General features: G+C 72.8%; 50 protein-coding genes, 8 pseudogenes and 1 riboswitch (2 of these 59 cut by a window edge). Of the genes and pseudogenes, 18 read left to right on the top strand and 40 right to left on the bottom strand.

Annotated features, from left to right (window positions below; all coding sequences use genetic code 11):
• Positions 1-1503, top strand: a pseudogene (locus QUE40_RS06300) (phosphocholine-specific phospholipase C) (its annotated part extends 312 nt beyond the left edge of the window); the annotation flags it as partial.
• 73 nt (positions 1504-1576) lie between these two features.
• Positions 1577-1774, top strand: a complete 198-nt coding sequence (locus tag QUE40_RS06305) for a phospholipase domain-containing protein (protein ID WP_289232624.1) — start codon at positions 1577-1579, stop codon at positions 1772-1774.
• Positions 1775-1814: 40 nt separating this feature from the next.
• Here the strand turns inward: QUE40_RS06305 and QUE40_RS06310 are convergent, their stop codons facing one another.
• Entirely contained in the window at positions 1815-2312 is a 498-nt protein-coding gene (locus QUE40_RS06310) for an ATP-binding domain-containing protein (RefSeq protein WP_289232625.1), read from the bottom strand.
• Positions 2312-3448, bottom strand: a complete 1137-nt coding sequence (locus tag QUE40_RS06315) for a nuclease-related domain-containing DEAD/DEAH box helicase (protein ID WP_289232626.1) — start codon at positions 3446-3448, stop codon at positions 2312-2314. The genes QUE40_RS06310 and QUE40_RS06315 overlap by 1 nt, the downstream gene beginning before the upstream one ends.
• 814 nt (positions 3449-4262) lie before the next feature.
• Here QUE40_RS06315 and QUE40_RS06320 point away from each other — a divergent pair.
• Positions 4263-4871, top strand: a complete 609-nt coding sequence (locus tag QUE40_RS06320; protein ID WP_289232627.1) for a hypothetical protein — start codon at positions 4263-4265, stop codon at positions 4869-4871.
• On the opposite strand, the pseudogene glnA reads toward QUE40_RS06320, so the two are convergent.
• The 3 genes and pseudogenes from glnA to lipA form a co-directional block, all read right to left on the bottom strand.
• Positions 4859-6282 (bottom strand): annotated as a pseudogene (gene glnA, locus QUE40_RS06325) (type I glutamate--ammonia ligase). The gene QUE40_RS06320 and the pseudogene glnA sit on opposite strands and share 13 nt — an antisense overlap.
• Positions 6283-6465: 183 nt before the next feature.
• On the bottom strand, positions 6466-7239 hold the full coding sequence (locus QUE40_RS06330; protein ID WP_142004934.1) for a DUF4191 domain-containing protein: 774 nt from the start codon (positions 7237-7239) through the stop codon (positions 6466-6468).
• Between the two features lie 5 nt (positions 7240-7244).
• The gene (gene lipA, locus QUE40_RS06335) at positions 7245-8270 is read right to left on the bottom strand and encodes a lipoyl synthase (protein ID WP_289232628.1); all 1026 of its coding nucleotides are present in this window, start codon (positions 8268-8270) and stop codon (positions 7245-7247) included.
• Positions 8271-8416: 146 nt separating this feature from the next.
• Between lipA and QUE40_RS06340 the strand changes: the two genes are divergently transcribed.
• Positions 8417-9316 carry a hypothetical protein gene (locus QUE40_RS06340; protein WP_289232629.1) on the top strand — a complete coding sequence of 300 codons (900 nt, stop codon included), beginning with the start codon at positions 8417-8419 and terminating at the stop codon, positions 9314-9316.
• Between the two features lie 622 nt (positions 9317-9938).
• On the opposite strand, the gene lipB is transcribed toward QUE40_RS06340, so the two are convergent.
• Positions 9939-10571, bottom strand: coding sequence for a lipoyl(octanoyl) transferase LipB (lipB, locus tag QUE40_RS06345; RefSeq protein ID WP_142004937.1), 633 nt, complete (start codon positions 10569-10571; stop codon positions 9939-9941).
• 39 nt (positions 10572-10610) lie between these two features.
• On the opposite strand from lipB, the gene QUE40_RS06350 reads away from it, so the two are divergent.
• Positions 10611-12809: an MMPL family transporter gene (locus QUE40_RS06350; protein ID WP_289232630.1), complete on the top strand. Its 2199-nt coding sequence runs from the start codon at positions 10611-10613 to the stop codon at positions 12807-12809.
• On the top strand, positions 12806-13822 hold the full coding sequence (locus tag QUE40_RS06355) for a Gfo/Idh/MocA family protein (protein WP_289232631.1): 1017 nt from the start codon (positions 12806-12808) through the stop codon (positions 13820-13822). Before QUE40_RS06350 ends, QUE40_RS06355 begins: the two co-directional genes overlap by 4 nt.
• A gap of 676 nt (positions 13823-14498) precedes the next feature.
• On the opposite strand, the gene QUE40_RS06360 is transcribed toward QUE40_RS06355, so the two are convergent.
• On the bottom strand, positions 14499-15461 hold the full coding sequence (locus QUE40_RS06360) for an alcohol dehydrogenase catalytic domain-containing protein (RefSeq protein WP_289232632.1): 963 nt from the start codon (positions 15459-15461) through the stop codon (positions 14499-14501).
• A 78-nt stretch (positions 15462-15539) separates the two neighbouring features.
• On the opposite strand from QUE40_RS06360, the gene QUE40_RS06365 reads away from it, so the two are divergent.
• A complete protein-coding gene (locus QUE40_RS06365) occupies positions 15540-15935 on the top strand; it encodes a winged helix-turn-helix transcriptional regulator (protein WP_289232633.1) in 396 nt (131 codons plus the stop codon).
• Positions 15932-16872: pseudogene (locus QUE40_RS06370) on the top strand (PfkB family carbohydrate kinase). Before QUE40_RS06365 ends, QUE40_RS06370 begins: the two are co-directional and overlap by 4 nt.
• Here QUE40_RS06370 and QUE40_RS06375 read toward each other — a convergent pair.
• From QUE40_RS06375 to dhaK, 5 genes and pseudogenes are all read right to left on the bottom strand, one after another.
• The gene (locus QUE40_RS06375; RefSeq protein ID WP_289232634.1) at positions 16860-18113 is read right to left on the bottom strand and encodes a putative PEP-binding protein; all 1254 of its coding nucleotides are present in this window, start codon (positions 18111-18113) and stop codon (positions 16860-16862) included. The pseudogene QUE40_RS06370 and the gene QUE40_RS06375 sit on opposite strands and share 13 nt — an antisense overlap.
• A gap of 48 nt (positions 18114-18161) precedes the next feature.
• Positions 18162-18347, bottom strand: a pseudogene (locus QUE40_RS18985) (phosphoenolpyruvate-utilizing N-terminal domain-containing protein); the annotation flags it as partial.
• Positions 18305-19333 (bottom strand): dihydroxyacetone kinase phosphoryl donor subunit DhaM, encoded by a 1029-nt coding sequence (gene dhaM, locus QUE40_RS06380; protein WP_289232635.1) that lies wholly within the window; start codon positions 19331-19333, stop codon positions 18305-18307. The pseudogene QUE40_RS18985 and the gene dhaM, both read right to left, overlap by 43 nt.
• A complete protein-coding gene (dhaL, locus tag QUE40_RS06385; RefSeq protein WP_289232636.1) occupies positions 19330-19968 on the bottom strand; it encodes a dihydroxyacetone kinase subunit DhaL in 639 nt (212 codons plus the stop codon). Before dhaL ends, dhaM begins: the two co-directional genes overlap by 4 nt.
• Positions 19968-20969: a dihydroxyacetone kinase subunit DhaK gene (gene dhaK, locus QUE40_RS06390; protein WP_289233031.1), complete on the bottom strand. Its 1002-nt coding sequence runs from the start codon at positions 20967-20969 to the stop codon at positions 19968-19970. Before dhaK ends, dhaL begins: the two co-directional genes overlap by 1 nt.
• Positions 20970-21121: 152 nt before the next feature.
• Here dhaK and QUE40_RS06395 point away from each other — a divergent pair, with 152 nt between their 5' ends.
• Both QUE40_RS06395 and QUE40_RS06400 read left to right on the top strand, forming a co-directional pair.
• Entirely contained in the window at positions 21122-22276 is a 1155-nt protein-coding gene (locus QUE40_RS06395; protein WP_289232637.1) for a citrate synthase, read from the top strand.
• A 47-nt stretch (positions 22277-22323) separates the two neighbouring features.
• Positions 22324-22905: an ASCH domain-containing protein gene (locus tag QUE40_RS06400; protein WP_350227089.1), complete on the top strand. Its 582-nt coding sequence runs from the start codon at positions 22324-22326 to the stop codon at positions 22903-22905.
• A gap of 60 nt (positions 22906-22965) precedes the next feature.
• On the opposite strand, the gene QUE40_RS06405 is transcribed toward QUE40_RS06400, so the two are convergent.
• On the bottom strand, positions 22966-24159 hold the full coding sequence (locus QUE40_RS06405; protein WP_289232638.1) for a citrate/2-methylcitrate synthase: 1194 nt from the start codon (positions 24157-24159) through the stop codon (positions 22966-22968).
• Between the two features lie 91 nt (positions 24160-24250).
• On the opposite strand from QUE40_RS06405, the gene QUE40_RS06410 reads away from it, so the two are divergent.
• Positions 24251-25132 (top strand): protein kinase domain-containing protein, encoded by an 882-nt coding sequence (locus QUE40_RS06410; protein ID WP_289232639.1) that lies wholly within the window; start codon positions 24251-24253, stop codon positions 25130-25132.
• Positions 25133-25589: 457 nt separating this feature from the next.
• Positions 25590-25916 (top strand): hypothetical protein, encoded by a 327-nt coding sequence (locus QUE40_RS06415; RefSeq protein ID WP_289232640.1) that lies wholly within the window; start codon positions 25590-25592, stop codon positions 25914-25916.
• A gap of 57 nt (positions 25917-25973) precedes the next feature.
• Here QUE40_RS06415 and QUE40_RS06420 read toward each other — a convergent pair whose 3' ends face one another.
• The 3 genes from QUE40_RS06420 to QUE40_RS06430 are packed head-to-tail and all read right to left on the bottom strand — an operon-like array spanning position 25974 to position 28678.
• Positions 25974-26840 carry an LLM class flavin-dependent oxidoreductase gene (locus QUE40_RS06420; RefSeq protein ID WP_289232641.1) on the bottom strand — a complete coding sequence of 289 codons (867 nt, stop codon included), beginning with the start codon at positions 26838-26840 and terminating at the stop codon, positions 25974-25976.
• Entirely contained in the window at positions 26837-28312 is a 1476-nt protein-coding gene (locus tag QUE40_RS06425; protein WP_289232642.1) for an MDR family MFS transporter, read from the bottom strand. The genes QUE40_RS06420 and QUE40_RS06425 overlap by 4 nt, the downstream gene beginning before the upstream one ends.
• A gap of 12 nt (positions 28313-28324) precedes the next feature.
• Complete coding sequence (locus QUE40_RS06430) at positions 28325-28678, bottom strand: DoxX family protein (protein WP_289232643.1); 354 nt, start codon at positions 28676-28678, stop codon at positions 28325-28327.
• Between the two features lie 112 nt (positions 28679-28790).
• Here QUE40_RS06430 and QUE40_RS06435 point away from each other — a divergent pair, with 112 nt between their 5' ends.
• Complete coding sequence (locus tag QUE40_RS06435; protein ID WP_142004954.1) at positions 28791-29234, top strand: MarR family winged helix-turn-helix transcriptional regulator; 444 nt, start codon at positions 28791-28793, stop codon at positions 29232-29234.
• A 198-nt stretch (positions 29235-29432) separates the two neighbouring features.
• On the opposite strand, the gene QUE40_RS06440 is transcribed toward QUE40_RS06435, so the two are convergent.
• The 6 genes and pseudogenes from QUE40_RS06440 to QUE40_RS06465 form a co-directional block, all read right to left on the bottom strand.
• Complete coding sequence (locus tag QUE40_RS06440) at positions 29433-30695, bottom strand: DsbA family protein (protein WP_289232644.1); 1263 nt, start codon at positions 30693-30695, stop codon at positions 29433-29435.
• Between the two features lie 569 nt (positions 30696-31264).
• Positions 31265-31696: pseudogene (locus QUE40_RS06445) on the bottom strand (ABC transporter transmembrane domain-containing protein); the annotation flags it as partial.
• Positions 31693-33396, bottom strand: a complete 1704-nt coding sequence (locus QUE40_RS06450) for an ABC transporter ATP-binding protein/permease (protein WP_289232645.1) — start codon at positions 33394-33396, stop codon at positions 31693-31695. The pseudogene QUE40_RS06445 and the gene QUE40_RS06450, both read right to left, overlap by 4 nt.
• The gene (locus QUE40_RS06455) at positions 33383-33571 is read right to left on the bottom strand and encodes a hypothetical protein (protein ID WP_289232646.1); all 189 of its coding nucleotides are present in this window, start codon (positions 33569-33571) and stop codon (positions 33383-33385) included. The genes QUE40_RS06450 and QUE40_RS06455 overlap by 14 nt, the downstream gene beginning before the upstream one ends.
• The gene (locus QUE40_RS06460; RefSeq protein WP_289232647.1) at positions 33568-34617 is read right to left on the bottom strand and encodes a cytochrome d ubiquinol oxidase subunit II; all 1050 of its coding nucleotides are present in this window, start codon (positions 34615-34617) and stop codon (positions 33568-33570) included. Before QUE40_RS06460 ends, QUE40_RS06455 begins: the two co-directional genes overlap by 4 nt.
• Positions 34614-36127, bottom strand: a pseudogene (locus tag QUE40_RS06465) (cytochrome ubiquinol oxidase subunit I). The gene QUE40_RS06460 and the pseudogene QUE40_RS06465 overlap by 4 nt, the downstream one beginning before the upstream one ends.
• Between QUE40_RS06465 and QUE40_RS06470 the strand changes: the two are divergent.
• On the top strand, positions 36126-36836 hold the full coding sequence (locus QUE40_RS06470; protein WP_289232648.1) for a transporter substrate-binding domain-containing protein: 711 nt from the start codon (positions 36126-36128) through the stop codon (positions 36834-36836). The pseudogene QUE40_RS06465 and the gene QUE40_RS06470 overlap by 2 nt on opposite strands.
• Here QUE40_RS06470 and QUE40_RS06475 read toward each other — a convergent pair.
• The 5 genes from QUE40_RS06475 to QUE40_RS06495 are packed head-to-tail and all read right to left on the bottom strand — an operon-like array spanning position 36829 to position 39419.
• On the bottom strand, positions 36829-37428 hold the full coding sequence (locus tag QUE40_RS06475) for an ABC transporter permease (protein ID WP_289232649.1): 600 nt from the start codon (positions 37426-37428) through the stop codon (positions 36829-36831). The genes QUE40_RS06470 and QUE40_RS06475 overlap by 8 nt on opposite strands.
• Entirely contained in the window at positions 37377-37640 is a 264-nt protein-coding gene (locus QUE40_RS06480; RefSeq protein ID WP_289232650.1) for a hypothetical protein, read from the bottom strand. Before QUE40_RS06480 ends, QUE40_RS06475 begins: the two co-directional genes overlap by 52 nt.
• On the bottom strand, positions 37640-38107 hold the full coding sequence (locus QUE40_RS06485; protein WP_289232651.1) for an ABC transporter permease: 468 nt from the start codon (positions 38105-38107) through the stop codon (positions 37640-37642). The genes QUE40_RS06480 and QUE40_RS06485 overlap by 1 nt, the downstream gene beginning before the upstream one ends.
• Complete coding sequence (locus tag QUE40_RS06490) at positions 38029-38463, bottom strand: hypothetical protein (RefSeq protein WP_289232652.1); 435 nt, start codon at positions 38461-38463, stop codon at positions 38029-38031. The genes QUE40_RS06485 and QUE40_RS06490 overlap by 79 nt, the downstream gene beginning before the upstream one ends.
• The gene (locus QUE40_RS06495; RefSeq protein WP_289232653.1) at positions 38463-39419 is read right to left on the bottom strand and encodes an ABC transporter ATP-binding protein; all 957 of its coding nucleotides are present in this window, start codon (positions 39417-39419) and stop codon (positions 38463-38465) included. Before QUE40_RS06495 ends, QUE40_RS06490 begins: the two co-directional genes overlap by 1 nt.
• 116 nt (positions 39420-39535) lie before the next feature.
• Here QUE40_RS06495 and QUE40_RS06500 point away from each other — a divergent pair, with 116 nt between their 5' ends.
• Positions 39536-40288, top strand: a complete 753-nt coding sequence (locus QUE40_RS06500; protein WP_142004963.1) for a class I SAM-dependent DNA methyltransferase — start codon at positions 39536-39538, stop codon at positions 40286-40288.
• A gap of 191 nt (positions 40289-40479) precedes the next feature.
• Complete coding sequence (locus QUE40_RS06505; protein WP_289232654.1) at positions 40480-41157, top strand: hypothetical protein; 678 nt, start codon at positions 40480-40482, stop codon at positions 41155-41157.
• A 33-nt stretch (positions 41158-41190) separates the two neighbouring features.
• Here QUE40_RS06505 and QUE40_RS06510 read toward each other — a convergent pair whose 3' ends face one another.
• The 3 genes from QUE40_RS06510 to lpdA form a co-directional block, all read right to left on the bottom strand.
• Complete coding sequence (locus tag QUE40_RS06510) at positions 41191-42099, bottom strand: TIGR01777 family oxidoreductase (RefSeq protein ID WP_289232655.1); 909 nt, start codon at positions 42097-42099, stop codon at positions 41191-41193.
• Positions 42096-44180 (bottom strand): 2-oxoglutarate dehydrogenase, E2 component, dihydrolipoamide succinyltransferase, encoded by a 2085-nt coding sequence (sucB, locus tag QUE40_RS06515; RefSeq protein WP_289232656.1) that lies wholly within the window; start codon positions 44178-44180, stop codon positions 42096-42098. Before sucB ends, QUE40_RS06510 begins: the two co-directional genes overlap by 4 nt.
• 87 nt (positions 44181-44267) lie before the next feature.
• Positions 44268-45647 (bottom strand): dihydrolipoyl dehydrogenase, encoded by a 1380-nt coding sequence (lpdA, locus tag QUE40_RS06520; RefSeq protein ID WP_289232657.1) that lies wholly within the window; start codon positions 45645-45647, stop codon positions 44268-44270.
• A gap of 212 nt (positions 45648-45859) precedes the next feature.
• Between lpdA and QUE40_RS06525 the strand changes: the two genes are divergently transcribed.
• Positions 45860-46087 (top strand): DUF5302 domain-containing protein, encoded by a 228-nt coding sequence (locus tag QUE40_RS06525; protein ID WP_142004968.1) that lies wholly within the window; start codon positions 45860-45862, stop codon positions 46085-46087.
• A gap of 159 nt (positions 46088-46246) precedes the next feature.
• Here the strand turns inward: QUE40_RS06525 and QUE40_RS06530 are convergent.
• A pseudogene (locus QUE40_RS06530) lies at positions 46247-47308 on the bottom strand (leucyl aminopeptidase); the annotation flags it as partial.
• Positions 47281-47751, bottom strand: coding sequence for a M17 family peptidase N-terminal domain-containing protein (locus tag QUE40_RS06535; protein ID WP_350227090.1), 471 nt, complete (start codon positions 47749-47751; stop codon positions 47281-47283). The gene QUE40_RS06535 and the pseudogene QUE40_RS06530, both read right to left, overlap by 28 nt.
• Positions 47752-47849: 98 nt before the next feature.
• On the opposite strand from QUE40_RS06535, the gene gcvT reads away from it, so the two are divergent.
• On the top strand, positions 47850-48956 hold the full coding sequence (gcvT, locus tag QUE40_RS06540; RefSeq protein ID WP_289232658.1) for a glycine cleavage system aminomethyltransferase GcvT: 1107 nt from the start codon (positions 47850-47852) through the stop codon (positions 48954-48956).
• Positions 48957-48992: 36 nt separating this feature from the next.
• Here the strand turns inward: gcvT and QUE40_RS06545 are convergent, their stop codons facing one another.
• The 8 genes and pseudogenes from QUE40_RS06545 to QUE40_RS06580 form a co-directional block, all read right to left on the bottom strand.
• Positions 48993-49553, bottom strand: a complete 561-nt coding sequence (locus tag QUE40_RS06545) for a bifunctional adenosylcobinamide kinase/adenosylcobinamide-phosphate guanylyltransferase (protein WP_289232659.1) — start codon at positions 49551-49553, stop codon at positions 48993-48995.
• Positions 49550-50479 (bottom strand): ECF transporter S component, encoded by a 930-nt coding sequence (locus tag QUE40_RS06550; protein WP_289232660.1) that lies wholly within the window; start codon positions 50477-50479, stop codon positions 49550-49552. Before QUE40_RS06550 ends, QUE40_RS06545 begins: the two co-directional genes overlap by 4 nt.
• Entirely contained in the window at positions 50476-50982 is a 507-nt protein-coding gene (locus tag QUE40_RS06555) for an AAA family ATPase (protein WP_289233033.1), read from the bottom strand. The genes QUE40_RS06550 and QUE40_RS06555 overlap by 4 nt, the downstream gene beginning before the upstream one ends.
• A gap of 59 nt (positions 50983-51041) precedes the next feature.
• Positions 51042-52127, bottom strand: a pseudogene (locus QUE40_RS06560) (ATP-binding cassette domain-containing protein); the annotation flags it as partial.
• Positions 52124-53266, bottom strand: coding sequence for an energy-coupling factor transporter transmembrane component T (locus QUE40_RS06565; RefSeq protein ID WP_142004973.1), 1143 nt, complete (start codon positions 53264-53266; stop codon positions 52124-52126). The gene QUE40_RS06565 and the pseudogene QUE40_RS06560, both read right to left, overlap by 4 nt.
• Positions 53267-53292: 26 nt before the next feature.
• On the bottom strand, positions 53293-53991 hold the full coding sequence (locus QUE40_RS06570; protein ID WP_236022273.1) for an SCO2322 family protein: 699 nt from the start codon (positions 53989-53991) through the stop codon (positions 53293-53295).
• An 83-nt stretch (positions 53992-54074) separates the two neighbouring features.
• A riboswitch (cobalamin riboswitch) is annotated at positions 54075-54191 on the bottom strand.
• Between the two features lie 165 nt (positions 54192-54356).
• Positions 54357-55304 (bottom strand): DUF937 domain-containing protein, encoded by a 948-nt coding sequence (locus QUE40_RS06575; protein ID WP_289232661.1) that lies wholly within the window; start codon positions 55302-55304, stop codon positions 54357-54359.
• A gap of 121 nt (positions 55305-55425) precedes the next feature.
• A protein-coding gene (locus QUE40_RS06580; protein WP_289232662.1) for a response regulator crosses the window boundary here: on the bottom strand, positions 55426-55645 show its 3' end. Its footprint extends 452 nt past the window's final position; 220 of the gene's 672 nt are visible here — the last part of the coding sequence; its start codon lies off the right edge, out of view; it ends in the stop codon at positions 55426-55428.

Raw genomic sequence — 55645 nt, forward strand, 5'->3', positions numbered from 1 at the left:
GAGGCCGCGGCCGCGGCCGGTCGCCCCTCGACCGACATTCAGTACCTCAGCGCCCTCCCGCACGGCTTCACCGACGCGACCGGCGCCTGGGCGCAGGGCTGGTGCGACGCGTGGGTCCCGAACAAGGGCGAGGGGAGCATGACGTACTACGACCGCCGCGACATCGCGCTGCAGTACGAGCTCGCCGACACCTTCACGATCCTGGACGCCTACCACTGCTCGGCGAACGGCTCGACCAACCCCAACCGCAACTACTTCTTCTCCGGCACCACCGGCGACGAGCCGACGGGCGGGCGTGCGGTGACCAACGCGGCGTACGACAAGAACCACGCCGGGTACGACTGGACGACCTACCCCGAGCGGCTCGAGGCCGCGGGCGTCAGCTGGCAGATCTATCAGGAGTGGGACAACTTCACCGACAACGCGGTGGAGTACTTCAAGCCGTTCAAGGCGATCGGCACGAAGGTGCTCGCGCCCGTCGACGGCGGATACCGCACGACCGAGGAGTTCTACGAGTCGCTGCACGGCAAGTCGCCGCAGGAGCAGGAGCGGCTGCTCCGCCAGCTGGAGCAGGGGCGCAAGACGCTGACCGCGGCGGAGCGCAGCCTGTTCGACCGGGCGATGTTCCGCAGCCGTCCCGGCACGCTCCTGAAGCGGATCCAGGACGACATCGCGAACGACGTTCTGCCACAGGTGGTTTGGGTTGTCCCCACCGCGGCGATGTCGGAGCACCCGGCGTCGTCGACCCCGGTCGGCAGCGCGAACCTCATCTACGACCTGCTCGACATCGTCGCCTCCGACCTCGACACCTGGTCGAGCACCGCGACGTTCATCAACTTCGACGAGAACGACGGCTACTTCGACCACGTGCCGCCGCCGGTGGCGCCGCGCCCCGCGTCGGGCAGCTCCGACGACTGGTACGACGGCCGCCCCATCGGCTTCGGACCGCGCGTGCCGATGACGGTGGTCTCGCCGTGGACGATCGGTGGGTACGTCGACTCGACCGTCGCCGACCACACCTCCGTCCTGCGGTTCCTGGAGCAGTGGACCGGGGTCAAGGAACCCAACATCTCCGCCTGGCGCCGCTCGGTCGCCGGCGACCTCACGTCCGCGTTCGACTTCGCGAAGGCCGGGCAGCCGCCGGCCCTCACCGAGCCCGGCGCGATCCCGTCGCCGATCGACCGCTGGCAGCCGAAACCGCCTGCGGAGCAAGCGATCCCGGAGCAGGAGTCCGGCCGCAAGCCGGCCCGACGCAGCCCGTACGCCAGCAGCGTCTCGGTCAAGCCCGCCGGCTCCGGCGTGACGGTGGCGATCCGCAACGCCGGCTCTGTCGCGGCGGCCTACTCGGTCTACCCGTTCCCTGGCTCCGGCATCGTGCCCACGCAGGTGACGATCGCCGCGGGTGCCGTCGAGAAGGTGGTCGTGCAGAGCGTCGACGTCGTGGTGCAGGGCCCGGACCGGTTCTGGTTCGAGCTGCGCGGTGCGGACGCCGCCAGCCTCGGAGCCGTTGACGTCGTGCCCGTCCCGGAGAGGGCCACGCTGCGCCTGCAGGTGCGCAACAACTTCCTCGTCCAAGATGCGTCTGAGCGTCAAAGCGCTTGCCTACAAGGGGGATTCGAAGAGCGTGCAGCTGCAGCCCGGCAAGATCCGGGACGTGCGCTGGCCGACCGACTCCGGCTGGTACGACCTTGAGGTCACCAGCGACCACGACCCGAAGTTCCGCTGCCGGGTGACGGGCCGCGTGGACCACCCGGGCAAGCCCGTCACGGCGTGAGGCGCGGCGGCACCCGCTCGCTCGCGCCGGGCGGGTGCCGTCAGCCCTGCAGCTGCCGCAGCACGGAATCGCCGCCGGTCTGACGGATGACGTCGGGGTCACCCACGACCACGAGACGTTCCGTGGCCCGGGAGAGCCCGACGTACAGCCGCTCTCTGGCCCGATCACGATCGGGGGAGTCGTTGACTGCCAGCACGACGCAGCGGCGCTCGAGCCCCTTGAAGCCGAGCACGTGACCGTAGAAGACGGTGTCGTCGTCCCAGAAGGACGACCAGTAGCGGACCTGGTCGCGCTCGAACTGCGTGACGTGCTCGGGATGGCGCTGGCCGGTCGTGAGCAGCACGATGTCGCGCTCGCGCCACCCCTCGTCGATCAGCGTGTCGACCTGGTCGTCCGCGACGTCCAGCGCGTCGTCGGTCGCGCACTCCACCAGCGTGACCTCGGGACCGTCGTAGTCGCTCAGCAGCATGCCGGTCGGAGCCAGGGTGCGGAACGTCGCCGCGATCTGCTTGGTGTTGCGCAGGTTCCGGTCGAGCATCAGCGGCACCATGGCGACGCTGGGCCGACCGAACCGTCCGAACACGCGTTGGTTCTCGTCGGAGAACGCGTACAGCCCGCCCGTCTCGGGGTCGCGCAGCGCGCGAGGAGAGGCTGCCACCAGTCGTCGGCGAAGTCCTGCGCCTCGTCGACGACGACGGCGTCGAACTTCTTCTCCGCCGGCAGGTCGGCCGCGAGATCGGCCATCTGGCGGGGGAGCTCGACCTCCCAGAAGGTGCTGTCTTGGCGGTCCGGGAACCGGGTGATGCCGAGGAAGCGGGCGAAGTCCTCGAACGAGCCGACGAACGCGGGCTGTTTGCGTCGCGCCCAGGTCTGCGCCACCCGCTCCATGCCCATCGCGAGCCCGAGGGAGTAGCACAGCAGGGCGACGCGCTGCTGAGGCCGGTCGTGGCTGCCGGACGACAGCTCCCGGGCCTGCGTCTGGGCGAGGATCGTCTTGCCGCTCCCGGCGCCGCCGCGCACCTCGACGCGCGTGAGGAGCCGAGTCACCTTCAGCAGGGTCGCCTGCTCGGCGGTCAGCCGGTCCGCGCGGTCCTCGTGCTCCAGCGCGGTGGCGATGACGTCGCGGACCGGGAGGTTGCGTCCCTGCAGGATCTCCGCGACCAGCTGGCAGTCGTCGAGCGTGGGCGCCCGTTGCTCACGCTGCGAGCGGAGCGACGCGGCGAGGCGCTCGGCGAGCCGGGCCATGTCGTCGCGCCCGTGGATCGCCCAGCGGGGGCACGACGGCAGGGCGAAGTCGGGAGAGATGCTGCTGTGCGGCAGCGCGACCGCCCAGCTCCACAGGATCCGCCGGCGACCGCCCCAGCGCGGATCGGTCTCGACATACTCGCGGAGGGCGTACGTCCCGCCCAGGGCCTGCTCGACGGGGCGGATCTTGTGCGACCTGTGCGGGCTGCCCTGTCGCCACTCCTCGCCCTCGACCCAGACGCTGCCACCCTTCACCTCCAGTGCGACGGCCCCGAGGCCGGGCGCGAGCACCAGGAGGTCGACCTCGTGGTCCTTGCCCTCGTCGGTGAGTCGGATGTTCGGCAGGACGATCCAGTCGTCCGGCTTGTCGTGGACGAGCCGCGACCACACGGTGCGCTCGGCCTCGTTGGCGAATCGTGGTTCGCTCATCTGCCCCCTGTTGACTGCTCGAACGGTAGCCGCGGCCGCCGACACACGACCGGTTATCCGGGCAGTGATCAGCCCGGGAGCCGCTGACGTGCGACGTGGGTGAGGCCGGGCTCCGGCATGATGCGCAGGTGAGCAGGCAGGCCCGGCGTTGGCTGGAGCAGATGGCGGAGGTAGAGCAGCGGGGACCCGGGCCTGACGGATGGGGTCCGTCTGTCGAACGGCTCGCTGCAGGTCAGACGGCCTTCGCGGGGCGGGTCACTGCGGGAGAGTGGGTCGGGCACGACGTCCTGATCAACGCCTACTTCCGTACCCCGAGCATCCGAGAACGCCTGCGCAACCGCGTGGTTCGCCAAGATCCGGGTGCGAGGCGGGCAGAAGCACTCGGCTTCGATGCGGTGATGTGGCAGGTCGACCCGGCCGCCCCGGGTAGCAAGGATCCGGACCCTTGGATCGGGAGCCTCGAGAACGTCCTCGACTACGTCGCCCCGAAGTCAGTCGAGTGGTTCCCACCCGTGGCAGCCGCGAAAGCCTCTCTGCGACAACGTGATTGACCTGGGAGCGGGCTCGGTCGGCGACGTCCGGGACTCGCTCAAGGGGTGACGGCGGGTAGCGGTCGCGGATCGCGGCCAGGGGCCGGGTGATGGTTGAGTTGGGCATCTGGACGGGAAGAACGGGCCCAGTGCCCGCGAATCCGTGTCATCCAGGACGTTCTTCCTGTCCAGATGCACGCCGGGCGTCGGCCATCTACGGCGCGCGCCGCCAGTTACGTTGTTTGCATGGATGAGGCTGTGCGCGGGGAGCTACCCCGCCCGCCGTGGCGGGTGTGGTCACGGAACGGAGCGCTCAATGGCGCACTCATCTCATCGGCAGCACAAGGGCTGTCAGCTGTGCAAGCCTCACAAGAACCGGCGTAACGGCCGCGCCGTTCGCGAGCCTTGGCCGGTCCTGCGGGTCGTGGGAAAGCGTCGCCGGGTTCGCCGTCGCGACCTGGGTGACGCTCTGGAGGAGTGAGCATCTGGACGGGAAGAACGGGGCTGGTGCCCGCGAATCCGGGGCATCCACGCCGTTCTTCCTGTCCAGATGTACGCCAGGCCAGGCTGGAACGACGAACGCCGCCGGCACCGCGTGGGTGCCGACGGCGTACGTCGGGGACGTGGTCTCGATACGCCGCTCGGCTAGCGCCTCGCGACTACTCGACCAGCTTGGCGCTGGAGGCCGGCGCCTCACTCCTCAGATGTCGTGCTTTCTCGACATCTTCCTCGCACTCCGCTTCGGCCGGCGACTCGCTGCGCTCGCCGCCAACCTCCGCTGCGCGCTTCGTCAGATGTCGTGCTTTCTCGACATCTTCCTCGCACTCCGCTTCGGCCGGCGACTCGCTGCGCTCGCCGCCAACCTCCGCTGCGCGCTTCGTCAGATGTCGTAGTAGAGCTCGAACTCGTGCGGGGTCGGGCGGAAGCGGACCGGGTCGATCTCGTTGGTGCGCTTGTAGTCGATCCAGGTCTCGATCAGGTCCTCGGTGAAGACGTCGCCCTCGGTGAGGTAGGCGTGGTCCTCCTCGAGCTTGTCGAGCACCTCGGACAGCGAGCCCGGCACCTGCGCGATGTCGGCGTGCTCCTCCGGGGGCAGCTCGTAGAGGTCCTTGTCCACCGGCTCCGGCGGCTCGATGCGGTTCTTGATGCCGTCCAGGCCGGCCATCAGCTGCGCCGAGAAGCACAGGTAGGGGTTGCTCGACGGGTCCGGCACGCGGAACTCGACGCGCTTGGCCTTGGGGGAGTTGCCGGTGATCGGGATGCGCACGCAGGCCGAACGGTTGCGGGCGGAGTAGACCAGGTTGACCGGCGCCTCGTAGCCCGGCACCAGGCGGTGGTAGGAGTTCAGCGTCGGGTTGGTGAACGCCAGCAGCGACGGGCGTGCCGCAGCAGACCACCGATGTACCAGCGCGCCACGTCGGACAGGCCGCCGTAACCCTTCTCGTCGTAGAACAGCGGCTCGCCGTCCTTCCAGAGCGACTGGTGGGTGTGCATGCCCGACCCGTTGTCGCCGAACAGCGGCTTCGGCATGAACGTCGCCGACTTGCCGTGCGCGAAGGAGGTGTTCTTGATGACGTACTTGAACTTCATGACGTCGTCGCCGGCGCCCAGCAGCGTGGAGAACTTGTAGTTGATCTCCTGCTGGCCGGCGGTGCCGACCTCGTGGTGCGCGCGCTCGACCTCGAGCCCGACCTCGGCGAGGCGCGAGACCATGTCGTCGCGGATGTCGGCGAAGTGGTCGACCGGCGGCACCGGGAAGTAGCCACCCTTGTAGCGCGTCTTGTAGCCGAGGTTGCCGCCCTCCTCCTCGCGACCGCTGTTCCACGCGGCCTCGATGGAGTCGATGAAGTAGTACCCGGCGTTGGACTTGGTCTCGAACCGTACGTCGTCGAAGACGTAGAACTCGGCCTCGGCACCGAAGAACGCGGTGTCGGCGATGCCCGTGGACTTCAGGTACGCCTCCGCCTTGGCGGCGATGTTGCGCGGGTCGCGCGAGTAGGCCTCACCGGTGAACGGGTCGACGATGGAGAAGTTCATGACCAGCGTCTTGTGCTTGCGGAACGGGTCGACGTACGCCGACTTCGCGTCCGGCACGAGCTTCATGTCCGACTCGTGGATCGCCTGGAAACCACGGATCGAGGAGCCGTCGAACATCTGGCCGTCCTCGAACGCGTCGGCGTCGAACGTCGCCGCCGGCACGTTGAAGTGCTGCATCACGCCGGGAAGGTCGCAGAAGCGGACGTCGACGAACTCGACACCCTCGTCCTTGATGAACTTCAGGACCTCGTCGGGGCTGGTGAACATGAAACCTCCTGGTCGGGTGTGCGCAGCCCGTGCTGTCCGGCGCGCATCACGTCGTTCCACGACCCTAGCGAGAGGCGGTTTCTCAGGAGTGACCGTGTGTTTCGCGAGTGTTAAATCTCTCACCATCAGCGGTGGTCTCGATACGGCCGCTCGTGCCTCGCGGCCTACTCGACCGGCTTGGGGTCAGCGGCCGCGCATGGCCTTGCGGTCGACCTTGCTGGCCTTGGCGTTGCGCGGGTCCATGCCCTGCGGGATCGGGGGCTTGGCGCCGCCGAGGGCGCGCAGCCGCTTGGTCACCGCGTCGACCTCGGGCTTGGTCAGCTTCTTCTCGAGCTTGTTCATCCGCTTGGTCAACGCGTCGACGGGGACGGTGTCGTCGCCCTGCCCGACCCGCAGCGTGTGCACCGGCACCTCCGGGCCGGCGACGCGGGTGACCTTCTTGCTCTCGGAGTTCAGCAGCTTGATCGCGGCGCCCTTGGGGCCCTCGGCGATCAGCACCACGCCGGGCCGCCCGACGGCCCGGAAGACCATCGCGGCGTTGCCGATGTCACGGATGTTGCGCGTACGTCCGCCCGCCTCGGCCGCGACCGGCTCCTGCTCGTAGAACCAGCCCCGGCGCAGCGACGACAGGACCGCGCCGGTGGCGCCGGGCGTACCGGAGATCTGCTTGTAGGCGGCGCGCTCGGCCCGCTTGCCCAGCATGAACATGGCCGCGACCAGGCCGAGCATGACGCCGATGATCCCGAGGTAGACCGGGTGCCCGACGAGGAACCCGATCAGGACGAAGACGCCGAAGACCACCAGGAACGCCAGCAGCATCCAGAGCCCGATGTTGGGGTCCTGGGCCTTCGCCTGGCGGTAGACCTGCTTGATCTGGGCGCCGCGGCCCGGGCTGCTGGGGTCCTTCTGCTTGCGCTTGCGGCGGAAGCGCGACGTCTTCTCGGGGGTCTCGGACATGAGGGTCAGGATACGTGCCGCGCGGGGGCCGCCAGCAACGACGACGCCTCCTGGCGCGCGGGGTCGCCGGCCGCCTCGGCCAGGTGCGACAGGTGCGCGGGCAGCGGACGGCCGTACGCCGCCATCGTCTGCACGTAAAGCCGGCCGGCCCGGTAGGACGAGCGCACCAGCGGCCCGGCCATGACGCCCTTGAACCCGATCTCCTGGGCGCGCTCCGACCAGTGCACGAACTCCTCGGGCTTGACCCACCGGTCGATCGGGTGGTGCAGCTTGGAGGGGCGGAGGTACTGGGTGATGGTGAGGATGTCGCAGCCGGCCTCGTGCAGGTCGACCAGCGCCTGCTCGACCTCGTGGTCCTCCTCGCCCATCCCGAGGATGAGGTTGGACTTGGTGACCAGCTCCCGCTCGTGCGCCATGGTCAGCACCCGCAGCGACTTCTCGTAGGTGAACGCCGGGCGGATGCGGCGGAAGATGCGCGGCACCGTCTCGAGGTTGTGCGCGAACACCTCCGGGCGCGCGTCGAAGACCATGCCGACCAGCTCGGGCTTGGCGCCGAAGTCGGGCGGCAGGATCTCGACCCCGGTGTGCGGGTTGAGCTCGTGGATCTGGCGGATCGTCTCGGCGTAGAGCTTCGCGGCGCCGTCGGGCTGGTCGTCGCGGGCGACGCCGGTGACCGTGGCGTAGCGCAGGCCCATCTCGCGGATCGACTCGGCGACGCGACGCGGCTCGTCCATGTCGAGCTCGGTGGGGCGGCCGGTCGCGATGTCGCAGAAGTCGCAGCGGCGGGTGCACACGTCACCGCCGATGAGGAAGGTCGCCTCGCGGTCCTCCCAGCACTCGAAGATGTTGGGACAGCCTGCCTCCTGGCACACCGTGTGCAGGCCCTGGCCCTTCACCCGCGCGGTCATCGCGGTGTACTCCGGGCCCATCTTGGCGGTGGTGCGGATCCAGCTCGGCTTGCGCTCGATGGGGGTCTCGGCGTTCTTCGCCTCGACGCGCAGCATGCGTCGTCCCTCGGGTGCGACGGTCACGTTCGGCTCCCTTGCCGGTCGGTGCTCGGCGGTCGGATTGCTGCCCCGGGGCGGGGGCGGGACACGCCGACCACCATCGTACGTCCGGGTGGGCGAGCCGCTGATGTGACGTCGGTTGCACGGCCGGCTCTGCCAGGCTGGCCACCGTGAAGGCGACACCGAGGTTCTGGTCCGCGGCCGAGTCCGGCGTCGAGACTCCCGAGGGCCACCACTGGTTCCTGCGCAAGTGGGGCTGGTCGGACGTGTCGGTCGAGGACGCCGCCGCGCAGGCGCGCGAGCGCCTGCAGCAGGTGATCACCAAGGTGCGCACCGGGCAGGAGCTCGGGTGGGACTACTACCCCCGCACCCCGCTGCGCGAGCCGATCCTCGCCGACGTCACCACGCCCGACGGGACCCTGATCGCGCAGGTGACCCGCAACCGCTACGGCACCGACGTGCTCAACACCGACCGGATGCTGATCGCCGACGTCGACCTGGCGGTGGCCCGCCGGCGGGGCCCGCTGTTCCAGGTCACCGAGCCGGGCGGGCTGCTGGGCCGGCTGTTCGGGCGGCGCGACGTGGAGCAGGTGGCGCCGTCGGCGGACGAGCAGGCCGAGCAGGCGGCGATGCTGCGCATCCAGCAGTGGGCCGCCGCGCACCCCGACTGGGGCGTGCACGTGTATCGGACGAACGCCGGTCTGCGGGTGCTCGTGACCGGCGCCGACCTTCCCGCGGGCAGCGCGGCCGCCGAGCAGGCGCTGAACGACCTGCGCAGCGACCCGATATACGTGCTGCTGTGCGCGACGCACGAGACCTATCGCGCGCGGCTCACGCCGAAGCCGTGGCGGGTGCGGCACTGGGCGCTCACCGTGCCCTGGCCGCACCGCTCGCCCGCGGACGACCGCCGGTTCCAGGAGTGGATCACCGGATATGTGGACAAGAGCGCGGCGTACGCCACCTGCCGGCTGGTCTGGCGCGCCGGCCCGCCGCCGAGCCCGGCCGAGCAGCAGCTGCTCGCCCTGCACGACCAGGTGACGCGGGTGGGGCAGCAGCTTCCGCTGGCGTGAGGTCTGCTGCGGGCGGTGACAACCGGGGCGGGGGTTGCGGCGTCTTCGCTCCATGAGGGCCTGGCGGGCGCTGGTCGTGTGCGCGCTGTTGCTGGTCGGCCTGCTGGTCGCGCCGGCGCAGAAGGCGTACGCCTGCAGCTGCGCGGTCAGTGGCGTCGCCCAGTTCTTGGAGCGGGCGGACGTCGTGTTCACCGGCACGGTCGGCGAGCGCCGCCGCGACGGGGACGAGCCGGCGGGCGGCCCGCGGTCGAGGTTCACGGTGCAGGTGGACGAGGTCTACAAGGGTGCGGTCCGGGAGCGCACGTTCGTCCGGTCGGGCACCCAGCAGGCGTCGTGCGGTGCGGACCTGCGGCCGGGCGTGACCGTGGTGATCTACGGGCGGCGGGACGCGCAGGGGTTGGTGACGACGAGCCTGTGCGACGGCAGTCGTCCGCCGGAGCGCGGCGAGCTGGAGCGGCTGAGAAGCCTTGCGGGACAACCGAGCTCGGCGTCGAGCGGCTCGGACCCCGACCCGCCGCTGGCGCCTCCGCACCTCTGGGCCGAGCTGACCGGCGGGGACGGTCGGCCGGGGACGGCCGCCGCCGGGGAGCGGTGCTGCTGCTCGTCGCGGGGGTATGGCTGGTCAGGCGATCACGTCGGGAAGGCGCTTCTCGACGAACGGGAGCACCTCGGCGACGGTGACGTCGCGGCCCAGCTCCTGGGAGAGCGTCGTGACGCCGGCGTCGGGGATGCCGCACGGCACGATGGTCTGCGCCCACGACAGGTCGCAGTCGCAGTTGAGGGCGAAGCCGTGCATGGTCACGTCCTGGCTGACCCGGATGCCGATCTGCCCGAGCTTGCGCTCCGGGCGAGCGCCGTCGGCGGCGAGCCAGACGCCGCTGCGCCCCTCGACACGGGTGGCGTCACCCAGCCCGAGATCCGCGCAGACGTCGATCATCAGCTGCTCGAGCCGGCGTACATGCCCCACGACGTCGACGGGGTCGGGCAGCCGGACGATCGGGTAGCCCACGAGCTGGCCGGGACCGTGCCAGGTGATCTTGCCGCCGCGGTCGACATCGATGACCGGGGTGCCGTCGAACGGGCGCTCGTGCGGCTCCGTGCGCTTGCCCGCGGTGTAGACCGCGGCGTGCTCCAGCAGCAGCGTCGTGTCGGGCTGCTCACCGGCCACGACCCGGGCGTGCACCTCGCGCTGGACGTCCCAGGCGTGCTGGTAGTCGACGTAGTCGGGGGCGAAGCCGAGGTGCTCGATCTGCATGCGCACCACGGTACGCCCGGCGCGACCTAGGGTGTCCGCATGCCATCACCCCGCCACCTCGCCCGGTCGGATCGAGGGGCCGGTCGCGGCCGGTGGTGGTTGCTGGCCCTCGTGGTCGCCTGTCTGGTGATCGGAGGTATCGGTGGCCCCACGGTGGGGCAGCTGTCCAGCGTGCAGGAGAACGAGAACGCGTCGTTCCTGCCGGGGGAGGCGGAGTCGACCCGCGCCGCGGCCGAGGCGGCGGACCTGAGCCCGGCGACGATTCCGTACTTCGTCGTGGTCAGCCGCGACGGCGGGCTGAGGCCGAGCGATCGTACGGCCGTGCAGCGGTTCGCCTCCGAGGTCGCCGCGGGCGAGCTGGCGCCGGGGCACCCGTTCGCCGACTACCTCGCCCAGCCGCAACCGGTGGTGGTGCCGAACGACCCGCAGCGGCCCGAGGCGGTGCTCGCGATCATCAGCCTTCGTGCCGATCGCGCCGAGCAGATGATCGGAGAGGACTCCCCGATCACGCTCGCCGGCGACCGGTTGCGCGGCGTGAGCGAGCGGGTGCTCGAGCCCGCCGGACTGACGGCGTACGTCACCGGGCCCGGCGGGTTCATCACCGACCTGGAGAGCGCCTTCGCCGGGATCGACGGCTTGCTGCTCCTGGTCGCGCTCGGCGTGGTGTTCGTGATCCTGCTGCTGGTCTACCGCAGCCCGCTGCTGCCGATCGCCGTGCTGGTCAGCTCGGTGTTCGGGCTGGCGCTCGCGGCGCTGGTGATCTACCCGCTCGCCGACGGCGGTGTGCTTGAGCTGAGCGGCCAGAGCCAGGGGATCCTGTTCATCCTCGTGGTGGGCGCGGCGACCGACTACGCGCTGCTGCTGGTCAGCCGCTATCGCGAGGAGCTGCACCGCCACGAGCGGCCCATGGACGCGATGCGCGTGGCGTGGCGCGCCTCGCTCGAGCCGATCGCTGCGAGCGCCGCCACGGTCGTCCTCGGTCTGCTGTGCCTGTCCTTCTCCGAGCTCGGCAACACCCGCAGCCTCGGGCCGGTCGGTGCGCTCGGGATCGCCGGCGCGCTGCTGTCGGCGCTGACCTTCCTGCCGTCGGTGCTGGTGCTGGCGGGCCGGCGGATCTTCTGGCCGGCGGTGCCGCGGCACGACGACCAGGCCCAGCACGACATCGACCTGCGCGGGCGCGGGATCTGGACCCGGGTGGCGCGCACGGTCGGGCGCCGGCCGCGGGCCGTGCTCGTGGGCGTGACGGTCGGGCTGCTCGCGTGCGCCGCTGCGGCGCCGATGCTCGACGTGGGCGCCGTGCGGCAGACCGACATCTTCCGCACCAGCGTCGACTCTGTCGCGGGGCAGCGGGAGCTGGAGCGGTTCTTCCCCGACGGTGCGGGCTCGCCGGCGACCGTGGTCGCCACGACGGCGCAGGTGCCGCAGGTAGTGCAGCTCGCGAGCAACACCGACGGCGTCTCCAGCGCGCAGCCCGGTCCGTCGATCGGTGGCCGCACGGTGGTGCAGATGACGTTCGACGACCCGGCCGACTCGCAACCGGCCGAGGAGTCGGTGCAGCGGCTGCGCGGGTCGTTGGACGAGATCAGTCCCGAGCTGCTCGTGGGCGGCCCGACGGCGAGCGCGCTCGACCTGCGCGAGGCGAGCAACCGCGACCTGCGGCTGATCGTGCCGGTGATCCTGCTCGTCGTCACGATCGTGCTCGCGGTGCTGCTGCGGGCGGTGGTGGCGCCGCTGCTGCTGGTGGTCGCCAACGTGCTGTCGTTCGCCGCGACGCTCGGGGTGGCGGCGCTGGTGTTCGGGCTGCTCGACCTGCCGAGCGTCGACCCACAGATCCCGCTGTACGCCTTCGTCTTCCTCGTCGCGCTCGGCGTCGACTACTCCATCTTCCTCATGACCAGGGCGCGGGAGGAGTCGGGCAGGTACGGCACCAGACGCGGCACGCTGCTGGCGCTCGCGGTCACCGGCGGGGTGATCACGAGCGCGGGAATCGTTCTGGCAGCGACGTTCTCGGCGCTCGTCGTGATCCCGTTGCTGTTCCTGCTGCAGGTCGCGTTCCTGGTGGCGTTCGGGGTGCTGCTCGACACGCTCGTGGTGCGCTCGCTGCTCGTTCCGGCGCTGACGCTGGTCACCGGGCCGAAGGTCTGGTGGCCGTCGCGGCTGGCTCGCGAGGGGGCTGCGACGGTTTCGGAGAACGCTGCGAAGGTTTCGGAGAACAAGGCGACGGAGGAGGACGCATGACACGTGCAGCGCTGGCTGGGTACGGCTCGGCCGGACGAGGCATCCACGCGCCGCTGCTGCAGGCGGCGGGTGTCGACATCGTGGCCGTGAGCACGTCGAACCCCGAGCGGGCGGCGGAGGTGCGGGCCGAGCTGCCCGGCACCGAGGTCGAGCCCGATCTCACGGCGCTGCTCGCGCGGGACGACGTCGACTTCGTCGTGCTGGCAACGCCGAGCGGGCAGCACGCCGAGCACGTGACGGCGTGCCTGGAGGCGGGACGGCCGGTCGTGGTCGACAAGCCGTTGGCGGTCGACGAGGCTCAGGCGGCCACGGTCGTACGGCGGGCGCGGGAGGTCGGCGTCCCGCTCACCGTCTTCCAGAACCGGCGGTTCGACCCGCAGCACACGACGCTGCGCAGGCTGCTGCTGGAGGGGACGCTGGGCGAGGTGTTCCGGCACGAGTTCCGTTGGGAGCGTTGGCGGCCCGTCCCCAAGCAGCGGTGGCGCGAGAACGCCACGGCGGTCGACGGCGGGGGCATCCTGCTCGACCTGCACACGCACCTGGTCGACGCGTCGGTGAACCTGTTCGGGCCGGTGGAACGGGTGTTCGCCGAGGTCGCGGCGCGGTCGACCCCGGCCGAGGACGACGCGTTCGTGGTTGCGGAGCACGCGAGCGGGGTCGTGTCGCATCTCGGCGCCACGTCGCTCGCCGGCGCGCCCGGGCCGCGGGTGCGCGTGCTCGGCACGGCCGGCGCCTACCTGCTCGACTCCTTCGAGCAGGAGCTGAGCGTCTACCCCGATCTCACCCAGGAACCCGACCAGGCGGGCTGGCTCGTGCGGGGCGTGGAGCGTACGCCCGTCGCGGCCGCGCCCTCCGACCAGGCCGACTTCTATCGCGCGGTGGTCGCGGCGCTGGGCGCCCCGGACCCGCAGGCCGCGATGCCGGTCGACCCGGCGGACGCGGTGCACGTGCTCGCGGTGATCGACGCCGCCCGCCGCAGCGCCGCCGAGCACCAGGTGGTCACGCTGGGCTGAGAGCGGGCGGGATGGGCCTTGGTCGGTGACGCGGGCCGGTGGTGCAGGTGGCGCGTCGCGGCGCAGGAAGCGGCGTCCGGAGGGCTCGGGGAGCAAGCTCGCAGGCCCCTCTTCGTTGGGGCGTGTGGTGCACCACCGGCCGACGGGGTTGTCCGCGCGAGCGCGAGCACCCGGCGGCGGAGGTCCGCTGCATCGTGACCGGCCTGCAGCGCACGCCTGGCGGAGGTCCGGCACAGCGTGCGACGCGTGACCAGGCCGCGCCGCACCCTTCAGCGGAGGTCCGGCGCACCGTGACCATCCGCAGCGCACTGCCCGGCGGAGGACCGTCGGGACGTGCGCTCTGCCGCACTGTTCGGCGGAGGTCCGGCACAGCGTGACCGGCGCACCGCGCACGCTTCGGCGGAGGTCCGGCGCCCCGTGACCATCCGCAGCACACCCTTCGGCGGAGGACCGTTGGGACGTGCGCTCTGCCGCACCCTGACCAACGGCCGCATCCAATGGGACCTCACCCCGGCCGCATGCCCCAACAACCCCGCCTGCGCGACACCGCATGAGCCGGAACGCTCGAACCGTGATGGACGGCATCGCCCGATCTGCGTTCGCGAACAGCGCTCGGTCTGCAGCGAAACCGTTGCTGGACAAGAGTTTTCGCACCAGCGCGCTGCCTGGTCGAGGCTCAGGGAAGCAGGACCACGCGGCCGCGGCCGCCCTGGCCGAACGCGTCGTAGGCGCGGTCGAACTCTGCCAAGGGGTACGTCTCGCGCACCCGGGCAGGCAACGAGCCGTCGGCGGTGGCTGCGAGCAGCTGGGCGAGCCGGACTCCGTCGGCCTGCACCCTGACGGAGCGGACCTCGACCGCGTCGGACGGTTCGGTGGTGCCGGTGACGACCTCGACGAGCCGGCCGCCAGGACGTACGACATCGCGGGCCCGCGCCCGGAGGTTCCCCGCGTCGAGCGCCGCGTCGACTTCGACACCGTCGAGGCTGGTGACGAGCCGGCCTCCGACGCTCTCGACGTACTCGCGGTCGGTCTCCCGAGCCAGGCCGACCACGTTCCAGCCGCGCTGAACGGCGAGCGGCACGGCGTAGCCACCCACCCCGCCGGCCGCGCCGGTGACCAGGAGCGTCCGGTCAGGGGCGGCGAGGTCGTCGAGCAACGCCAGCGCCTGGTCGGCGGTGAGGCTGTTGAGCGGTACCGAAGCCGCGGCGACGTCGTCGAGCGCGTCGGGCAGGGCGGCGACGTCAGCGGCCGGAGCGACGATCTCCGTGGACTGGCCACCGCGCTCCTTCACGGCTCCGGGGACGAGCCCGGCCACCCGAATCCCTTGGCGCAGCGACGGATCGGCAACGCCGGGGCCCACTTCGGTCACGGTCCCCGCCACGTCCCACCCGAGCCCCTGCGGCTCGTCGGGCGCCCAGCCCTGTTCGAGGGCGTAGCCGGCGCGGACGTAGGTGTCGACGGGGTTGATGCCCGCCGCGGTGACTTTGATGCGCACGGCGTCGTCGGGAAGCGGCTCGGGCTCCACCTCGGCGAGACGTAGGCCGCCGTGCTGATCGGTCTGGAGTGCACGCATGGAGATGCTCCTTGGTCGTGGCGCGTGGATCTGACGTGAACTACTCTCGACAGCGGTGCTATCCAAAGGGAAGTAGTTACCTGAGAGTGCGTTGCGTTCCGCGGGGGCGCGCGCCCGGCCGAGAGGGGTCCGACCGTGCCGACGATGACCGCGGCGCAGCGCCGCAGCCAGGCGAAGCTGGAGTACGACGCCTATCTCGCGGTCTGCCCCAGCCGGCAGGTGCTCGAACGGATCAGTGACAAGTGGGTCGCGCTGGTGCTGTGCGCGCTGGCCGACGGGGAGCTGCGCTACTCCGAGCTGGCGCGGCGGATCGCGGGCGTGAGTCCCAAGATGCTGACCCAGACGTTGCGCAACCTCGAGCGCGACGGGCTCGTCGTGCGCAGCGTGACCCCGACGGTGCCGGTCACCGTCGCATATGCCCTCACACCGCTGGGTTCTTCTCTGCAGCAACAGATTCGGCTGCTCAAGGGATGGGCCGAGCAGCACATCACCGAGATCGCCGAGGCGCGCGCGGCGTACGACGCGGGCGCCGACGCATGAGCCGGGTCATCCACACCGGTCAGGCGCTCGTCGACCTGGTGCTGCGCGTCGACGACCTCCCGCGCCGCGGTGGCAACGTCATGGCCGACGAGGGCACCCGTTATGCCGCCGGTTCGGTGAACATCCTTCTGGCAGCAGCGCGTTCGGGCGCCGAGTGCGTGCTGGCGGGTGCGCACGGAACCGGGCCCAACGGCGACCTGATCCGGTCCGCGCTCGAGGCCGAGGGCGTCTCCGTCGTGTCCGAACCGGTCGCCGACCTCGACTCCGGCGTGTGCGTGGTCCTGGTCGAACCGACGGGGAGCGGACGTTCGTCACGACGCGCGCCGCCGAGCGACTGCTCACCGTCGACGGGCTCGCCGCCTCGGAACCGAGGCCGGGCGATCTCGTGTGCCTGACCGGCTACTCGCTCGTCGGCCGCACGCGCGACCCCCTGCTGGAGTGGCTCGACACGCTCGACCCCGGAGTCCTCGTCGTCCTCGACCCCGGCGCGATCTTCGCCGATCTCGAGCCTGCCCTGCGCGAGCGGGTGCTGGCCCGTACGTCCGTGTGGACCTCGAACGCCGACGAGGCTCGCGCCCTGGTCGGCGCCGGTGACGAGATCGACCTGGCGCAGGCGGCGCGTGCCGTCGCGAGCCTGCTCCCCGAGGGCGCGGTCGTGATCGTTCGAGACGGGCCCGCCGGGTGCGTGGTGCACAAGCGCGGAACCACCACCGACGTACCCGGATATCCACGAAAGCCCATAGACACCAACGGTGCTGGCGACGCGCACACGGGTGTGCTGGTCGCCGAGGCCGCGCAGGGCACCGACTGGGTCACGGCCGCGCGCCGCGGGAACGCGGCCGGCGCCATCAAGGTCACCCGTGAGGGGCCGGCGACCGCCCCGACCCGGGCCGAGATCGACGCGTTCCTCGCGGCCGAGGAGGGTCAGCGGCCGTAGCGGCGGATCGCGTCCTTCACGGCCGGGATGCGCGCCGGCGCCATCGAGACCTCCCAGACGCCCCGGGCGAGCAGCGACATGGCGAGGCCCGGATCGCCGGCCATCTCGCCGCAGACCGCGACAGGGATGCCGCGGCTGGCCGCCTGCTCGGTCAGCGCGTCGAGCACCCGCTTCATCGCGGAGGAGTCGGGGTCGAGCAGCGGCGCGAGGTCGGGCTCGGTGCGCTCCGCGGCGCTGAGATAGGCGGCGAGGTCGTTCGACCCGACCGACACGAAATCCACCACGTCGGCGAACTCCTCGACGGTCAGCGCCGCCGCCGGCACCTCGACCATGATGCCGACCGCCTCGGGTGCGGCGTGCTCGACACCGTCAGACACCAGCGACGCCACGGCCGCCTCGACCGCCTCGCGGAAGGCCCGGGCCTCCTCGACCGTCGTCACCATCGGCGCCATCACCGAGACGCGGTGCCCGACCGAGGCGCGCGCGATCGCGCGCAGCTGCGTGTGCAGCAGCTCGGGGTGGGCGAGCAGGTAGCGCAACCCGCGGATCCCCAGGAACCCGTTGTGCTCAGGGGTCACGTCGAGCGTGCGCACCGGCTTGTCCCCGCCTGCGTCGAGCACCCGCACCACGACGGGCCGGGCGTCCAGCACGTCGAGGATCTCGGTCAGGTCGTCGCGCTGGGTGTCCTCGTCGGGATAGGTCTCGCGGTCGAGCACGAGCAGCTCGGTACGCAGCAACCCGACCCCGTCGGCGCCGTTGGCCACCGCCGCTCGCGCGTCGGCGACTGACCCCACATTGGCGGCCACGAGAACCGAACGTCCTTGGAAATCAACGGGTTCCGCGGCCTGCTCGCGCAGCTCGGCCGCGCGCCGATCCTGCGCTTCGGCGCGCTCCCGAGCCCGCCGTACGTCATCGGCCGGCGGGTCGATCGCGACCGTGCCGTCCTCCCCGTCGAGGACCACCTGCACGCCCTCGTCGACGTCGTCGACGCGGGGGAACCGGATCACCATGGGGAGCCCCAGCCCGCGCGCGACGACCACCGCGTGCGCGGTGGGGGAGCCGCCGCCGAGGGCAACCCCGACGGCGCCCTGCTCGACCAGCTCGGTGACCTCGGCCGGTCCGACCTCGTCGGCGAGCACCACTGCGCCGCTGACGGATTCGTCGATGCGCGACACTTCGACGCCCAGGTGGCGCAGCACCCGGGCACCCGCCTCGCGCACGTCGATGGCACGAGCGGCCACGACCTCGTCGTCGCTGGCCGCCAGGTCGTCGGCGAGCCTTCGGACCTCCCGCCACCACGACTGCGCCGCGCCGTCGGACAGGTCGGCGACCGCGGCGTCGAGCAGCGAGGGATCACGCAGGATCGCGGCGTGCGCCTGGGCCAGGTCGTCGCCCCCGTCGAGCTCGGCCGCCGCGACGTCGACCGCGTCGCTCAGCCGTTGCCGTTCCTCGGCCGGCTCGCCGACCAGGGATGGTGCGGGAAGGTCGTCCGGGAGGTCGCCGAGGCGGTGCGCCGGGCCGACGGCGAGACCGGGGAGGCGGGCGTACCGGCGGTCGTTGCCGAAAGGTCAATTCTGGTGGGTGCGCCGGCGGTGGCACCGGCGACAAGTGACCTCTCAGCGTCGCCCGGGCTCGCCTTGTCGTTCGTGCCGCCCGTGCCTCCCGCACCGGACGGCACGTCGGAGCCCGCCTCGCCGAACCCGGCGCGGATCGCCTCCGCGACCTGGTCGAGCACGGCCTCCGCTCCGTCCCCCGACGCCTCCAGGGTGACCTGGTCACCGGCGCGGGTGCCGAGGCGTACGACGGACATCACCGAGCGCAGGTCGACCGGACTCTTGCCCTCGACCGACACGGTCACCGGGACCGCCGAGGAGGACACCAGGCGTGCCAGCTCGGCGGCCGGACGCGCATGCAGGCCAAGGGGATTCACGATCTCGACCGTGCGGGTGATCGCGGCCGGGCCGGCAGCAGCACCGCGCTCGGAACCGTCAGCGTCCGCCCCGCCGGCACCCGCTCCGGCATCCGCTGCACCAACCGCGCCCGCGCCACCGGCACCCACTCCGCCACCATCCGCGCCCGCGTCGCCACCGGCCTCACGCGCAGCAGCCACCACGGCGCTCAGCCCACCGCCGCCCTCGGCGGCGACGGCAGCGGCGATCGCGCCCTCGACCACGGGAGCCTCGACGATCACCCGCCGCTCGGCAACATCCGGATCGGCCATCTCCAGCGCCATCTCGGTGGTCAGCAGCGCCGAGCCGAGGTCGTACAGGATCGCGACCCCGTCACCGGTGTCGGCCTCGTCGAGCGCCGCGCTGATCAGGTCGAACGACGTGCCCACGCCGCCCGAGCCGTCACCACCGGCCGCGACGAGGCGCACCGACGGCGCCATCTGCGAGGCCAGCTCGACGACACCTTCCGCCACCTGCGCGCTGTGCGAGACGACGACGAGTCCGACGCTCATCCCGCGCCGGAGGCGCTGGTCGCGAGGCTGCGCAGGAGGTACGCCGTGCTCTGGGCTCCGGGGTCGACGTGACCCACCGAGCGCTCACCGAGGTAGGACGCACGCCCCTTGCGCGCCTCCAGCGGGGCGGTCTCCGAGGCTGCCTGCTCCGCGGCGGCGGCCGCGGCCTCGAGCACGTCGGCCACCGACCCTTCCTCGGCCGCAGACTGTGCGGCCTGCACCGCGGGCTCGAACGCGTCGATCATCGTCTTGTCGCCGACGGCAGCCTTGCCGCGCGCCACGACGCCCTCGGCCGCAGCCGACAGCGCGTCGGAAACCGTTGCCGCGTCGAGGGTCTCGGCGTCGCCCACCTTCGTCGCCGCGCGCAGGAACGCGGTGCCGAACAGCGGACCCGACGCCCCTCCGACCGTGGAGATCAGCGTCGTCGCCACGAGCTTGAGCACCGCGCCGGGCGTGCCGGGCTCGTCGGCGTCGAGCTTCTCGACCACCGCGCGGAACCCGCGCACCAGGTTGGCGCCGTGGTCGCCGTCGCCGATCTCGCGGTCGAGGTGGGTGAGCTCGGTGTGGTGCTGCTCGATCGTCTCGGCCATCTGCCGCACCGCAGCGGCGGTCGCGGCGGCGTCGCAGCCCGCCATCAGGCGTCCCGTCGCAGGGCGATGGTGCTGACCGGGGCGTCCCACAGCTCGGTGAGCTGCTCGTCCAGCCGCAGCAGGGTGATCGACATTCCTTGCATCTCCAATGACGTGATGTAGTTGCCGACGAGCGACCGGGTGACCTCGATCCCCTTGTCGGACAAGAACTTTCGGGCACTGTTGTATGCGAGGTACAGCTCGATGACCGGCGTGCCGCCCATCCCGTTGACGAACAGGAGCACCTGGTCGCCCTCGGCGTACGGCAGGTCGTCGACGATCGCGGTCAGGAGCGTCTCGACGATGGCGTCGGCCGGTTGCAGCTTGACCTTCTCGCGGCCGGGCTCGCCGTGGATGCCGATGCCGAGCTCGATCTCGTCGTCGCCGAGCTCGAACGAGGGCTCGCCCGAGTGCGGCACGGTGCACGGCGTGAGCGCGACGCCCATCGAGCGCACCTGGCGGACGACCTTCTCGGCGACCGCGGTCACCTCGTCGAGGGAGTCGCCGCGCTCGGCCGCTGCGCCGGCGATCTTCTCGACCAGGACGGTGCCGGCGACGCCGCGGCGGCCGGCGGTGAAGGTGGAGTCCTTCACGGCGACGTCGTCGTCCACGATCACCGAGCGCACCTCGATGTCCTCGGCGGCGGCCAGCTCGGCGGCGGTCTCGAAGTTGAGCACGTCGCCGGTGTAGTTCTTCACGATGTGCAGCACGCCCGCGCCGCCGTCGACGGCCTGGGTCGCGGCCAGCACCTGGTCGGGCGTGGGTGAGGTGAACACGGCGCCGGGCGCGGCCGCCGAGAGCATCCCGCGGCCGACGAACCCGCCGTGCAGCGGCTCGTGGCCCGAGCCGCCGCCCGACACCAGCGCGACCTTGCCCTCCACGGGTGCGTCGGCGCGCACGACGTAGTCGGGCTTGGTGCGCACGGTGATCAGGTCCGGGTGCGCCTGCGCCATCCCGGCCAGCGCCTCGCTGACCACCTCGTCGGGGTCGTTGATGATCTTCTTCACGTCGCGGCTCCTTCGTGGCGGGTACTCCTCGATCTTGCCGTCCAGCGCTGCCGCGCGCAGCCCTTCGTCCACCTCGTCCCGTGTGACCTGTGCCGCCCGACGTTGATCCGATCAACGTTGGCCCCCGCAGCCGGCGGCACGACCGTGGCGCCATGACCACCACCACGCCCCAGCCCATCGTCACTCCGCCCGGACTCGCCGGGGTCGTCGTCGCCGACACCGCCGTCGGTGACGTGCGCGGCGACGACGGCTTCTTCCACTACCGGCAGTACGACGCCCTCGACCTGGCACGGCACGTCACCTTCGAGGACGTCTGGCACCTGATGGTCCGCGGCACGCTCCCGGACGCGGCGCAGGCCCGGGCCTGGGCTGCCGAGGTGGCGGCGGCCGCGGAGCCGGCCGAGGACGTACGCCGGGAGCTGACCGAGGTGCTGCGGCGCTTCGGCGGCGGCGACGACCCGCTGGTGTCGCTGCGCACGGCGCTGTCGGCGTACGGCGCGCTCACCGGGCTGCGGCCGCTGTGGGACCTCGACCCCGAGCAGCGGACGGCGGACGCCGTGCGCGTCGCCGCCATCGTGCCGTGGCTGGTCACCGCCGCCCACCGGCTCGCGCAGGGCGAGCAGCCGCTCGCGCCGCGCCCGGAGCTGGGCGTGGTCGGGAGCTATCTGTGGCTGCTCAGCGGCGAGGAGCCGCGCGAGGAGCACGTGCGCGCGATTAGCCGATACCTCTGCCTCACCGTCGACCACGGCTTCAACGCCTCGACGTTCACCGCGCGCGTGATCGCCTCGACCGGCGCCGACCTGGCGGCCTGCGTCGTCGGCGGCATCGGCGCGCTCTCCGGACCGCTGCACGGCGGTGCGCCCTCGCGGGCGCTCGACGCGCTGGACGCCATCGGCACCGTCGACAACGCCTACCCGTGGGCGCTCGAGCAGCTGCGGTCGGGGGAGCGGGTGATGGGCTTCGGGCACGCGATCTATCGCGGTCCCGACCCACGCTCGGAGCTGCTCAGGGAGACCGTGATCGAGCTCGGTGGACCGACCGCCGAGCTGGCCGTGGCGGCCGAGGCGGAGGTCGTGCGCGCGCTGGCGGAGCACAAGCCGGAGCGGGTGCTGCGTGCCAACGTGGAGTACTACGCTGGCGTCGTCATGCAGTCGTGCGGCATCCCGCGATCGATGTTCACCCCGACGTTCGCGGTGAGCCGGGTCGTCGGCTGGACCGCCCACGTCCTGGAGCAGGCGCAGCAGCGCAAGATCATCCGGCCGAGCTCGAGGTACGTCGGTCCGCCCGCGCCGCAGCCGTTGCCCTGACGTCCGGTCACCGGCGGGGCGGTCTGGTGCCGTGCCACCATGCCGGTATGCGCGACGAGACCGAGCTCGACGTCGGAGAGGCCGTCCAGGTCTTCTGGGAGGCCGCGCGCAACCACGCCAGGCTCAACCCGGCGCCGGCCTACTTCGGCAGGACGCCGCTGGAGACCGTGCCGCCGCCGGCCTGGTCGTTCGGCGGCACCCAGGAGCAGGCGGGCGAGCTCGCGGCGCTCGTGCTCGACGGTCGCAAGACGGCGACCGCCAGCGCGCTGTGGGACTACGAGGCCGAGGACGAGCCGCTGCCGAAGGTCGGGCAGATGTCGATCGTCCTCGACGGCCACCAGCGGCCGGTCGCCCTCATCGTGACGACCGAGGTCGCCACGGTGCCGTTCGACCGGGTCGACGCCGAGCACGCCGAGGCCGAGGGTGAGGGGACCGGTCGCTCGATCACTGGCGCGAGACGCACGAGCGGTTCTTCCGCGAGTTCCGTTCGCACGAGAGGGATTTCGACCCTTCGATGCCGGTGGTTCTCGAACGGTTCAGGGTGCTCTATCCCAAGCCGCCCAAGGCGGGCGAGTAGTCAACGCGCCGAAGCCGGTCGAGCAGTCAAGCCGCCCAAGCCGGTCGAGTAGTCGCGAGGAACGAGCGACGTATCGAGACCCCTTCCTCGAGACCCCTGCTCGAGCACCGCCTCAGCGTCGGCCGGTGTAGACCGCCCGCGGCCGGAAGCGCAGCGGCTGCCGTCGCTCCTCCAGGGTGTGCGCGGCGAAGCCGGCGAGCCGGCCGACCAGGAAGATCGCCTCGCCGGCGTCGTGGTGCAGCCCACGGGCCTGCGTGAGCACGGCGAGGGCGAGGTCGACGTTCGGCTCCATCCCGGTGCGCTGCAGCGCGGCGAGCCGCAACGCCTCGACCTGCAGGTCCAGCCCCGGGTCGTCCCGCCCGAGCTCGGCGAGCAGGTGGTCGGCGCGCGGGTCGGTCCCGCGATAGACCTTGTGGCCGAATCCGGCTGTGCTGCGGTCGATCTCGGGGAGGACCGCGCCGCGGTTGTCGAGCCACCGAGCCCACAGGTCCAGGGCCGGACGTGAGGCGGTTCCGTGCCGGGGGCCGCCGAGCGCGGCCGCGCCGGTGAGCAGCGCGAGGGGCATCGCGGCCCCCGTGCCGGCTGCCGCGCGCACCGCGATGGTCGAGGTCGCCAGCTCGTGGTCGGCGAGCAGCACGAGCGCGCGGCGCACGAGGTCGACCGTGCTCGGCGACGGGTCGTGGACGCTCAGCCCGTGGGCCACGGTGGTGCCCAGATCGCCCTGCCACCCGGAGCCTTCCGGCCCCAGCGCGCAGGCGCTGAGCACCATCGCCTCCCGGGCGGCCCCGAGCTCGGCGCCGTTGCCGTCGCCGTCGGCGTCGCCGTCGGACGAGGGCTGTGCAGGGCGGGCTGCGAGCAGACCCAGCGCGACGCGGGCGCGAGCGGCCGGGGAGGTTCCACTCGGGCATACGGCGTGGACGTGGGTGACGACCGCGTCGAGGCCGTCCGGCGGCGACCAAGCGCCCGATCTGCCTGTCTGCCAGAGGATCTCGGCGACGTCCTCGAGGCTGCGCCCGGTCGCCAACGACGTCGCGTCGAGGCCGCGGAAGAGCAGCCGCCCCTGCGGGTCGAGCTCGGTGATGGCCGTGTCGAGGTGCAGCTCGAGGCTGCCCACGCGGGTGCGTCGCCCGCGCTCGGCCAGCGCCTGCACCTGCGCACGGTCGAGCAGCGAGGCGCGGTGGCCGTTCGCGTCGACGGTGTGAGACCGGTCGAGCAGCCCGCGGCTGATGTAGGCGTAGACCGTCTCGCGTCGCACGCCGAGCAGGTCCGCGGCGGCCGCCACCGTCACGCGCTCCCGATCGGCCATGCCGGCCACGATAGGCAGACCGTGACGGATCGGCTCAGAAAACCCCTGTGGACAACGTTTTCGCGCCTCGCGCGCTGCCAGGCTCGCAAGGGTGAGGCAGCACGAGGACGACGGTGACGACCTGGACCGAGTCGGCGAGGACGTACGCCCGGAGCCGCCCGACCTGCCCGGCTACCGGGTCGGCGCGCATCTGGGCAGCGGGGCGAGCGGGATGGTCTGGGCGGTCACCCGTGCGGCCGACGACGCGCGGCTGGCCGCGAAGGTGCTGCTCGCGCCGGTGGAGGAGGCGTGCTCCGAGACGGCGTTCCTGCAGCGGCTCGAGCACGAGCACGTGCTGCGCCTGCACGACACCGTGCTCGACACGAGCGGTCCGGTGCCGCGCCTGGCGATGATCACCGACCTGGCCGAGGGCGGGTCGCTCGGCACGGCGGTGGCCGGCCGCGGGCATCTCACGGTGGGCGAGGTGGTCACGGTGCTCACCCCGCTGGCCCGCACGCTGCACGACCTGCACGGTCAGGGGCTCGTGCACGGCGACCTGAGCCCGGCCAACGTGCTGCTCGACGCCCACGGCAAGCCGCTGCTGGCCGACTTCGGCATCGCCCGCCTCGCGGCCGGCGACGACGCGCAGCTCTGGGGCACCACGGGGTTCGTGGCTCCCGAGGTGCTCGCGGGGAGCGGCCCGAGCCCGCCGCCGACGTGTTCGCGCTCGGCGCCCTCGCGTGGACCTGCCTCGTCGGGGAGGCGCCGGGGCCCGCCGCGCTGCGCCCGCACCTGCCCGACGTCGCCCCGCAGGCGCCGCCGCAGGTGTGCGACCTCGTGCTCAGCTGCCTCGCGCACACGCCCGAGGCGCGGCCGAGCGCCGGGGAGCTGGCGCTGGCGCTGTGGGACGCCGCACCTGCCGAGCCGGCGCCGGTGCCCGGGTCGGAGGGGTCGCGCGCGGCCCCGACGCCACTGGATCCGTGGAGCGGCCTGACCCAGCGCATCCGGGAGAGCGCGACGGCCCCCGAGCCGGAGCCGGAGGTGGCATGGCACCGCCTCCCCGCCGTACGCCGGTCTCTCCTGGTCGCGGCCGTCGCCGGCCTCGTGGCCGGGTTGGTCGTGGTGTGGCCGGCGGGGTCACGCACCGGCGAGTCCCGTGTGGTGGCAGGGGTTTCCGCGCCTGCACCGGCGGCGACCCCGGCTGCTCGGGCGAGGCCGTCGATCGCCCCCGTGCCGCCGCGGGAGAGCCGCACGACGCCGCCGCGGGAGAGTCGCCCCGCGGCGCCTGGCCCCTCCGCGCAGCGCACGTCTGGCACCTCTGCCGGACCGGACCGGCCCCAGCCGTCGTTGCCCGCGCCTACCGCTGCACCAGCCGGTCAGGACCCGACGGCAAACCTGCGCGCCGACCCGCGCGCCGTCGTCCAGGGACTCGTCGACCAGCGGGCCAAGGCGTGGGGAGCGGCCGCGGTCTCGACGCCGCGCTGGTGGTCGACTCGGCCGCGTTCCGCAGCGACGCCGCCGACCTGAGGTCGGCGGCGTCGATGGGGGTGAGCTATCGGGGGTTGAGCTTCCGGGTGCGCGAGGCGCGTCTGAGCGGCCAGAGCCCGGGCCGGCGCGGCGGCGACCAGGTCGACGTGGTCGCGGTCATCGACCGCTCGGCCTATCGGGTCGAGGGTGCGGCCCCGGCCCGCTTCGCCGCCAGCGCGGGTCAGCGGGTGCGCCTCACCCTGCAGCGCACGCCGCAGGGCTGGCGCATCGCCGACTGGCGCGCCGCGTGAGTCAGCCCGAGCGCCGGGTCGGCTCGGCCGCGATGGCCTCGCGCACCGGAGCCTGGATCAGCCCGAGCGCCGGGCCCGCTCGGCCGCGACGGCCTCGCGCACGGCCGGCGCGATCTCGTCGCTGATCCGGCGCAGCTGCGACTCGACGGGTGGCACGCCGAAGACGTAGGCGTTCATGCCGTGCTCCAGCGTGACCGTGGTGAGCAGGTCGATCCACTGCGACGTGGAGAAGTCGCCCCAGACGTTGTAGACCCGGTTGATCTCGCTCGGGTCGCGTCCGGCCTCGAGCGCGGCCGCGTCGATGCGCTCGTGCGGCTCGGCCAGCGTCTTGGGCGGCAGGAACGCGAGCGAGGGCAACCAGCCGTCGGCCTTGCTGCCGAGCAGCTGCAGCATGCGCGGACCGCGCGCCCCCAGCCAGATGCCGATGTCGTGCGCGGGCGGCGGGCCGGGGTGGGCGCCGTCGAGCGAGTAGTGCTGCCCCGCATAGCTCGCCGGCTGCGACGCCCAGAACAGGCGCATCACGTCGACCGCCTCCACCATCGCGTCGACGGCCTCGCGGCGGGGCCGTGCGGTGCCGCCGAGCGCTTCGACGCCCGCGGGGAACGCTCCGGTGCCGAGACCGACCTCGACGCGCCCACCGGTGATCCGGTCGAGCGAGGCCGCGGCCTTGGCCAGCAGCACCGGGTTGCGCAGCGACAGGTTGGCGACGTCGGTGAAGACCCGCACCCGCTCGGTCACGGCGCCCACCGCGGTGAGCAGCGTCAGCGCGTCGAGGTGGCCGGCGTTGTAGGCGTGGTCCTGCACCCCGATCAGGTCGAGCCCGGCACGGTCGGCGACGCGCGCCGCGTCGAGGAGCACGTCGGGCCGGCCTGCGTCGGGGGACATGAACCAGCCGAACTCCAGCGGCCGTCCGTAGTCGGTCATGGCGTCACCTCGGCAGCCTCGAGCGTCGTCGGGACGGTCTCCGGGGCCGGCTTGCCGCGGCTCGCGGCAGCCTCCTCGTCGCGCACCCGGAACGACACGATCACGCCGAGCACCGCGACGACGGCGGCCACCAGGAAGACGTCCTGGTAGGCGTCGAACGCAGCGGCTGCGCGGGCGGCCTCGCCGGCCGTGCTGGCGAGCGAGTCCAGGTGGCTCGCCATGCGTACGGTCAGCGTGGTGGCCAGCAGCGCCACGCCGAGGCTCGCGGCGACCTGCCGCGCGGTGGAGAACAGCGCGCTGGCGCGAGCCGTCTCCTGCGGCGTGATCGAGGAGAATGCGGCGGCCTGCACGGGCACCATGATGAACGCGCCCGCCATGCCCATGAGGAACATCGAGCTGCGGATCAGCCACAGGCTCGACCCGGCGTCGACCAGCGCCAGCATCACCTGGCTCACGGTGATCACCGCGAAGCCACCGGCGAGCATCCGGCGCGGACCGGCCTGCTGGAAGACCCGGTTGGTGAACGGCAGCATCACGAGCATCCCGAACGCCTGGAACATCGTGAGCAGCCCCGACTCGGTGGCGGTCAGGCCCATGGTGGTCTGCACCATCAGGGGCACGACGAACAGCGCACCCATCGTGGCCGCGGCCGCGGGCATGAGGATCAGGTTGCCCAGCCGGAACATCCGGTTGCGCAGTAGCTGCAGGTCGATCATCGGCGCAGCGACGCGTCGCTCGGTCACGACGAACGCGGCGATCAGCGCCGCGCCGGCGGTGACCAGCAGCAGCGAGGCCTGGTCGGACCAGCCCTCGCGCGCGCCGCGCTCCAGGCCGACGAGCAGGGTCGCGAGGCCGGCGCCGCCGGTGAGGAAGCCGAGCACGTCGAGCCGCTCACGAGCCGTACGCTCGCCGGGCCTGAGCGCGACCGCGCTGAAGATCAGTCCGACGATGCCGACCGGCACCTTGAGCAGGAAGACCCACCGCCAGGAGACGTTGTCGGCGAGCCAGCCGCCGAGCACCGGCCCGAGGGCGGGCGCCAGGGTGGTCGGGATCGCGAGCACCGCGGAGGCGCGGGCGCGCTCGTGCGGCGGGAACGCCCGGAACAGCATGGCCGTGCCGACCGGGGTCAGCAGACCACCGCCGACACCCTGGGTCACGCGCGCGACCAGCAGCTCGGTGACCGAGCCCGCGAGGCCGGCCCACAGGGAGGCGCCGGTGTAGATCGCCAGCGCCAGCACGAACGTGCGCTTGTCGCCGAACCGGTCCGCGACCCAGCCCGACGCGGGGATGAAGACGGCCAGGCTCACGAGATATCCCGTGACCAGCCACTGCAGCTCGGAGGTCTCGGCGCCGAAGTGCTCACCGAGGATCGGCAGGGCGGTGTTGAGCACCGTCATGTCGAGGATCTCCATGAACAGCGCCATGACGAACGCCGTGGCCACCAGCCACTTGTAGGGGATCTTGCGCAGCATCGCGTCCTCGGATCAGGCGATCACGAGCTGGAGGGAGAGCACGAGGCCGGAGAAGGCGAGCAGCACCAGGGCGCCGACCGAGTTCTTGACGGTGTCGTGCGCGCGCACGTGGAAGATGATGGCGCCGATCATCATGAGCACCAGGCCGACGGCGGCCAGGATCCCGAGCGGCTGCAGCCACAGCCCGATCAGGACGCCGAGCGCACCGAGCACCTCGAGCGCGCCGACGAGCTGCTGCAGGCCGGGCGTGACGCCCAGGCCCTCCAGGGTGCCCGTGACGGGTTCGGCGCGGCGCAGCTTGCCCACGCCGGCGCCCAGGAACGCGAGCATCAGCAGGGCGGAGAGAATGATGGTCGTGATGGTCACGATCGTGGACCTCCGGGGAAGAGTGGGAAGAGAACGACGGGCACAACGGTTCACTGAGTGAAGTTATTTCTTCACTGGACCAAGTAATATCCGTCACGACGAGAGGGCTGGCATGGCGACGAGGCGAGCGGTGAAGCAGCAGGCGGTGGAGCCGTCGGTGCGCATGGCGACGCTCGACGGGCTGCTGCGCACGGCCATCGAGCTGCGCCGCCACGTCGAGTCGGTGGCGCGCGAGTTCGAGCTCAGCGCGCCCCAGGCGCGTCTCGTGCTGATCCTCGACGAACCCATGCGCATGCAGCGCGCGGCCGTCGCGACCGCGTGCGAGCCGTCGCACCTGACGGCCCTGGCCGACCAGCTCGAGGCGGCTGGTCTGATCACTCGCGAGGCTGACCCCGACGACCGTCGCGCGCGCCGACTCTGCTTGACCGACAAGGGGATTCGGCTGCGCACGCGACTCGCCCCGGCGATGCTCGACGAGGCGCCGGTGGTCGGCGGCCTCGACGACGGTCAGTGCGCCGCGCTGATCGGCCTGCTCGACCCGAAGGAAGAGGCATGAGCCGGCCGATGCCCGCTCTCGCGGCGGACGTCCTCCCAGGGCATTTCGTACGTCCACGCACGATCTGAACGTGCCTCGCCCGTGGTTCCGCGGTCACCTGCCGCATTTCGTACGCCAACGCACGAGCTGAGCGTGGACAGCGAACCGCCCGGGCGCAGCACCGACGTGCCGCACGCGGGCGGTTGGCTGCCCGGCGGATCAGGCCTGGGTGGTGCTGGTCCCCGGCAGCGCGCACGAGTCGTCGGTGCAGACGGCGGCGTCGTCGCCGCCCAGGACCTGCACCGGGTGCTCCTTGGCCCAGACCTCGTCCAGCGCGGAGCGGAAGGCCTCGACGGGCTGGGCGCCGGAGACGGCGTACTTGCCGTCGATGAGGAAGAACGGCACGCCGGTGATGCCGGTGGCACGGGCCTTGGCCTCGTCGGCGCGCACGTCGTCGGCGAACTCCTCGCCCGCGAGCACGTCGCGCACGCGCGACTCGTCGAGCCCGACCTCGGTGGCGACGCGGACCAGCTCGTCGCGGTCGCCTGCGCGCAGGCCGTGGGCGAAGTAGCCGGTCATCAACGCGTGCATCAGCTCGCGCCCGCGGCCGCTCTGCTCGGCGAGGTGCACGAGCCGGTGGGCGTCGAAAGTGTTGGTGGTGCTGGACTTTCGCGTGTCGAACTCCAGCCCGACCGCCTGGGCCTTCTCGCCGATGCCACGCTGCATGGCCTCGACCTGGGCGGGGGTGGTGCCGAACTTCGCGGCCAGTGCCTCGGCCATCGGTGTGTGCTCGCCGGGCGTCGCGCTCGGGTCGAGCTCGAAGCTGCGCGGCACGATCTCGACGTCGTCGCGGTGCGCGAATCCCTCGAGCGCGAGGTCGAGATGACGCTCGCCGATGTAGCAGAACGGGCAGGCCACGTCGGACCAGATCTCAATCTTCATGTCAGGGACAAGTGCTTCACTGGCAGAACTATTCCGGCGGGGTGCCGGCGAGGGCGGGGAGTCGAGCCGCACCCACGCGGCGTCGAACGGCACCGCCTCGCGCTGCGACTCGTGCAGGGTCAGCACCAGCGCGGTCGCGGGCAGCTCGGTGCGCACCGCTGCGAGCACGGCCTGCGCGGTGGGCGGGTCGACGCCGGTCACGGGCTCGTCGAGCAGCAGCAGGTCGGGCCGGGCAGCGATCGCGCGGGCGAGGGTGAGCCGGCGCTGCTCACCGCCGGACAGCTCCCGGCCGCCGGTGCCGGTGGGCGTCTCGGGAGCGATGCCGGCGCGGTCGAGCCGCACCAGGTCGAGCAGGTGCCGCATCGCGTCGTCGTCGAGGTCGGGGTCGGCGAGGCGCAGGTTGTCGGCGACGGTCCCGGTGAGCACCTGGTCGTTGTGCGGGACGAGCACGACGCGCCCGTCGCTCGCACCGGCCGCGTGCTCGCTGCGCAGCCGGCGCAGCAGCGTCGTCTTGCCGGCGCCCGACGGTCCGGTGAGCACGATCGGCTCCGCGCCGGGGGAGACCTGGACCGGTGACGCCGCCGCGGGCGGGGACGCGGGCGCCCCGGGGCCGGCTCGTCGCCGAGCTCCAGGCGACGGGCGGCGACCACGGCGCGGCGGGCGTACGCCATCGCCGGACCGAGCGCGGACAGCAGGTCTCCGACGGCGGTGGTCAGCAGGGCGACCATGGCGACGGTGGTGATGGCGGCGTCGCCGGCCGCGGTCACCCAGGTGGCGCCGAGCACGGTGAGGCCGACGCCGAGGTCGGTGACGAGGCGGGCGCGGGCGTCACGGCGCTCGACCTGCTCCTCGACGGCGGTGAGGTCGGCGAGCCGCACGCTGCTCGCGCGACGTAGGGCCGGTGCGGCGCCGAGCGCGGCCAGCTCGCGCCAGGCCCCGCCGGCCGCCACGAGCTCGCTGCGGGCGGCACCGCGCGCGGACGCCTCGTCGGGGGCGGCCCGCAGCCCGAGGCCGGTGGCCGTCATCGCGAGCAGCCACCCGCCGGCCGCGATCGCGGCGGCGGCCGGTGACACGCCGGCGAGCACCAGCACGGCCGACCCGGCGACCGCGGTCACCGAGGCGAGCGGCACCAGGCAGCGCAGCACCAGCTCGTCCAGCGTCTCGACGTCGCGCAGCAGCCGGTCGAGCAGGTCGCCGGTGCGCAGCCGCCCCGCCTGCTCGCGGGGGAGCGCGGCGACGTCGTCGAACAGCCGCACCCGCAACCGGGTCAGCCAGCGGAGCGTGGCCGTGTGCGCGACCAGCCGCTGCAGGTATCGCAGCACGATGCGCGCGAGGGCCAGCGCCCGCACCGCCCCGCTCGGCCCGAGGTAGTTGAACCCCGGGTCGCCGGCGAGCACGAAGCACGCGACCACGAACCAGCCCGAGACGCTGAGCAGCGCCACGCTCGAGGCCTCGGCGCCGACGGCGAGCAGCACCGCCCCGAGCAGCAGCAGACCCGGGCGCCAGCGCAGCAGCCGCAGCGCGCGCAGGATCGCGCTCACGTGGGGGCTCCTGCCTCGCGCACGCGCAGCTCGCCGCGGTCGATCCGCCAGACCTCGTCGGCGCGGCGAGCCACCGCCGGGTCGTGCGTGGCCACGACGACGACGCGGTCGCGGCCGAGGTCGGCCAGCAGGTCGGCGACCGCATCGGCCGACTCCGGGTCGAGGTGCGCGGTGGGTTCATCGAGCAGCCAGACGCCGCGGTCGGCCAGCACGGCGCGGGCCAGCGCGACCCGGCGCGCCTCGCCGGCCGAGAGGCCGAACCCGTCGTCGCCCACCGGCGAGGAGAGCCCGTCGGGGAGCCGGGCGACCAGCGGCGAGAGCCCGACCGCGTGCGCGGCGGCGGCGACCTCGTCGTCGGAGGCGTCCGGGCGGCCGAGCCGGACGTTGTCGGCGAGGGTGCCGGCGAGCACGACGGTCCGCTGGCCGAGCCAGCCGACCGAGTCCGCGGGCGGGCCCTGCTCGCGCCCGGAGCCGTCGAGCGCGAGGGCGGCTCCCGAGGTCGGCGGGAGCAGGCCGCCGAGCGCCGACAGCAGCGTGGTCTTGCCCGCTCCCGAGGCACCCAGCACCGCGACGAGCCGGCCGCGGCGAGCGGTCGCGGTGACCCCTCGCAGCACCGGCTCGGAGGCGTGGCGCGGGGTCAGGTCGGCCTCGCGCAGCCCGAGGCCGGCGGGTCGGTCACCTGCGGCCCCGGCTGCGAGATCCGTTGTGCGGCGGTCGGTCTCGGCCCCGTCGAGCAGCGGGCGCAGCACGTCGACGGCGGCCAGCGCCTTCTCCCGCTCGTGATATCCCGCCGCCACGTCACGCAGCGGCAGGAAGAACACGGGAGCCAGCACCAGCACGAACAGGCCCTGCCACAACGACGGACGGGGCGCGAGGGGCAGGTCGACGAACCCGAGCCCCGCCAGCCCGACGTACGTCGCGGTCACCGCGATCGCGAGCGTCACCACCACGTCGAGCACGCCGGCGGCGACGAACGCGCTGCGCAGCACGACGCTCGTGCGTCGGCCCAGCTCTTCGCTGCTGGCGCGCAGCTGCTCGCGCTCGCGCTCGACGGCGCCCAGCTCGCGCAGCACCTCCATCGCCCGGAAGCGTTCGAGCACCTGGGCGCTCAGCCGGCGCACGCCCTCGAGCTGGCGGGTGCTGGCGTCGCGCGTGGCCATGCCTGCGAGGCGCAGGTTGATCGGCAGGATCGGGGTCGCGAGCGTCAGCAGCACCGCGACCGGCCAGTGCGCGAGGGCGCACGCGAGCAGCACCACCGCGCACTGCCACGCGGCCGCGCGTCGAGCGGGGCGGGCCTGGGCGCTGAACCGTCCGACGTCGGCCGCGAGCTCGACCGCGGCCTGCACCGAGCGTTCCGCAGCCGGGGGAGCAGCAGCCGGGTCGACGGGCAGCGTGGCGTCGACGAGTCGTTCGCGCAGGCTCGCCGCGATCGCGGAACCGCCTGCGGCAGAAGCGATCTCGGCCTGCCAGGTCGCGACCCTGCGGGCGACCAGCAGCAGGGCGAACGCCAGGGCGGGCAGCAGCAGGCCGCCCGACTCGGCGCGGCTGACGAGCGTGACCAGCGCCGCCCACTGACCGACCAGCAGCGCCATCGCGCCGACCCGCCAGCGGGCGGCCGCGGCGAAGTCGCCGTCACCGGGGGCCGCGGCGTCGTCGAGCCAGGCGAGGTCGTCGCGGTCGGGCGTCTCAGTCGTCCTCATCGCGCCGCTCGTGCCGGATCCAGACGACCAGCCCGGCCAGGATGATCAGCGCGACGCCGAGCAGGTTGAGCAGCTCGGAGTGGACCTGCGGGTAGCCGGCGAACATGTCGATGCTCACCGCATAGAGCAGCACGCACAGCACGGTGAGGCCGATGATGCCCAGCACGCGACTCATCGCACCTCGCTCCCTCGCGGGCGCACGGCCTCCGACGCCGGCGAGACGCCCTCGGGCAGCTCGCTCGCGGTGCGCGGGACGTACTTCCCGCGGAAGACGTGGTGGGCGTACCAGTTGTAGAACAGCACGAGCGGGATGTTGAGCCCGACGCCGACGAGCAGGAAGCCGATCGACGACGGGGGCGCCGCGACCTCCGGGAGGGTCAGCTCCGGCGGCACCACGACCGGGTGCAGATAGACGAGGACGCCGGTCATGCCGGCCACCTCGGCGATCGTGAGCAGCACGACCGGCTGCGGCCCGCGGTCGGCCCAGCAGCGCAGCATGAGCAGCACCATGGCTGCCGCCCCGACGAGCGCGAGCACGGTCGCGACGACCAGCTGGGCACCGCCCGGCCGCGGCCAGGTGTCCTCCCACGCGAAGAACACGACGGCGCAGGCGGCCACCAGCACGACCGTGAGCGTGGCGGCGGCGCGCGCGACGCGGGGGCGGGCGACGTAGCCGTCCTTGACCTGCAGCACGGCCGCGGCGGCCGTGACGTAGAGCGCGACCGTCGCGGCGGCGGTGAGCAGCGAGAAGGGGGTGAGGAAGTCCCAGGTGCCGCCGGCGAACTCGCCGTCCTCGACCCGCACCCCGCTGAGCAGCCCGCCCATGATCAGCCCCTGGGTGACGGCGGCGACCAGCGAGCCGAGGCCGAACACCAGCCCCCAGCTGCGCGGCACGACGGTGCCGTGCGCGGCCGCCTCGACCGCCACGCCGCGGGCGATGATCGCGAGGAGCATGACGATGACGGGGAGGTACAGGGCGGGCAGCGCGACGGCGTACGCCCCGGGCAGGCCGGCCCACAGGCTCACCCCGAGCAGGATGATCCACGACTCGTTGCCGTCCCAGGCGGTGGCGACCAGGTCGACGTTCTCGCGGCGGCGGCGCTCGTCGGTGTCGCCGAGCGTGAGGATGCCGAGCCCGAGGTCGTAGCCGTCGAGGACGACGTACATCACCAGGCACAGTGCGATGACGGAGTACCAGCCCAGGATCGCCAGATCGGTCATGCCGTCACCTCCGCGTCGCGCCGTGGATCGTCGCCGTCGGACCCGAGTTCCTCGTCGGGCCAGTCGGACTCGGGTCCGCGGCGCACCGAGCGCACGACGTAGACGACCCACACGACCAGCAGCGTGAGATAGGTGAGGGTGAACGCGGCGAACGTCGCGACAACGCTGCCGGGCGCGATGTCGGAGACGCCGTTGGCCGTGCGCATCTCGCCGAAGACGACCCACGGCTGGCGGCCGGCCTCTGCGGTGACCCAGCCGCCGATGATCGCGATGATGCCGATGGGCGTCAGCCAGACCAGGAAGCGGTGGTAGCGCGGGGAGCTGTAGAGCCGGCCGCGCAGCCGCAGCACCACGCCGACGAACGCCGCGGCGAACATCACCATCGAGGCGTAGAACATCGCGCGGAAGCCGTAGAAGGTGGTGAGCATGTCGGGCCGCAGCTGCGGCGGGGTCTCCTTCAGCCCGGGCGTGGCCGTCTCGCCGGAGAGATCCTTGGCGATCCAGCTGCCGAGCCTCGGCACCCCGACCTCGACCCGGTTGCGCTCGGCCTGCTGGTCGGGGACGACGAACAGCAGGTAGCCGGTGTTGTCGGAGTCCCAGTTGCCTTCCAGCGCCTGGAACTTCGCCGGCTGGTCGGGGATGACGTAGCGCGCCGCGACCTGGTCGCCGATCCACAGCTGGGCCGGCAGCAGAAGCGTCACGACGCCGAGCGACAGCGACAGCGTGCGCCTGCCGAACTCGGTCGCCCGGCCGTGCCGCAGGTAGTACGCGCCGATGCCGGCGACGAGCCAGGCCGCCGTGATCAGCACGCCGAGCAGCATGTGCGGGAAGCGCCACCCGAACGACGGGCTGAAGATCGCCTCCCACCAGCTCGTCGGCACGAACTGCCCGTCGACGACGCGATAGCCCGACGGCGTCTGCATCCAGGAGTTGGCCGAGATGATCCAGGTCGTCGACAGGATGGTGCCGAGCGCGACGAGGCTGGTCGAGACCATCATGACGCGCTCGCTGACCCGGCCGTCGCCGTACAGCATGATCCCGATGAACCCGGCCTCCAGGAAGAACGCGGTCACCACCTCCATGCCGATGATCGGGCCGATGATGGGGCCGGTCGCGTGCGCGAACTTCCCCAGTTCAGCCCGAACTCGAAGGTGATGACCGTGCCGCTGACCACCCCGAGCGCGAAGCCCAGCGCGAAGATGCGCTTCCAGAACCGGAAGATCTGCAGGTAGACCGGCTTGCGGGTGCGCAGGTGCAGCGCGTAGACGACCGCGAGGAAGATCGACAGCCCGACCGTGATCGCCGGGAACGTCATGTGGAACGCGATGGTCACCGCGAACTGCCAGCGCGACAGGTCCAGCACGGTCGGGTCGGGCACGCGTCCTCCTCGGTCCGCGCGGGCCGTCCCCCGGCGTCGCGCCACCGTCATCGTCGTATGCCGGGCGTGGGCTGTCGAGCGATCCGGGCACACCTGTTGCCGGCGGCGCCGGCCGGAGTAGGTTCGGCGCATGAGCGAACTCGATGCGGTGGCAACCGATCTCGCGCCGACGGGCACGCTGCGCGCGGCGATCAACGTCGGCAACCCGGTGCTCGCGCAGGGCGACCCGGCCGACCCGAGCGGCGTCACCGTCGACCTCGCCCGGCGGCTCGGCGAGCAGCTGGGGCTGCCGGTCGAGCTGACCGGGTTCACCGCCGCGCGGCAGTCGTTCGAGGCGATGCGCGACGGCGCGGCCGACCTGTGCTTCCTGGCCGTCGACCCCGCCCGCGCCGTCGAGGTCACCTTCTCCCCGCCGTACGTCCTCATCACCGGCGTCTTCGTCGTCGCCGACGACTCCGCGATCGGCTCGGCCGAGGAGGTCGACCGGCCCGGGGTGCGGGTCGGGGTGAAGGAGGGGTCGGCGTACGACCTGCACCTGTCGCGCGAGCTGCGGCAGGCCGAGGTGGTGCGCGGGTCCGACGGGGTGACGGTGTTCGCCGAGCAGGGGCTCGAGGTCGGCGCCGGCATCCGGCAGCCGGTGCAGGCGTGGGCCGACGAGCGCGGCGGGATGCGGGTGCTGGAGCCGGAGTTCATGCAGATCCGCCAGGCCGTCGGCATCCCGGTCGACCGCGCGGAGGAGACCAAGGCGTGGGTGGCCGACTTCGTGGAGCAGGCGATCTCCGACGGCTTCGTGGCCGAGGCACTGCGCCGCTCGGGGCAGGACGAGGACCTGGTCAGGTGAGCAGCAGCCGCTCCAGCCGCCGCGACACGATGCGCATGCCGATCAGCCCCATCGCGAGCAGGTAGGCGACCGACACCAGCGAGGCGACCGTGAGGTGCCCGGTGGTCAGCTCGCGTTCCAGCACCACCCCGCGATAGAGCGGGGTCGCCTCGACCACCCAGCGCAGCGCCTCGGGATAGGCGGTGAGCGGGAAGAAGGTCGCGGAGAACAGGAACAGCGGCAGCTGCCCGAGGGTGATGAACTCGAAGTCCTGCCAGGTGCGCATCCAGGTCGTCAGCGCCATGCACGCCCCGGCGAACGCGAACCCGATGAGCAGCGCGGCCGGCACCGCGAGCAGCGCCCACCACGACCCGACCAGGTCGAGGGCGAGCATCACGAGCAGGAAGACCGTGGCGTAGACCGCGCCGCGCAGCAGCGCCCAGCTGATCTCGCCGCGCGCGATGTCGCGGGTGGTGAGCGGCGTCGCGAGCATCTGCTCGTAGAGCTTCTGGTACTTCAGCCGGAAGAACACCCCGAACGTGGTGTCGATGAGCGCGCCGTTCATCGCCGACGCCGCGAGCATCGCGGGCGCGACGAACTCGGCGTAGGGCACCTGGTGGCCGTCGACCTCGAAGCCGGGGATGAGCTTGCCGACGCCGATGCCGAGGAGAGCAGGAACAGCACCGGCTCCAGGAAGCCGGTGACGAACCACAGCCACCCGCGGCGATAGACCAGCACGTTGCGCGACAGCAGCACGCCAGTGGCCTCACGCGCCGACAGCTGCCGCACGGTCTGCCGCGTCGTCGCGGCGCTGAGCACGGCCATCAGCGCACCAGCCTGCGCTGCAGCGCGCGGATGCTCAGGGCGACGCCGACCGCTGCCAGGGCGGCGAGGTAGGCCAGGTGCACCAGGGCAGGGCCCGTCTCGGTCGTGCCGATCATCAGCGACCGGGTCAGCTCGGTCGCGTGGAACAGCGGGGTGAACGCGGCGGCGGTCTCGAGCGCGGGGCCGAGGTTGCTCACCGGGAAGAAGCCGCCGGAGAACAGGAACAGCGGCAGCAGCAGCACCCGGAAGATCACGGTGAAGCCCTGCTCGTTGTCGCTGCTGGCCGCGAAGGCGTAGATCGGGCCGGCGAACGCGACACCGGCGACCAGCTGCACCGCGATCGCGCCCAGCGCACCCCACGGCGAGGCGAGCACGCCGAACGGGACCATCACCGCGACGAACACCGCCGAGGCGAGCGCCACCCGGGCGACGACGAACCCCAGGTTCGCCAGCACGATCTCGGGCACGCCCAGGGAGTGGCGAGCATCGAGAAGTACGTCTTGTGCCACTTGATCTGGCCCATCACCGGATAGGTCGACTCGCCGAAGGCCATCATCATCGTCTGCGCGGCGAGCATGCCGGGCACGACGAACGCGAGATAGCTGGGGGCGCCGTCGAGCGTCGCCGGGTCGGCCTGGACGTAGCTGCCGAGCAGCATGCCCATCGCCGCGACGTAGAGCAGCGGCGTGACGAAGGAGTTGACCACCGAGCCCTTCCAGGTGCGGCGGTAGACGGTCAACCAGTAGTCGCGCAGGTTCCAGACCCGGCGCCACCACGGCTGCTCGGGGACCGCGACTCCACTCGTCGCTTCCGTCGCGCTCATCAGTCCACCAGGCTGCGGCCGGTCAGGTGCAGGAAGACGTCCTCCAGCGTGGAGCGGCGCACCAGCACCGCGACCGGCTCGAGGCCGCGCTCGTGCACCTGCGCCAGGGTGCGCTCCCCGTCGTCGGTGTAGAGCAGCAGCCGGTCGGGCAGCACCTCGACCCGCTCGGCGAGGTCGCGCACCCGGTCGGCCAGCGCCTCGTGCTCGCCCACCCCAAACCGCACCTCGGCGACCTCGCGGGTGGAGAACCGGCGGATGAGCTCCAACGGCGACCCCTCGGCGGCGATGGTGCCCTTGTCCATGACGACGAGACGGTCGCACAGCTGCTCCGCCTCGTCCATGTAGTGGGTGGTCAGCACGAGGGTGACGCCCTGCTGCTTGAGCCGAAAAAGCTTGTCCCACAACGTGTGCCGCGCCTGCGGGTCGAGGCCGGTGGTCGGCTCGTCGAGCAGCAGCACCTCGGGGTCGTTGATCAGCGAGCGGGCGATGGTGAGGCGGCGCTTCATGCCGCCGGACAGGTCGTCGATCTTGACGTGCGCCTTGTCGGTGAGCGCCGCGAACTCCAGCAGCTCCTCGGCCTTGGCCCGCACGTGCGCCTTGGGCAGCCCGAAGTAGCGACCGTAGACGATCAGGTTGTCGCGCACGGTCAGCTCGGCGTCGAGCGTGTCCTCCTGCGGGCAGACGCCGATGCGCCCGCGGATGCGCGGCCCGTCGACCGCCGGGTCCATGCCGAGGATGCGCAGCTGGCCGCCGCTGATCGGCGAGACGCTTGCGATCATCCGCATGGTCGAGGACTTGCCCGCGCCGTTGGGGCCGAGGAAGCCGAACGCCTCGCCCCGCACCACGTCGACGTCGATGCCGCGCACCGCCTCGAAGTCGCCGAAGCTCTTGCGCAGCCCACGCGCGCTGACCAGCGACTCGCGTGCCGTGCTCGGCGCGGCTGGTCGGTCGCTCATGGCCTCGGGAGTGGCGGACGGTTCGGGCACAGCTACGACCCTAGTGAGGCTCACCGACAACCCCGGAACGATTAACCCGGTTGTCGCGGCGAGCACGCCGGGCCAGGCTCGGCCGGGTGAAGGACTTCGACCCTGCCACCAGCTTCGGGCCCGACGTGGCCGCGCGCTACGACGACGAACCACGCGGGGACGAGGACGCCGCGGCCGGCTTCCTGGCCGGCCTGCTGCCCGGCGACGCGCCGGACGGTTCGCCGGCCGGCGCGCTGGAGCTGGCCATCGGCACCGGCCGGGTCGCGCTGCCGCTCGCGGCGCGCGGGGTGCGCGTCGACGGGATCGAGCTGTCGCCCGACATGGTCGACGTGCTCCGCTCGCGCGACGGTGGCGCTGACCTGCGCGTCGTCCTCGGCGACATGGCCCGCGAGACGACGGGGGAGACGTACCCGCTCGTCTTCCTCGTCTACAACACGATCTTCAACCTGCTCGGCCAGGACGAGCAGGTTCGCTGCTTCGAGAACGCCGCGCGCCACCTGCGGCCCGGTGGGCGGTTCGTGGTCGAGGCCGCCGTGCCGAGCGCGTGGCTCCCGACCGACTCCTACGCCCGGCCCGAGCAGGTCGAGACCGACGCGGTGACGCTGGACGTCTGCCGCTACGACCCGGTTACCCAGCACCTGGTGGAGAACCACGTGCGCATCGCTGCCGACGGCGTACGTTTCGCGCCCATCGTCTGTCGCCTCGCCTGGCCGTCCGAGCTGGACCTGATGGCGCGGCTCGCGGGGCTCCGGCTCGAGGCGAGGTACGGCGGCTGGCACCGACAGCCCTACACCGGGCGCGACCAGCACGTCTCGGTCTACGTGCGCGGGCGCTCGTGACGCCGCCGAACCGGGGACGAGCAGAAGGTCTCCGCGGCCGCTTTACTCTGGGGCGGCTGGTGCGCCACCCCGCGCCGGTCGGTGGCGCACCACGCGCCCCAGAGTAAAGCCGCCTCCGAAGCACCCCTGGCCCGGAGGATTTCGCGCCCGGAACCGACCGGGGCGCTGCAGCCCGGCCTAGCGTGAGAGGCATGAGGCAGCGGAGCGCGGGCAGGCGCGGACTGGTCGGTGGGGCAGCGGCGGCGATGGTCGTGCTGGCGGGGTGCTCCGGAGACACCGAGCAGGCGGCGACGTCGAGCACGTCCAGCACGCCGGCGGCCACGACCTCGAGCGCGCCGACCCCCAGCACGACGCCGTCGCCGACGAGCGAGACCTCCTCCACGAGCGAAGAACCCACGAGCGAGGAACCCACCACCAGCGCGCCGCCGCCGACCTCGACCCCCTCGAGCACCACGCGACGCACCACCCGCACAGCCACCCCGACCGAGCGGGACTCCGAGACCGAGACGGACGAGCCGGAGCGGGAGTCGGCGACCGCGACCCCGACGCGCCGGGAGACGCCCCGCGGCCGGATCGTGCGGATCGACGACTACTGCGACGACACGCCCTGGGAGGTGGCCCGCACCGCCGACGGCCGCACCGCCTACTGCGTGCAGGTGTACGCGACCGACGCGTTCGTCTGGTCGCGCACCTTCCAGATGCGCACGGCCGAGCCGGGCCGTGAGGCACCGGGCTTCGGGAGGTACGGCCCCGCGGAAGGTGGTCCGTGCCATCCGGACGGGGTCACGATCCGTGACGGCGAGGGCCGCCTCCTGCGCTGCACGGCATCGGACGGCGGTGGCGAGCCGGAGTGGCGACGGGCAGGCTGACGGCGGCGGGCGGTTCGTGCTGAGCGCGAGCGCTCAGTCCTGCTGCGCCAGCACCCAGCGCAGCGCCGACTGCACGTCGCTGTGCTCCCACTCGAACTCGGACGACTCCAGGACGGCGGGTCGCACGCGCTGGCTGCCGAGCACGTCCTCGGCGAGCTCGCCGAGCACGACCTTGAGCGCGATCGACGGGGCGGGCAGCAGCGCCGGACGGTTGAGCAGCCGGCCCAGCACCTTCATCACGTCGCGCTGCCGATCCGGTTGCGGTCCCACGAGATTCACCGGCCCGGTGATCTCCGGGTGGTCGACGAGGAAGGCGAGCGCCCGCACCTCGTCGGCCAGCGTGATCCACGACCACCACTGCTTGCCGGAGCCGAGCGGGCCGGCCAGGCCGAGCCTGGCCAGCGGCAGCACCCGCTCCAGCGCGCCGCCGTCGGCGGCGAGGACGAGGCCGGTGCGGGCGTACGCCGTCGGGCACCCCGCGTCGACGGCCGGCTGGGCCGCAGCCTCCCACTCGCGGACCAGGTCGGCGAGGAACCCCTCGCCGGGGCCGCTGGTCTCGTCGAGCACGTTGTCGCCGCGGTCGCCGTAGTAACCCATCGCCGACCCGTTGACCAGCCGCACCGGCTCGTCGAGGTCGGCGAGCGCCCGGGCCACGGTCGCGGTGGTGTCGATGCGCGAGGAGACCAGGGTGCGCTTGTAGGCGTCGGTCCACCGTTTGTCACCGATGCCGGCCCCGGCGAGGTTGACCACCGCGGTCACCCCGTCGAGGGCACCCGGCTCCAGCTCGCCCTGGTCGGGGTCGATGCGCCGCTCGTGCGGCTCGGTCGGGTCACGACGCACGAGGTGAACCACCTCGTCGCCGCGCTCCTGCAGGAACGACGACAGCGCGCCGCCGATCAGGCCGGAGGAGCCGGTGATGGCGACGCGCTGTCGGGTGCTCATACCTCGAACGCGCCCTCTTCGAGACGGGCCTTCATCGCCGTCAGGAACCGGGCGGCGTCGGCCCCGTCGACGATGCGGTGGTCGTAGGACAGCGCCAGGTAGACCATCGACCGGATGGCGATCGTCTCGCCGCCCTCGGAGTCGGTCACGACGACCGGACGCTTCACGACCGAACCCGTGCCGAGGATGCCGACCTGCGGCTGGTTGATGATCGGGGTGTCGAACAGCGCGCCGCGGCTGCCGGTGTTGGTCAGCGTGAACGTGCCTCCGCCCAGCTCGTCGGGCGTGATCTTGTTGGTGCGCGTGCGACCGGCCAGGTCGGCGATCTTGCGCGCCAGCCCGGCGATGTTGAGGTCGCCGGCGTTGTGGATCACCGGGACGAACAGGCCCTTCTCGGTGTCGACCGCGATGCCGAGGTTCTCGGAGTCGTGGTAGACGATCGAGTCGCCGTCGACGCTGGCGTTGAGCTGCGGGTACTGCTTGAGCGCCTCGACCGCCGCGACCGCGAAGAACGGCATGAACGACAGCTTGGTGCCCTCGCGCTGCTCGAACCCGGCCTTGGTGCGGTCACGCAGCCGCGCGATCTTGGTGACGTCGACCTCGACCACGGTGGTCAGCTGCGCCGACACCTGCAGGCTCTCGACCATGCGCGTGGCGATGAGCTTGCGCATCCGGGTCATCTTCTCGGTGGTGCCACGCTTGGGCGACACCGGCGCCGCGGCCGCGGCCTTGTCGCCGGAGTCACCGCTGGGGGCGGCCGGCTGCTCGGCAGCGGGCTGCTCGGCCGGCTGGGACGCCGCCTCGGCGGCAGCCAGCACGTCCTGCTTGCGGATGCGCCCGCCGACCCCGGTGCCGGTGATCGAGGCCAGGTCGACGCCCTTGTCCTGGGCGAGCTTGCGCACCAGGGGCGTGACGTACGCCGCCGGGTCGCGCTCGTCGGACCCGCCACCGCTGGCCTGGCCGGCCTGGCCCTGCCCCTGGCTGGGGGCCTGGCTCGGCGCCTGGCTCGGTGCCTGGCCCGATCCGGACTGCGCAGCGTCGGGGCTGTTCTGCGCCGGCGGCTGCTGCTTCTCCTGCTCGGTGGACGGCTCGGGCTTCTTGGTGACGTCCTCGGCGGCCTCGCCGCTCTGCTCGGTCGAGGGGGCGGCGCGGTCGGCACCGGCGTCCTCCTCGGCCTTCTCCTGCGGCTTCGCCTCGGAGCTGGACCCGGCGCTCTGCTCGGCCTGCTCGGCGGCCTCCTCCTTCGGAGCCTCCTGCTTCGGAGCCTCGTCCTTGGGGGCCTCCTGCTTCGGCTGCTCCTGCGTCGGGGCGGACTCGCCGCCGGAGCCACCGCCGGCCTCGCCACCCACGACGGCGAGGTCGGCGCCGACCGGGACGGTCTCGTCCTCCTGCACCAGGATCTTGGTGAGCTTGCCCGCCACGGGGGAGGGCACCTCGGTGTCGACCTTGTCGGTCGAGACCTCCAGCAGCGGCTCGTCGACCTCGACGTCGTCACCCTCGGCCTTGAGCCAGCGGGTGATGGTGCCCTCGGTGACCGACTCGCCGAGCGCCGGCATCTGGACCGTCTCGCCGCCGGTGACCTCGCCGGACCCGCCGCCCGAGCCGGAATCGCCGGACGACCCCGAGTCGCTCGAATCAGAGTCGCTCGAACCCGAGTCGCCGGACGACTGCTCCTGCTGCGGGGCGTCGGTCTGACCGGCCTGCGCCTGCGCGGGCTCGGGCTCGGCCGGGGCGTCCTGCTGCGGCTGCTCGTCGCCGCCGCTCTGCTGGTCGCTCTGCTGGGCTTCGCCCTGCTGGCTCTCGCCCTGCTGCTGACCGGAGTCGTCCGAGCCGCCCTCGGCGGGGCCGTCGCCCACGACGGCGAGGTCGGCGCCGACCGGCACCGTCTCGTCCTCCTCGACGAGGATCTCCTGCAGCGTGCCCGCCACCGGCGAAGGGATCTCGGTGTCGACCTTGTCGGTCGAGACCTCCAGCAACGGCTCGTCGACGGCCACCTCGTCGCCGACGCTCTTGAGCCACCTGGTCACGGTCCCCTCGGTCACGGACTCGCCGAGGGCGGGCATGGTCACACGTTCAGACATGGGTCACAGTCTCCCGGATATCGAGGCGGATGTGCAGCGCGCCGGTCGGATCGGCCAGCACGCGAGATCGGAGGGTGCGCACGGTCATCAGGAGTGCGCGTGGAGCGGCTTGCCGGCGAGCGCCAGGTGCGCCTCGCCGAGCGACTCGTTCTGGGTGGGGTGGGCGTGGATCATCGGCGCGACGTCGTCGGGCAGGGCCTCCCAGCCGACGATGAGCTGGGCCTCGCCGACCTGCTCGCCCATGCGGGCGCCGACCATGTGCACGCCGACGACGGGGCCGTCCTTGGCACGCACCAGCTTGACGAAGCCCTGGGTCTGCAGGATCTGGCTCTTGCCGTTGCCGCCGAGGTTGTACTCATAGGTCTCGACCTCGCCGTGCTGCTCCTTGGCCTGTGCCTCGGTGAGGCCGACCGAGGCGATCTCGGGGTCGCAGTAGGTCACCCGCGGGATGCCCGACTCGGCGAGCACCGCCGGCTGCTTCCCGGCGATCTCCTCGGCCACGAAGATGCCCTGCTGGAACCCGCGGTGCGCCAGCTGCAGACCCGGCACGATGTCGCCGACGGCATAGACGCCGTCGACGGACGTACGACAACGCTCGTCGGCGGTGACGTAGCCCCGGTCGGTGCTCACCCCGACCTCCTCGTAGCCGAGGCCCTCGGTGACCGGGCCGCGCCCGACGGCCACGAGCAGCAGGTCGGCCTCGATCGGGTCGGCGCCCTCGAGCTGCACGGTGACCTTGTCGCCGTCGTCGGTGGCGCCGGCGAACCTCACCCCGGTCCTGACGTCGATCTTGCGCTTCTTGAACGCCCGCTCGAGCTGCTTGGAGACCGCCTCGTCCTCGGCCGCGACCAGCCGGGGGAGTGCCTCCACCACGGTGACCTGAGCGCCGAAAGACCTGTAGACAGAAGCGAACTCGACGCCGATCACGCCGCCACCGAGCACTACGACACGCTCGGGGACCCGGTCGAGGGTGAGCGCCTGGTCGCTGGTGACGATGCGGCCACCGACCTCCAGGCCGGGCAGCGTCTTGGCGTACGAACCGGTAGCCAGCACGACGTTCTTGCCGGTGAGGGTGCGGTCGCCGACCTGCACCGTGGTGGGGGAGGTGAGCTTGCCCTCGCCCTCGACCAGCTCGATCTTGTGCGCCTTGGCGAGACCCTGCAGACCTTTGTAGAGGCGGCCGACGACACCGTCCTTGTAGGAGTGCACGCCCGCCATGTCGATCGACTCCAGCGACGTCTTCACGCCGAACTTCTCGCCCTCGCGGGCGGAGTCGGCGACCTCGGCCGCGTGCAGCAGCGCCTTGGTCGGGATGCAGCCGCGGTGCAGGCAGGTGCCACCCAGCTTGTCCTTCTCGACGAGCGCCACCGACATCCCGAGCTCGGCCGCCCGGAACGCGCAGGCATAGCCGCCGCTGCCGCCTCCGAGGATCACGATGTCGTACGTCGGTGCGGACTCGGCACTCATCTGCGCAACGCTCCCTTGCGTCGTCGAACGGTCTGCGAAACCGCGTCGGCAGGGGGCACCGACTGGCTCCGGCGCCCATCCTTCCACCCGCGCCGGCGTGCGCTGCAGCCAGGTCACGGAGGCGATGAAACTCTGGCCCGCGCCCCGACCGTGTGTGACAGTGACGGCAGGCACCGCCGGTGCCACGACCGCCACGAGACCAGGAGGACACGATGGCCGACAGCTCACGACGGGACGCGGCAGGCGACGACAACGCGGCGCAGGTGGGCCCCGACGAGGAGACCAAGCGCAAGTTCCGCGAGGCGCTCGAGAAGAAGCAGGCGCACGGCGGCCGCGACGTGTCCGACCACTCGGCCCACTCCAAGGTCGCCGGCGCCCATGACGCCGAGACCTCGGGCGCCCAGCAGATGTTCCGCAGGAAGTCCGGCCCCGGCTCCTGACGACGGCGGCACAGAAACCACGACGGCGGCACAGAAAACTTCTGTGCCGCCGTCGTAGTTTCTGTGCCGCCGTCGACGATGCCGGGCGGGTGAGCCTGCGAGCCGGCCTGGAGGAGGAGACGCGGCCAAACAAGCGCAGCTGTGCCGCCGTCGACTAGCTCAGGCGTGCGCCTCCACGAAGCCGACCAGCGAACGTACGCCGTGGCCGGTGGCGCCCTTGGGCGTGTAGCCGTAGGCGCTGCCCTCGTTGAAGGCGGGGCCGGCGATGTCGAGGTGCACCCACGGCAGCTGGACGCCGTCCTCGCCCGCGCCGACGAACTCGCGCAGGAACAGCGCGGCGGTGATCATGCCGCCCTGGCGCTCACCGGTGTGCTTGACGTCGGCGACCTCGGAGTCCATCGCCTTGCGCAGCTCCTCGTTGAGCGGCATCGGCCACTGCCGCTCGCCGACCCGCTCGGCGGCCGCGAGCATGCGCTGCGAAGCCTCCTCGTCGTTGGACAGCACCGCGGTGGTGCGCAGGCCCAGCGCCATCATCGCCGCGCCGGTGAGCGTGGCGATGTCGACGACGGCGTCGGGCTTGAGCTCGGAGGCGAACGACAGCCCGTCGGCCATCACCAGGCGGCCCTCGGCGTCGGTGTTGATGATCTCGACCGTCTTGCCGTTGTGCATGGTGACCACGTCGCCCGGGCGCTGCGCGTCGGAGCCGGTCATGTTCTCGGCGAGGCACAGGTAGGCGGTGACCGCGACCGGCAGCTCCAGCCGCGCGACGGCCTCGATGGCGGCGGCCGCAGCGGCCGCGCCGGCCATGTCGCACTTCATCGTGATCATGCTCTGCGCCGGCTTGATGCACAGGCCGCCGGAGTCGAAGGTGATGCCCTTGCCGACGATCGCGACGTGCTTGGTCGCCTTGGCGGGCTTGTACGACAGGGTCACCAGGCGCGGCGGGCGCGCCGAGCCGCGACCGACGCCGACGAGACCGCCGCAGTCGGCCTTGGCCAGCTGCTTCTCGTCCAGCACGGACACCTTGACCTTGGAGCCCGAGAGGCGCTTCTTGACCCGGTCGGTGAACGAGGCCGGGAACAGGTCGTTCGGGGGAGTGTTGACCAGGTCGCGCGCGAAAGCCTGTGTGTCGGCGACGATCTCGGCCCGACGGGCCGCGGCCTTGGCGGCGGCGGTGCGGGCCGCGGCGGAGATCACGCTGACCTTGGCGACCGGCTCCTTCCCGGGGTTGGCGGCCGTGCGGTAGGTCGTGAAGGCGTATGCCCCGAAGAGCGCTCCTCGGCGACCGCTCCGGCCAGCTCCGAGCTCGGGCCGGGGGCGGTGAGCGCGACGTGCTTGGTGCCGGCGAGGCCGCGCACCGCGGCACCCGCGGCGGCGCGGATCGTCTCGTGGTCGGAGGCCTTGGGCTCGCCGGTCAGTCCGGTGCCGGACACCACGACCAGCGGGCTCGCGACGCCGGGCACCCCCGTGAGCTTGATCGTCTCGTCGGGCCCTCCGCCGGCGCCGATCGCGGCGAGGGTCGCGTTGACGTGCTCGACCGACTCGTCGGCCAGCCCGTGCGTCGGGATCAGGGCGACGCCGTCGTCGTTCTTGCCAGCGAGCAGCACGAGCACGTCGGCCTTGACGGTGCTGGCGTCCTTGTCGGTGAGGGTCAGGGTCGTCACGGCTCTCAGTTCACTTCCTCGTGATCGTGCAGGGAGAGCGGTGCGCCGCCCCCTGTCCCGGCGACCCTATCCAGCCGGGCCCCGGATACGTTGAGGACATGACCGAAGCTGCGCCGAAGACGTCGCCCCTGCACGACCGCCACACCGCCCTGAAGGCCAAGATGGCCGACTTCGGCGGCTGGCAGATGCCGATCGAGTACCCCGGCGGAGGCGTGCTGCGCGAGCACGCCGCGGTGCGCGAGCGGGTCGGCATCTTCGACGTGAGCCACCTCGGCAAGGCCCTCGTGCAGGGCCCGGGTGCGGCCGACTTCGTCAACGCCTGCTTCACCAACGACCTGCGCAAGGTGCAGCCGCCGAAGGCGCAGTACACCATGTGCTGCGACGAGCGGACCGGCGGCGTCGTCGACGACCTCATCCAGTACTTCAAGAGCGAGGACGAGGTCTTCCTGGTGCCCAACGCGGCCAACACCGCCGAGGTCGTACGACGCATGGAAGCCGTTGCGCCAGAAGGCATCTCGGTGACCGACCAGCACAGCGACTACGGCATCATCGCGGTGCAGGGGCCGCGCTCGGTCGAGGTCGTGGAGGCGCTGGGGCTCCCGACCGACCTGGAGTACATGTCCTTCACCGAGGCCGACTGGCAGGGCCGCCCGGTGATCGTGCTGCGCTCGGGCTACACCGGCGAGAAGGGCTTCGAGCTGGTGCCCCGCTGGGACGACACCCCCGCCCTGTGGGACGCGCTCGTCGAGGCGATCGCGGCGTACGACGGGCTGCCCTGCGGCCTCGGCGCGCGCGACACGCTGCGCACCGAGATGGGCTACGCGCTGCACGGTCACGAGCTGACGATGGACATCACGCCCAACATGGCGCGGGCCGGGTGGGCGGTCGGCTGGAAGAAGGACGGCTTCTGGGGCAAGCAGGTGCTCGAGGAGCAGAAGGCCCGCAAGGACTACCGGCTCTCGTGGGGCCTGCTGGCGACCGGCCGCGGCATCCCGCGCGCCGGCAACGACGTGAAGGACGCCGACGGCACCGTGATCGGCACGGTCACCTCCGGCACCATGTCGCCGACGCTCGGCCGGGGGATCGCGCTGGTGCTGCTCGACCGCGGGGTCGGCGAGGGCACCGAGGTGGTCGTGGACGTGCGTGGTCGCGAGCTGCCCGCGACGGTCGTGAAGCCTCCGTTCGTGCAGGTCGAGACGAGCTGAGGCGACGGGGCCGCCCGGGTCGAGCGACCGGGCGGCTCAGCCGCCCGGCACCGGGATGGGCGGGGCGTCGGTCAGGTTGACGAGTCGGCCGGCGACGACCAGGTGCACCTGGTCGCTGACGCGGCTGATCGTGACGTTGACCCGGCCGAGCGCGTCGGTGAACAGCCGCCCGGCGGGCGTGGTCGGGACGAGCGACATGCCGACCTCGTTGGTCACGGCGACCGAGTCGTACGGCGCCTGCGACCACAGCGCCGCGAGCTCGGCGGCGCGCTGGTCGACCAGGTCGAGGGCGGCGGTGTGGTCATCCCACAGCTGCGCGTCGTCGATCAGCGAGGTGACCCAGGCGCCGAGGCAGTCCAGGAGGACGGGGCCACGGGCGTACAGGATGGTGCGCACGACGTCGGCGCTCTCGACGGTCGCCCACCCGTCGGGCCGGTCGCGGCGGTGCCGCTGCACGCGGGCCGCCCACTCGGGGTCGTCGCCGCTCGGGACGGGCCCGGGGGCGATGAAGGTGACGCCCGACTGCTCGGGCAGCAGCGTCTGTGCGTATCGGCTCTTGCCGCTTCGCGTCCCGCCGAGGACGAGCGTCGTGGTCATAGGTGGCTGTCTCCTGGTTCCCTGTCGCTCCGCTCGCCGGACACTGTAACCGGCCTGACCCCGTCGCTCTCGGGCGAGACCGGCGGGCCGAACTCGGGGCGCGCCCCGAACTGCGCCCGGCGCACGGCGCGGCGCAGGGCGCGCAGCACGGCCGGCGCGGCGACCAGCACGAGCGCTGCGGTGAGCACCCCGCGCGGGAGGTCCCAGCCGAGCGAGGTCAGTCCGTAGAACACGGCGTAGTGCGCGAGCTGGGTGGTCAGCGGGTCGGCCGGGTCGAAGCCGGCGCCGGACGGGGCGCTCGCGCCGAGGAACGGCCAGAACCACAGGTTCATCACGGCGCCGTAGCCGAGCCCGGCGACCAGGCCGTACGCCGCCAGCAGGTATCGCTCGACCCGCGCCGGGACCCGGGGCAGCAGCGCGGCGCCCAGCCCGACCCAGCCGGCCGCGAGTATCTGGTAGGGCAGCCACGGGCCGACGCCGCCGGTGAGGAACGCGCCGGTGAGGATCGCCAGCGCGCCGAGCAGGAATCCGCCCGCGCGGCCGAGCACCCGCCCGCCGACGACCAGCAGGAAGAACATCGGTTCGAGCCCCGCCGTGCCGGCCGACAGCACGCGCAGCGCACCGCCGAGCGCGGCCAGCACCCCGAGCGTCGCGACGGCCTTGGCGTCGAGCCCGCCGCGGCTGACCTGGGCGACGAGCACCGCGCCGAGCAGGCCGACGAGCACGGGGAACAGCCACGGGCTGTCGTTGCCGCGGGCGAGCGCGGCGTCGGAGTCGACGAAGAACGGCCAGGTGAACGACGCGACGCCGACGACGGTGACGAGCAGCATCGCGACGGTGCTGGCCCAGCTCCACGGGAGGATCTCCTCGCGCCCGGTGCGGGCGACCGGGGAAGGGCCCGGCGCCGGCGCGAGAGTGGCGCTCACGGTGTCACCACCGGGGCGTCCGACGGCGGCGCAGCGGGTGGTGCGGCCTGCGGCGGCGCCGGGACCTCACCGACCGTGAGGTAGGGCAACGGGTGCATCACCTTCGCCACCTGGGGCGCGAAAGCCGGTGAGTCGCAAAGAATCTCGCGTGCCGGCCCGTGGCCGATGAGCTCGCCGTCGGCCAGCAGCACGACGTCGTCGGCCCACTCGGCGGCGATCTCGACGTCGTGCGTCGCCATGACCACGGCCGTGCCCTCGGCGGCGAGCTCGCGCAGGATCGCGCCGAGCCGGTCCTTGGCGGTGTAGTCGAGCCCGCGGGTCGGCTCGTCCAGCAGCAGCACCTTCGGCGCGCCGGCCAGCACGACCGCGAGGGCGAGCAGCACGCGCCCGCCCTCGGACAGGTCGCGCGGGTGGGCCTGCGGGTCGAGGTGGTCGCCGAGCCGGCGCAGCAGCGCGCGGGTGGTGCCGGGGGCACGCCGAAGTCGTCGTCGGCGGCCGCGCACTCCTCGGCCACGGTGGGGCGGAACAGCAGCGTGCCGGCGTCCTGCGGGACGAGCCCGACGTGCCCGACGAGCTCCTTGGCCCGGGCCCGGCCCGGGTCGATGCCGTCGACCCGCACGGTCCCGGAGGTCGGCGGCACCAGGCCGGTGAGCACGCCGAGCAGCGTCGACTTGCCCGCGCCGTTGCGCCCCATCAGGGCGGTCACGCGTCCGGCCGGGAACGACAGGTCCAGGTGCGGGACCACCTGGCGTCCGCGCCGGCGTACGTTCAGGGCGCGCACGCTCGCCGGCTCGCCCTCGACGTACGCCGGACCCGGCTCGGACCGGCGGCTCACCTCGGTCCCGCCCCGGCGCAGCGGCTCGGCGCGCCGGCGGGCGTCGCGGATCGACAGCGGCAGCGGCGCCCAGCCCATGCGCCGGCCCAGCCGCACCACGGGCGGGGCGATGCTGGAGCGGGCCATGGCCTCGGCCGGCGGGAGGAGAGGCGACACCTCGCCCTGCTCGACCAGCAGCACCTGGTCGGCGTGGTGCACGACCCGCTCGAGCCGGTGCTCGGCCATGAGCACGGTGACGCCGAGGTCGTGCACGAGGCGGTGCACGGCGGCGAGGACGTCCTCGGCGGAGACCGGGTCGAGCGCCGACGTCGGTTCGTCGAGCACGAGCACGCGCGGGCCGGCGGCGAGCACGGCGGCGACGGCGACGCGCTGCTGCTGGCCGCCGCTCAGCTCGCGCAGCGGCCGGTGGCGCAGGTCGGCGACGCCGAGCACGTCGAGGCTCTCCTCGACCCGGCGGCGCATGGCGGACGGGCCGATCGAGAGGGTCTCCATCCCGTAGGCGATCTCGTCCTCGACGGTCTCGGTGACGAACGAGGCGAGCGGGTCCTGGCCGACGAAGCCGACCACGTCGGCGAGGTCGCGCGGGCGGTGGTCGCGGGTGTCGCGCCCGCCGACCATGACGCGCCCGTCGAGCCGGCCGCCGCTGAAGTGGGGGACCAGGCCGTTGACGGTGCGCAGCAGGGTCGACTTGCCGCTGCCGGTCGCGCCGACGACGAGCACCAGGTCGCCCTCGGGCACCTCGATCCGGCCGGTGCGCAGGGCGCGGCGGGCGGCGCCGGCGTACGTCACGCGCACGTCGTCGAAGCGGATCACCGGGCCACCGCCACGGCGTCGGGGCGGCTGCGCACCCGGTCCTCGAGCTCGGCCCGGCGCGGGGTGCGCGGGGCGAGCACCCCGGCGAGGGCCGGCAGCAGCAGCGCGGCCACCGCGAGCGCCGACAGCCCGGGCAGCGCAGCCGGGACCTGCGCGGGGACCACGCTGGGGTCGCCGCGCGCCCCCAGGGTGACGAGCACGACCAGGGCGGGCACGGCCGAGGCGACCACGAGCCACTCCGGGAGCGACCAGGGGTCGCGGCGATAGGGCGTACGTCGGTCGCGGCGAGCCCCGGTCAGCAGGGCGGCGAGGGCCAGGGCGCACCCCAGCAGCAGGACCGGCGCCCCGACGAACGTGGGCGCGGAGCCGTCGAGCAGGCCGTAGAGCCCGACCAGCACGCCGACCAGGCCGGCGACGGTGAGGGCGGTCGCGCGCCGCCGGGCGCCGGGCGCGAGGGTGACCCGGCCGTACCCGCGTGACTCCATCGACGCGGCCAGCTCGAGGGAGCGCTCCAGCGAGCTCTCCAGGACCGGCACGACCAGGCGCGACAGCTCGCGCAGTCCGCGGCCGTCGTGCCCGCGCAGCCGCCGGGCCGCGCGGACCTGCCGAGCCTCCTCGGCCAGCTGGGGGACGTAGGTGAGCGCGACGACGATGGCGGTGCCGACGTCGTACAGCGTGGCGGGGACGTAGCGCAGCAGCCGGCGCGGGTCGGCGAGCACGTTGCACGCGCCCACGCAGACGAGGATCGCGGCCAGCTGCAGACCGTGGTAGACCGCGTCGAGGAGGGCCTCGAGCTGGACCGGCCCGCCGAGGCGTACGCCCGCGAGCCAGTCGGGGAGCGGCACCTGAGGGAGGGTGAACAGCACGGTGCGTCCGGCGACGCCGCTGCCGAGCAGCACCGTCATGACGACCCGGATCGCGATCGCGGCGGCGGCGATGGCGAGGAAGACCCCGAGCGCGCTGGAGCTACCGAGCTCACGGCGCTGCAGCACGACCAACCCGACCACCCCCATGATCGTCAGGAGGTAGAACGGGTTGGTCGTGCGCGAGGCCGCACCCGCGAGCAGCAATCCCCACGCCCACCACGCCACCGGGTGCAGCAGGCGCGGGCGGGAGAGCAGGTCGGCGGGCCGGGCCATCGGGCAGGTGCGCTGAGCCGGTCGGCTCAGGCGGACTCGACGCGCTTGCGGCGGCGCTGGGCCAGCAGCAGACCGGCGAGCAGCGCGAGCAGCAGCACGCCCGCGGCCACGGCGAGGATGATCGGGGTGGAAGAGCTGCCCTCGTCGTTCTCGGCGACGGCGATGGTCACCTGGTCGTCGGCGGCCTTGGCGGCGTTGCTGACCGTCTTGACCTCGCCGCCGCAGCCGGAGGCCGGCCAGGAGTCGATCCCGCAGACCAGCGACTTCTCCTTGCGCACGCTCGCGACCTCGGCGAGGACGGCCTCACCGGTGGCGTTGGTCGGCACCTGGGCGCACTCGGCGACCGGCTTCGGCGGGGTGCCGGACTCGGCGTCGGCGGGACGGCCGTAGTCGAGCACGACCGCGACGCGCTTGGTGCCGTCGGTGGCGTCGGTGCCGCCGCAGACCTGGTCGAAGGTGACGGTGCCGCGCGGCATGCGGCTGTCGGTCTCGCCGGCGACCGCGAAGCGCCAGCCCTCGACGCTGCCGTCGGCGGGCGTGGTCTGGTTGGCGCCCTTCGGCGAGAAGGCCCACTTGCCGTCCTTGAGCTGGTAGTAGCCCCAGTAGCGGTAGGTCGCCGCGTCGGCCGAGGGGGCCAGGGCGGTGAGCAGCCCGGCGCCGAGCAGGGTGGCCAGCACGGCCATGAGCAGGACCCGCAGACGGGCCGGGATGGTGGTGGTCGACACCTTGAGAACCTCCTGTCGGTCGAGTTCGGCAGGAGAGGGCCTGGGCGGCCGCTGCCGGCTCGTCCGCGTTCCACGACGGATGAATGGAGCCGAGCCGGACGGCAGGTGCTCCGGCTCGCGACCTCGGGGGAGGCCGCTCACGGTTGCGGGTCAGCGCCGGTCTCGCACCGGCTTTCCCTGCCGTCAGGCTGTCGGTGGTCGAAGATTCGCACCGCGGGGGAGGGATGTCAAAGCTCAGGGTCGTCTCGCTGCCCCGGCCCGTCCCGCCGGGTGGTCTCGCCCGACGACGCCGGGCACGGCCGCGCAGATCGTGCGTTGACGTACGAAATGAAGAACGCGGCCGCGGGATTCCGGGGAGGGGCGGCTCAGATCGTGCGTTGACGTACGAAATGCGGGCACCCCACCCGCGAGAGTCGGGGGTGGGGTGCCCGCGGGCCCACGACGTACGTCCTGGGCCGGGTCAGGCGTTCGGGGTCAGCCCTTCTTCCCGCCGCCGAGCAGGTCGCCGAGGATCGAGCCGAGGCCGCCGCCGGACTGCTGCGACTGCTGGCCACCGGCGCCGCCGCCGAGGAGGTCGCCCAGGATGTCGCCGAGCGAGCCGCCCTGGCCCTGCTGCGGTGCCTGCCCCTGCGGGGCCTGGCCGCCCTGGTCGGCCGGCTGCTGCGGCACGGACTGGCCCTGCGGCGCGGGCGCCGGGGCTGACCGTCGGCGCCGACCGGCTCGGGCACCGGCTGACCGGCGGGCGGGACGCTCGGCGGCGCACCCTGGCCACCACCCTGCGGCCCGCCCGGCGCACCCTGACCGCCGCCCTGCGGCGCCGGAGGCTGCTGCGGCGCCGGCGCCTGCTGGCCGCCCTGACCACCCTGCTCGTCCTGGCCGCCACCGAGGATGTCGCCGAGGCCACCGCCGCCCCGGCCGCCGCCCTTGAGCACCTTGTCGGCGATGTAACCCATCACGATCGGCGCGAGGATCGGCAGCAGCTTGCCCAGCAGGTCGCCGCCGCCCGAGCCGCCGGTCTGGCTGCCGAGCTGGTTCACGACGGCGTCGCGGTTGCCGCCGAAGATGTTGCTGACGATCGCCTCGCCGTCGGCGGTGTCGACCGAGGCAGGGTCGGGCGTGGCGCCCTGGTGCTGACCGAGCGCGTCCCGCAGCGAGCTCTCGCCGCCGGGGTCCTGCGCGTTGGCCTGCATGCCCTGGACGAGCGCGGGGACCGCCTGCTGCGCCGCGGCGCGCACGCTCTCCTCGTCGGCACCGACCTGCTGCGCCAGCTGACTGATGGGCAGCTGGTTCACGATGTCGTCGACAGCAGCCATGACTGCTCCTTCGATGGGTGAGTGGCCGATACCGTTACCGGCCGCTTGCCGGTCACCCTAGGGGATCCTGCCGTCTTGGGCAGTGGCGCGACGCCCCCGACCGGTGTACGCCCGCCTCGCCTCAGCGCCCCTGCTCGGCGTCGTGCACGAGCAGCGCGACCTGCACCCGGTTGCTGCAGCCGAGCTTGTCCAGCAGCCGCGACACGTGCGTCTTCACGGTCGGCACGGACAGATAGAGCGTGCGCGAGATCTCCGCGTTCGACAGGCCCTCGCCGACCGCGCGCGCGACCTCCAGCTCCCGCTCGCTCAGCGTCGCCAGCAGCCGTTGCGCGCGGGCGCCA

Source organism: Barrientosiimonas endolithica (genome assembly GCF_030296655.1).
Lineage (GTDB): Bacteria > Actinomycetota > Actinomycetes > Actinomycetales > Dermatophilaceae > Barrientosiimonas > Barrientosiimonas humi.

Bases quoted from the DNA above. Each gene is read 5' to 3' on its own strand.
- QUE40_RS06305 (WP_289232624.1), top strand. From the start codon at position 1,577: ATGCGTCTGAGCGTCAAAGCGCTTGCCTACAAGGGGGATTCGAAGAGC.
- QUE40_RS06310 (WP_289232625.1), bottom strand. From the start codon at position 2,312: ATGCTCGACCGGAACCTGCGCAACACCAAGCAGATCGCGGCGACGTTC.
- QUE40_RS06315 (WP_289232626.1), bottom strand. From the start codon at position 3,448: ATGAGCGAACCACGATTCGCCAACGAGGCCGAGCGCACCGTGTGGTCG.
- QUE40_RS06330 (WP_142004934.1), bottom strand. From the start codon at position 7,239: ATGTCCGAGACCCCCGAGAAGACGTCGCGCTTCCGCCGCAAGCGCAAG.
- lipB (WP_142004937.1), bottom strand. From the start codon at position 10,571: ATGCAGATCGAGCACCTCGGCTTCGCCCCCGACTACGTCGACTACCAG.
- QUE40_RS06350 (WP_289232630.1), top strand. From the start codon at position 10,611: ATGCCATCACCCCGCCACCTCGCCCGGTCGGATCGAGGGGCCGGTCGC.
- QUE40_RS06355 (WP_289232631.1), top strand. From the start codon at position 12,806: ATGACACGTGCAGCGCTGGCTGGGTACGGCTCGGCCGGACGAGGCATC.
- QUE40_RS06365 (WP_289232633.1), top strand. From the start codon at position 15,540: ATGACCGCGGCGCAGCGCCGCAGCCAGGCGAAGCTGGAGTACGACGCC.
- dhaM (WP_289232635.1), bottom strand. From the start codon at position 19,333: ATGAGCGTCGGACTCGTCGTCGTCTCGCACAGCGCGCAGGTGGCGGAA.
- dhaL (WP_289232636.1), bottom strand. From the start codon at position 19,968: ATGGCGGGCTGCGACGCCGCCGCGACCGCCGCTGCGGTGCGGCAGATG.
- QUE40_RS06395 (WP_289232637.1), top strand. From the start codon at position 21,122: ATGACCACCACCACGCCCCAGCCCATCGTCACTCCGCCCGGACTCGCC.
- QUE40_RS06400 (WP_350227089.1), top strand. From the start codon at position 22,324: ATGCGCGACGAGACCGAGCTCGACGTCGGAGAGGCCGTCCAGGTCTTC.
- QUE40_RS06405 (WP_289232638.1), bottom strand. From the start codon at position 24,159: ATGGCCGATCGGGAGCGCGTGACGGTGGCGGCCGCCGCGGACCTGCTC.
- QUE40_RS06420 (WP_289232641.1), bottom strand. From the start codon at position 26,840: ATGACCGACTACGGACGGCCGCTGGAGTTCGGCTGGTTCATGTCCCCC.
- QUE40_RS06425 (WP_289232642.1), bottom strand. From the start codon at position 28,312: ATGCTGCGCAAGATCCCCTACAAGTGGCTGGTGGCCACGGCGTTCGTC.
- QUE40_RS06435 (WP_142004954.1), top strand. From the start codon at position 28,791: ATGGCGACGAGGCGAGCGGTGAAGCAGCAGGCGGTGGAGCCGTCGGTG.
- QUE40_RS06450 (WP_289232645.1), bottom strand. From the start codon at position 33,396: ATGAGGACGACTGAGACGCCCGACCGCGACGACCTCGCCTGGCTCGAC.
- QUE40_RS06455 (WP_289232646.1), bottom strand. From the start codon at position 33,571: ATGAGTCGCGTGCTGGGCATCATCGGCCTCACCGTGCTGTGCGTGCTG.
- QUE40_RS06460 (WP_289232647.1), bottom strand. From the start codon at position 34,617: ATGACCGATCTGGCGATCCTGGGCTGGTACTCCGTCATCGCACTGTGC.
- QUE40_RS06470 (WP_289232648.1), top strand. From the start codon at position 36,126: ATGAGCGAACTCGATGCGGTGGCAACCGATCTCGCGCCGACGGGCACG.
- QUE40_RS06480 (WP_289232650.1), bottom strand. From the start codon at position 37,640: ATGGCCGTGCTCAGCGCCGCGACGACGCGGCAGACCGTGCGGCAGCTG.
- QUE40_RS06490 (WP_289232652.1), bottom strand. From the start codon at position 38,463: ATGAGCGCGACGGAAGCGACGAGTGGAGTCGCGGTCCCCGAGCAGCCG.
- QUE40_RS06495 (WP_289232653.1), bottom strand. From the start codon at position 39,419: ATGAGCGACCGACCAGCCGCGCCGAGCACGGCACGCGAGTCGCTGGTC.
- QUE40_RS06505 (WP_289232654.1), top strand. From the start codon at position 40,480: ATGAGGCAGCGGAGCGCGGGCAGGCGCGGACTGGTCGGTGGGGCAGCG.
- QUE40_RS06510 (WP_289232655.1), bottom strand. From the start codon at position 42,099: ATGAGCACCCGACAGCGCGTCGCCATCACCGGCTCCTCCGGCCTGATC.
- sucB (WP_289232656.1), bottom strand. From the start codon at position 44,180: ATGTCTGAACGTGTGACCATGCCCGCCCTCGGCGAGTCCGTGACCGAG.
- lpdA (WP_289232657.1), bottom strand. From the start codon at position 45,647: ATGAGTGCCGAGTCCGCACCGACGTACGACATCGTGATCCTCGGAGGC.
- QUE40_RS06525 (WP_142004968.1), top strand. From the start codon at position 45,860: ATGGCCGACAGCTCACGACGGGACGCGGCAGGCGACGACAACGCGGCG.
- gcvT (WP_289232658.1), top strand. From the start codon at position 47,850: ATGACCGAAGCTGCGCCGAAGACGTCGCCCCTGCACGACCGCCACACC.
- QUE40_RS06545 (WP_289232659.1), bottom strand. From the start codon at position 49,553: ATGACCACGACGCTCGTCCTCGGCGGGACGCGAAGCGGCAAGAGCCGA.
- QUE40_RS06565 (WP_142004973.1), bottom strand. From the start codon at position 53,266: ATGGCCCGGCCCGCCGACCTGCTCTCCCGCCCGCGCCTGCTGCACCCG.
- QUE40_RS06575 (WP_289232661.1), bottom strand. From the start codon at position 55,304: ATGGCTGCTGTCGACGACATCGTGAACCAGCTGCCCATCAGTCAGCTG.